The sequence below is a fragment of the Micromonospora costi genome, assembly GCF_003626655.1.
GTDB classification, from domain to species: domain Bacteria; phylum Actinomycetota; class Actinomycetes; order Mycobacteriales; family Micromonosporaceae; genus Micromonospora; species Micromonospora costi.
Genome location: NZ_RBAN01000008.1, coordinates 115,344 through 173,014, shown reverse-complemented (window position 1 = coordinate 173,014; position 57,671 = coordinate 115,344). Strand labels below are relative to the sequence as shown.

General features: G+C 73.5%; 42 protein-coding genes (2 of these 42 cut by a window edge). 20 read left to right on the top strand and 22 right to left on the bottom strand.

All coding sequences use genetic code 11. The annotated features are described in order from the left end of the window. The 4 genes in view from D7193_RS30725 to D7193_RS30710 are tightly spaced (at most 38 nt apart) and all read right to left on the bottom strand, a layout consistent with a single transcriptional unit that may run on beyond the window. Positions 1 to 368, bottom strand: the 5' portion of a protein-coding gene (locus tag D7193_RS30725; protein ID WP_120783157.1) for a carbohydrate ABC transporter permease. It extends 583 nt beyond the left edge of the window; 368 of the gene's 951 nt are visible here — the first part of the coding sequence; it begins with the start codon at positions 366 to 368; the stop codon falls past the left edge of the window. Between the two features lie 12 nt (positions 369 to 380). Then, the gene (locus D7193_RS30720; protein WP_120783177.1) at positions 381 to 1,664 is read right to left on the bottom strand and encodes an ABC transporter substrate-binding protein; all 1,284 of its coding nucleotides are present in this window, start codon (positions 1,662 to 1,664) and stop codon (positions 381 to 383) included. Between the two features lie 20 nt (positions 1,665 to 1,684). Further along, positions 1,685 to 3,280 carry an FAD-dependent oxidoreductase gene (locus D7193_RS30715; protein ID WP_120783156.1) on the bottom strand — a complete coding sequence of 532 codons (1,596 nt, stop codon included), beginning with the start codon at positions 3,278 to 3,280 and terminating at the stop codon, positions 1,685 to 1,687. Positions 3,281 to 3,318: 38 nt separating this feature from the next. Further along, on the bottom strand, positions 3,319 to 4,365 hold the full coding sequence (locus D7193_RS30710; protein WP_120783155.1) for a LacI family DNA-binding transcriptional regulator: 1,047 nt from the start codon (positions 4,363 to 4,365) through the stop codon (positions 3,319 to 3,321). Between the two features lie 470 nt (positions 4,366 to 4,835). Here D7193_RS30710 and D7193_RS30705 point away from each other — a divergent pair, with 470 nt between their 5' ends. Further along, positions 4,836 to 6,188 (top strand): glycoside hydrolase family protein, encoded by a 1,353-nt coding sequence (locus D7193_RS30705; RefSeq protein WP_187356274.1) that lies wholly within the window; start codon positions 4,836 to 4,838, stop codon positions 6,186 to 6,188. 216 nt (positions 6,189 to 6,404) lie between these two features. Next, complete coding sequence (locus tag D7193_RS30700) at positions 6,405 to 8,405, top strand: elongation factor G (RefSeq protein ID WP_120783154.1); 2,001 nt, start codon at positions 6,405 to 6,407, stop codon at positions 8,403 to 8,405. A 228-nt stretch (positions 8,406 to 8,633) separates the two neighbouring features. Here the strand turns inward: D7193_RS30700 and D7193_RS30695 are convergent, their stop codons facing one another. From D7193_RS30695 to D7193_RS30655, 9 genes are all read right to left on the bottom strand, one after another. Beyond that, on the bottom strand, positions 8,634 to 11,378 hold the full coding sequence (locus D7193_RS30695) for a glycoside hydrolase family 38 N-terminal domain-containing protein (protein WP_120783153.1): 2,745 nt from the start codon (positions 11,376 to 11,378) through the stop codon (positions 8,634 to 8,636). Continuing rightward, positions 11,375 to 12,523: a Gfo/Idh/MocA family protein gene (locus tag D7193_RS30690; protein ID WP_120783152.1), complete on the bottom strand. Its 1,149-nt coding sequence runs from the start codon at positions 12,521 to 12,523 to the stop codon at positions 11,375 to 11,377. The genes D7193_RS30695 and D7193_RS30690 overlap by 4 nt, the downstream gene beginning before the upstream one ends. Continuing rightward, positions 12,520 to 13,431, bottom strand: a complete 912-nt coding sequence (locus D7193_RS30685) for a sugar phosphate isomerase/epimerase family protein (RefSeq protein WP_206612031.1) — start codon at positions 13,429 to 13,431, stop codon at positions 12,520 to 12,522. The genes D7193_RS30690 and D7193_RS30685 overlap by 4 nt, the downstream gene beginning before the upstream one ends. After that, positions 13,422 to 14,630 carry a CehA/McbA family metallohydrolase gene (locus D7193_RS30680; RefSeq protein ID WP_206612030.1) on the bottom strand — a complete coding sequence of 403 codons (1,209 nt, stop codon included), beginning with the start codon at positions 14,628 to 14,630 and terminating at the stop codon, positions 13,422 to 13,424. Before D7193_RS30680 ends, D7193_RS30685 begins: the two co-directional genes overlap by 10 nt. A 2-nt stretch (positions 14,631 to 14,632) precedes the next feature. Then, entirely contained in the window at positions 14,633 to 15,760 is a 1,128-nt protein-coding gene (locus tag D7193_RS30675) for an ABC transporter ATP-binding protein (protein WP_120783149.1), read from the bottom strand. Further along, positions 15,760 to 16,647, bottom strand: coding sequence for a carbohydrate ABC transporter permease (locus D7193_RS30670; protein WP_206612029.1), 888 nt, complete (start codon positions 16,645 to 16,647; stop codon positions 15,760 to 15,762). The genes D7193_RS30675 and D7193_RS30670 overlap by 1 nt, the downstream gene beginning before the upstream one ends. Further along, positions 16,644 to 17,558, bottom strand: a complete 915-nt coding sequence (locus D7193_RS30665; protein ID WP_174242779.1) for a carbohydrate ABC transporter permease — start codon at positions 17,556 to 17,558, stop codon at positions 16,644 to 16,646. The genes D7193_RS30670 and D7193_RS30665 overlap by 4 nt, the downstream gene beginning before the upstream one ends. 7 nt (positions 17,559 to 17,565) lie before the next feature. After that, positions 17,566 to 18,963, bottom strand: a complete 1,398-nt coding sequence (locus D7193_RS30660; RefSeq protein ID WP_120783147.1) for an extracellular solute-binding protein — start codon at positions 18,961 to 18,963, stop codon at positions 17,566 to 17,568. A gap of 151 nt (positions 18,964 to 19,114) precedes the next feature. Further along, positions 19,115 to 19,852, bottom strand: a complete 738-nt coding sequence (locus D7193_RS30655; protein WP_241563660.1) for a GntR family transcriptional regulator — start codon at positions 19,850 to 19,852, stop codon at positions 19,115 to 19,117. A gap of 185 nt (positions 19,853 to 20,037) precedes the next feature. Between D7193_RS30655 and iolC the strand changes: the two genes are divergently transcribed. The 11 genes from iolC to fxsT all read left to right on the top strand — a co-directional run bounded on the left by iolC (position 20,038) and on the right by fxsT (position 35,057). Next, positions 20,038 to 21,021 carry a 5-dehydro-2-deoxygluconokinase gene (gene iolC, locus D7193_RS30650; RefSeq protein WP_120783146.1) on the top strand — a complete coding sequence of 328 codons (984 nt, stop codon included), beginning with the start codon at positions 20,038 to 20,040 and terminating at the stop codon, positions 21,019 to 21,021. Further along, positions 21,018 to 21,905 carry a Cgl0159 family (beta/alpha)8-fold protein gene (locus tag D7193_RS30645; RefSeq protein WP_206612028.1) on the top strand — a complete coding sequence of 296 codons (888 nt, stop codon included), beginning with the start codon at positions 21,018 to 21,020 and terminating at the stop codon, positions 21,903 to 21,905. The genes iolC and D7193_RS30645 overlap by 4 nt, the downstream gene beginning before the upstream one ends. Then, positions 21,902 to 22,801: a 5-deoxy-glucuronate isomerase gene (gene iolB / locus D7193_RS30640; RefSeq protein WP_206612027.1), complete on the top strand. Its 900-nt coding sequence runs from the start codon at positions 21,902 to 21,904 to the stop codon at positions 22,799 to 22,801. The genes D7193_RS30645 and iolB overlap by 4 nt, the downstream gene beginning before the upstream one ends. Beyond that, positions 22,801 to 24,645, top strand: coding sequence for a 3D-(3,5/4)-trihydroxycyclohexane-1,2-dione acylhydrolase (decyclizing) (gene iolD, locus D7193_RS30635; RefSeq protein ID WP_120783144.1), 1,845 nt, complete (start codon positions 22,801 to 22,803; stop codon positions 24,643 to 24,645). The genes iolB and iolD overlap by 1 nt, the downstream gene beginning before the upstream one ends. Positions 24,646 to 24,750: 105 nt before the next feature. Further along, a complete protein-coding gene (locus D7193_RS30630; RefSeq protein WP_120783174.1) occupies positions 24,751 to 25,653 on the top strand; it encodes a DUF4231 domain-containing protein in 903 nt (300 codons plus the stop codon). A gap of 93 nt (positions 25,654 to 25,746) precedes the next feature. Next, positions 25,747 to 25,920 (top strand): FXSXX-COOH protein, encoded by a 174-nt coding sequence (locus tag D7193_RS30625; protein WP_241563658.1) that lies wholly within the window; start codon positions 25,747 to 25,749, stop codon positions 25,918 to 25,920. After that, complete coding sequence (locus D7193_RS30620) at positions 25,892 to 28,438, top strand: FxsB family cyclophane-forming radical SAM/SPASM peptide maturase (protein ID WP_120783142.1); 2,547 nt, start codon at positions 25,892 to 25,894, stop codon at positions 28,436 to 28,438. Before D7193_RS30625 ends, D7193_RS30620 begins: the two co-directional genes overlap by 29 nt. Continuing rightward, positions 28,435 to 29,316 carry an AAC(3) family N-acetyltransferase gene (locus D7193_RS30615; protein WP_120783141.1) on the top strand — a complete coding sequence of 294 codons (882 nt, stop codon included), beginning with the start codon at positions 28,435 to 28,437 and terminating at the stop codon, positions 29,314 to 29,316. The genes D7193_RS30620 and D7193_RS30615 overlap by 4 nt, the downstream gene beginning before the upstream one ends. Then, positions 29,313 to 29,990 (top strand): TIR-like protein FxsC, encoded by a 678-nt coding sequence (locus D7193_RS30610; RefSeq protein WP_120783140.1) that lies wholly within the window; start codon positions 29,313 to 29,315, stop codon positions 29,988 to 29,990. The genes D7193_RS30615 and D7193_RS30610 overlap by 4 nt, the downstream gene beginning before the upstream one ends. Beyond that, positions 29,977 to 31,122: a TIR-like protein FxsC gene (locus D7193_RS30605; RefSeq protein WP_120783139.1), complete on the top strand. Its 1,146-nt coding sequence runs from the start codon at positions 29,977 to 29,979 to the stop codon at positions 31,120 to 31,122. The genes D7193_RS30610 and D7193_RS30605 overlap by 14 nt, the downstream gene beginning before the upstream one ends. Then, on the top strand, positions 31,119 to 35,057 hold the full coding sequence (gene fxsT, locus D7193_RS30600) for an FxSxx-COOH system tetratricopeptide repeat protein (RefSeq protein ID WP_120783138.1): 3,939 nt from the start codon (positions 31,119 to 31,121) through the stop codon (positions 35,055 to 35,057). Before D7193_RS30605 ends, fxsT begins: the two co-directional genes overlap by 4 nt. Here the strand turns inward: fxsT and D7193_RS30595 are convergent. Further along, positions 35,051 to 36,013 (bottom strand): alpha/beta fold hydrolase, encoded by a 963-nt coding sequence (locus D7193_RS30595; RefSeq protein WP_120783137.1) that lies wholly within the window; start codon positions 36,011 to 36,013, stop codon positions 35,051 to 35,053. The genes fxsT and D7193_RS30595 overlap by 7 nt on opposite strands. Positions 36,014 to 36,567: 554 nt before the next feature. Between D7193_RS30595 and D7193_RS30590 the strand changes: the two genes are divergently transcribed. After that, a complete protein-coding gene (locus D7193_RS30590) occupies positions 36,568 to 38,997 on the top strand; it encodes a M14 family zinc carboxypeptidase (RefSeq protein ID WP_120783136.1) in 2,430 nt (809 codons plus the stop codon). A gap of 236 nt (positions 38,998 to 39,233) precedes the next feature. Next, positions 39,234 to 42,629: a S8 family peptidase gene (locus D7193_RS30585; protein WP_241563655.1), complete on the top strand. Its 3,396-nt coding sequence runs from the start codon at positions 39,234 to 39,236 to the stop codon at positions 42,627 to 42,629. Positions 42,630 to 42,692: 63 nt separating this feature from the next. Here the strand turns inward: D7193_RS30585 and D7193_RS30580 are convergent, their stop codons facing one another. The 6 genes from D7193_RS30580 to D7193_RS30555 all read right to left on the bottom strand — a co-directional run bounded on the left by D7193_RS30580 (position 42,693) and on the right by D7193_RS30555 (position 49,753). Then, complete coding sequence (locus tag D7193_RS30580) at positions 42,693 to 45,080, bottom strand: WD40/YVTN/BNR-like repeat-containing protein (RefSeq protein WP_241563653.1); 2,388 nt, start codon at positions 45,078 to 45,080, stop codon at positions 42,693 to 42,695. A gap of 192 nt (positions 45,081 to 45,272) precedes the next feature. Continuing rightward, complete coding sequence (locus D7193_RS30575; RefSeq protein ID WP_147434481.1) at positions 45,273 to 45,758, bottom strand: hypothetical protein; 486 nt, start codon at positions 45,756 to 45,758, stop codon at positions 45,273 to 45,275. 18 nt (positions 45,759 to 45,776) lie between these two features. Next, positions 45,777 to 46,658 carry a carbohydrate ABC transporter permease gene (locus D7193_RS30570; protein ID WP_120783134.1) on the bottom strand — a complete coding sequence of 294 codons (882 nt, stop codon included), beginning with the start codon at positions 46,656 to 46,658 and terminating at the stop codon, positions 45,777 to 45,779. After that, positions 46,655 to 47,665 carry an ABC transporter ATP-binding protein gene (locus D7193_RS30565; RefSeq protein ID WP_120783171.1) on the bottom strand — a complete coding sequence of 337 codons (1,011 nt, stop codon included), beginning with the start codon at positions 47,663 to 47,665 and terminating at the stop codon, positions 46,655 to 46,657. The genes D7193_RS30570 and D7193_RS30565 overlap by 4 nt, the downstream gene beginning before the upstream one ends. Beyond that, entirely contained in the window at positions 47,658 to 48,953 is a 1,296-nt protein-coding gene (locus tag D7193_RS30560) for an ABC transporter substrate-binding protein (protein ID WP_120783133.1), read from the bottom strand. The genes D7193_RS30565 and D7193_RS30560 overlap by 8 nt, the downstream gene beginning before the upstream one ends. Then, positions 48,950 to 49,753 carry a carbohydrate ABC transporter permease gene (locus D7193_RS30555; RefSeq protein WP_120783132.1) on the bottom strand — a complete coding sequence of 268 codons (804 nt, stop codon included), beginning with the start codon at positions 49,751 to 49,753 and terminating at the stop codon, positions 48,950 to 48,952. The genes D7193_RS30560 and D7193_RS30555 overlap by 4 nt, the downstream gene beginning before the upstream one ends. Positions 49,754 to 50,217: 464 nt before the next feature. Here D7193_RS30555 and D7193_RS30550 point away from each other — a divergent pair, with 464 nt between their 5' ends. Both D7193_RS30550 and D7193_RS30545 read left to right on the top strand, forming a co-directional pair. Beyond that, positions 50,218 to 52,131: a Xaa-Pro dipeptidyl-peptidase gene (locus D7193_RS30550; RefSeq protein ID WP_120783131.1), complete on the top strand. Its 1,914-nt coding sequence runs from the start codon at positions 50,218 to 50,220 to the stop codon at positions 52,129 to 52,131. 112 nt (positions 52,132 to 52,243) lie between these two features. Continuing rightward, positions 52,244 to 52,828, top strand: coding sequence for a hypothetical protein (locus tag D7193_RS30545; protein ID WP_120783130.1), 585 nt, complete (start codon positions 52,244 to 52,246; stop codon positions 52,826 to 52,828). Between the two features lie 22 nt (positions 52,829 to 52,850). Here the strand turns inward: D7193_RS30545 and D7193_RS30540 are convergent, their stop codons facing one another. Together D7193_RS30540 and D7193_RS30535 are read right to left on the bottom strand one after the other, a co-directional pair. Further along, positions 52,851 to 53,471 (bottom strand): MerR family transcriptional regulator, encoded by a 621-nt coding sequence (locus tag D7193_RS30540; protein WP_120783129.1) that lies wholly within the window; start codon positions 53,469 to 53,471, stop codon positions 52,851 to 52,853. A gap of 91 nt (positions 53,472 to 53,562) precedes the next feature. After that, complete coding sequence (locus D7193_RS30535) at positions 53,563 to 54,789, bottom strand: PucR family transcriptional regulator (protein WP_120783128.1); 1,227 nt, start codon at positions 54,787 to 54,789, stop codon at positions 53,563 to 53,565. A 278-nt stretch (positions 54,790 to 55,067) separates the two neighbouring features. Between D7193_RS30535 and D7193_RS30530 the strand changes: the two genes are divergently transcribed. The 3 genes from D7193_RS30530 to D7193_RS30520 all read left to right on the top strand — a co-directional run. Next, positions 55,068 to 56,408, top strand: coding sequence for a nicotinate phosphoribosyltransferase (locus D7193_RS30530; RefSeq protein ID WP_120783127.1), 1,341 nt, complete (start codon positions 55,068 to 55,070; stop codon positions 56,406 to 56,408). A gap of 111 nt (positions 56,409 to 56,519) precedes the next feature. Further along, positions 56,520 to 56,987, top strand: a complete 468-nt coding sequence (locus D7193_RS34430; RefSeq protein ID WP_120783126.1) for a hypothetical protein — start codon at positions 56,520 to 56,522, stop codon at positions 56,985 to 56,987. After that, positions 56,980 to 57,671, top strand: the 5' portion of a protein-coding gene (locus tag D7193_RS30520; protein WP_120783125.1) for an alpha/beta fold hydrolase. The gene runs 268 nt beyond the window's last position; only the first 692 of its 960 coding nucleotides appear in the window; it begins with the start codon at positions 56,980 to 56,982; its stop codon lies off the right edge, out of view. The genes D7193_RS34430 and D7193_RS30520 overlap by 8 nt, the downstream gene beginning before the upstream one ends.

Genomic DNA, 57,671 nt, shown 5'->3' with positions numbered 1-57,671 from the left:
CGCAGCCTCTGGTTGAGCAGGACGGCGAGCAGCAGTGCCAGGGCGAGGTTGAACACCACCAGGCCCACGGAGAACAGGCCGGTGGCCCGCAGCATCGACCCGAGGTTCGGGTCGTCGGCCAGCGCCGAGTAGTTGTCGGGGCCCACGAAGTCGAACGTGCCGGCGAGCACGTTCCACTCGTGCAGGCTGTACCAGACGACCAGCACGAGCGGCAGGAACACGAAGAGCAGGCTGCCGATCAGCTGCGGGGCGATGAACAGGTAGCCGGCGAGCTGGTCGCGGCGGCGGCTGGTCCACCACGGCCGCGGCGGGCGGGCCGCGGTGGGCGGGGCCTGCGCCCCGCCCACCCGGATGTCCGTCTGGGACATGGTCCGGCTGCCTTACTTCGCCAGCATCGGCTGGATCTTGGCGCAGACGCCGTCCAGGACGGCCTTCACGTCCGCGTCCGGCTTCCACAGCGGGTCGAGGCCGGCGCGTACCTGCTGGCTCAGTTCGGCCTGCCCGGCGTGGTTGGGCTTCACGACGCCGCTGGTGATGCCGTCGATGACGACCTTCTGCAGCTGCTCCGGCTTGAGCTTCGGGTTCGTCTTCGCGAGCGTCTCCGCGGTCAGCTGGGACTGCCGCGGCGGCGGGAAGAACTGGGCGAGCTTCGCCGAGTTGGTGGGGTTGCTGAGGAAGGCGAGGAAGTCCGCGGCCGCGTCCGCGTGCTTGCTCTTCTTCAGCACGCCGATGCCGGCCTGGCCGACCACGGCGTAGTTACCCTTCGGGCCGGCCGGCAGCGGGACCAGGTCCCAGGCGAAGCCGTTGTCCTTCAGCAGCGAAGCGCGGGAGATCTGGGTGATCGTCATGGCCGCGTCGCCGGCGAAGAAGTCGGCCGTGGTGCCCGGGCCGGGCAGCGCCTTGTCAGTGAAGATCGCCTTGTGGAGGGTGGTCATGGCGTCGACCATCTCCGGTGCCGCGAAGCCGCACGACTTCCCGTCCGCGCTCCACGCCTCGGCGCCCCAGCCCGTCCAGAAGGTGGACAGGTTGTCCCAGCCCTTGTAGTCGAAGTCGCGGATCACCAGGCCCGCCTTGCCGGTCGCCTTCTGGGTGGCGCTGGCGGCGGCGAGCGCCGCGTCCCACGTCCACTGCCCGGCGGCGATCAGCTCCGCCGGCGTCTTCTGCCCGGCCTTCTTGAGCATGTCGGTGTTCACGAAGACACCGAAGGGCGAGGTGGAGAAGGGGTACGCGTAGAGCTTCCCGCCGTCCTGCCACAGCTTGAGCGTGGCGGGGGAGAGGTCGTCGTACTGGTAGCCCTCGGCCTTCTTGAGCGTGTCGTCCAGCGGCAGCAGCGCGCCGGAGGCCACGAAGTCGGGGGCCGAGTTCTCGAAGATCCAGGCCAGGTCGGGGGCGTTGCCGCCGGCGATCTGGGTGGTCAGCGTCGTGGTGTAGGTGTCGAACGGCAGCGGGTCGAACGTGATGCCGCTGACGTCCGGGTGGTTCTGGCGGTACTCGTCGGCGATGTCGTTGAGCAGCTTCAGGTGCGCCTCGTTGGCCGACCACACCGTCATCCGGAGGTTGGCCGGGCCGTCACCGCCCTCGTCACCGCCGCCGCCGCAGGCGGACAGCGCCAGCACGCCGGCCAGCGCCGCCGCGCCGATCCGCAGTCCCTTTCCTCGTTTCACCATCATCTCCTCCGGGGGATTCAGTAGCCCGCGATCGCCGGCCAGCGCAGCTCCACGCCGGCCGACGAGATGCGGTCCTGGAAGTCGGCCAGCAGACGGGGGGTGCTGCGGACCGCGCGCGGGGACTCGCCCCGTGCCAGACAGAAGTCGGCGAGCAGGCCGGCGACCTCGCCGACGTTCCACTCGACCGGGTGCAGCCGGTAGCTGCCGTTGGTGATGTGCGTGGTGCCGATGTTCTTGCCGGCCGGCAGCAGGTTCTCCACACGCTGCGGGATCAGCGCGCCGAGCGGGATCTCGAACGGGCAGGAGCCCACGTCGATGTAGTTGTCGCCGCCGGTGGACGGGTGCAGGTCGATGCGGTACATGCCCACGCCGACCGCGTCCGGGTAGTTCACGGCGCCGTGCGCGCCGCGTACGGCGAGGGACAGGTCCTGCTCGACCACCGTGTACTCGGCCCGGATGCGGCGCGACTCGCGGATGTACGGGGCCTGCGCCAGCCCGTCCCGGCTGCCGGTCACGTCGCCACGCAGCCGCAGCCCGGGGAAGCCGGTGCCGCCGTCGGGCCGGGGCGCCTCGGTCTGGAGCCAGTACAGGACCGACAGCGACAGCTCCCGCGCCTTGGCCAGGTGCCAGGACGCGTTCGGCACGTCGATGACCGGACCCTCGAAGTAGTCGATCATCGGCCAGTTCACGAGGGTGATGTCGCTGCCGTACGAACCGCCGGTGAAGTTGCGCCGCGCGGCGATGCGCCGGAACGTCCACAGGTTGCCGTCGCCGGGGTTGAGCCGCTGGTCGGCGTTGACCGTGAGCGGGTCGTCGTCCGGGTTGGGGGTGAAGCTGCGCTCGACGATCTCCAGCGTGCGCGGGTGCGGGGAGCGCCAGGACAGCAGCCGGTCGCCCCAGAAGTCGGGCTTGTAGTCGCGCCAGAAGTCGTACGCGGCGGGCCGGTCGATCGTGTGGTCGCCGTCGACGTGGTCGATGGCGAAGCAGACCGAGACCGCCTGCATGTTCATGGGCTGCGCCTCGGCGGGCGCGCTGGGCTCGCCGGTCTGCGCCTGCGACTCGAACCCGGTCACGTACTCGGTGCCGGACAGTGGCAGCAGGTCGCCGGCCTCGGTGGCGTCCAGCACGTACGGGGCGGTGAGGTCGATCTGCTCGTCCCGGTCCCGGTGGGCCACGGTCACACCGACGACCCGGTCCCCGTCGGTGGCCACGGCCACGGGTCGGTACGGCTGGAGCACGGTGAGCCGGCCCGAGCCCCGGTACGGCGCGAGCATGCCCTCCAGCACGGCGACGGCCACCCGGGGCTCGTGGCAGAGGCGGCTGACCCAGCCGGCGCCCGGGTTGAGGTCGGTCCAGGCACGGGAGCGCTCGGTGAGCGGGTAGTGCCGGCGGTAGTAGTCCCGGATGCCGTTGCGCAGCGCCCGGTAGCTCGCGGTGGCGCCGAACTGCTCGATCCAGGAGTGCTCGTCCGGGGGGACGGCCTGGCTGGTGAGCTGCCCGCCGAGCCAGTCGAACTCCTCGGTGAGGATGACCGACCGGCCGGCGCGGGCCGCCGCGAGGGCCGCCGCGACGCCGCCCAGCCCGCCACCCACGACGAGGACGTCCGCACGCATCTGTACCACTTGCTTCCTTCCGGTTGCGCGGTCGCCGCTCAGGCGCGGTCGACCGCCGGTTCGGGGGCGCCGAGGGTGTCCCCCTCGACGAGCTCGCAGGGCAGCAGCCGCTGCTGGACGCCCGTGGCGCTGCCGTCGATGACGTGGGTGAGCACCTCCACCGACTGGCGACCCATCTCCTCGCGCGGGATGTGGAACCCGGTGAAGGTGAGATCGGTCGGGACGGGGGAGGTCGGATCGCCCAGCGTCACGAGCGACAGGTCGCCGGGCACGGAGAGCCCCCGGCGCCGGGCGGCCCGCTCCAGCGCCACGGCGGTGGCGAAGTCCTCCACGAAGGCGACCGTGGTCCGGTCGGCGAGAAGGTCGTCGAGGACCGCGTCGGCGTTCGCGGCGTCCGCCGGGCGGTGGCGGGCGCTCTCGGCGCCGTCGGCGCCGGCGACGTACCCGCGCTGCCGGTCCTCCGAGGACTCCGCCGTCATGCCCATGCTCAGGTACGTCATCCGGCGGTGGCCGTGCGCGCGGGCCCGCTCGACCAGCTTCGCCACGGCGGCGGCGTAGTCGGCGCCCACGTAGGGGACCGGGCCGCCGGCGTCGTCGCGACGGCCGACCGCCACGTACGGGTAGCCCTCCCGGTTGAGGCGGTGCAGCTCCTCGCCGTCGATCTCGCGACCCAGCAGGAGGCAGCCGTCGGCCAGGCGCAGCCGGTTGTCCTGGTGGAAGATGCGCCGCCGACCGTCGACCACGGGCGCGCTCGTGAACAGCAGCAGGTCGCACCCGACCCGTTCGGCGTACTCCTCGATGCCGAGCAGGAACGGGTGGAAGAAGTCGCGGCTGCCGCTGGGGAACGCGGGTTCGTAGGTGAACACGCCGATGATCCGGTTGAAGCGGGCGGCGAGCCGGCGGGCGACCGGGTCGGCCGCGTAGCCGGTCTCGGCGATCACGCGCAGCACGCGGTCCCGGGTCTCCGGGGCGATGCGGACGTCGGCGTCGGCCCGGTTGTTGAGCACCAGCGACACGGTGGCCTGGCTGACGCCGGCCAACCGGGCGATGTCACGCTGGGTGACGCGACGGGGGGTAGCGGTCACGGGGGGTCCTTCCCACGGCGCTAATACGCATTAGCGCTTGGTGTACGGAGGACTCTGGCCGCCCGACCCGGCCGGTGTCAAGAGGGTGAGCGCAGATTTCCGTCCGGTGAACCCGCAGGAGTAATGCGTATTAGCCGAATCGTGACCGACTGAGCGGTGGATCAGCCTCGCGTGCCGGCCGATTCGGCGGGCACCTCTTGACAGAGGCGCGCGGCGGCGCGCAACATTCGAGAAACACGGTTGCTAATACGTATTAGCGCGCCGGGACGGCACGGATGCCCGGCGTTCCCCACCGTGCCTGCCTCACCGAGCGTCACCACGCGTCCGGCCCCTCCAACCGGGCGCGACCCCGGAACCGTCCCCTGTCGCCCGTCCGGCGACGACCCGCGCCCGCGGGCCGGCGCCGACGGACCACCCCTCGGCCGTCCGCACCGGCCGGGCGAACCGATTCCGTCCCGAGAGGAAGACGCATGACGAGAGCCCTCGCACCGGCGCGCCGCGCCGCCGCCGCGGTCGGCGCCGGCCTGCTGGTCACCGCCGTGGCCGGCACCCCCGCGGTCGCCGCCGAGCCGGGGATCGACTTCCCCCAGTTCAGCTACGTCGGCACCGCGTTCGACAAGGCGGCCCTCGCGTACAACCCGACCAACGAGTTCATCTTCCCCAGCGTCATCCGGGCGGCCGACTACTTCCCGGACCCGCTCGGCACCTACTACCTGTACTACGCCCCGCACGAGCGTCCCGGCGGCATCGCCCTGGCCTACGCGGACTCGATCGACGGCCCCTGGACCGAGTACACGGGCAACCCGCTCGTCAGCAACACCTGGCTGCCGTACTACTCGACGGTCAGCCACGTCTCGTCGCCGCACGCCGTGTGGATCGAGGGCGAGCGCAAGCTCTTCCTCTACTACCACGGCGAGAACTCGATCACCCGGTACGCCACATCCGAGGACGGCATCCACTTCAGCTACGGCGGCACCGCGGTAAGCCGGGACGCCACCACGGGCGGCGAGACCTCGTACGCCCGGGTGTTCGAACAGGCGATCCCGCGGCTCGGCAGCCGCTACCTGATGGTGTTCATGGACAACCCGACGGCCGCGGCGCCCGGGCCGACCGGGCCGGTGTCCCGGCGGATCCGTTGGGCGGTCTCGCCGGACGCCCGCACCTGGACCATCCAGCCCGAACCGCTGGTGACCCCGCAGGGCGACGAGGGCCCGAACGCCTCCGGCCCGTTCTTCCTGCGCTGGCAGGACCGCAACCTGGTGATCTACCACGCGGCCGACGGCAACATGCACGCCGTGGACGTCGGCGAGAACTTCGACCAGGAGATCCACCTCGGGGTCGTCCACGACTCGATGACGGCCGCACCGGACCTGGGCCGCTCGGCCGCCCCGACGTTCTACTTCGACGGCCGCACCGCCCATATGTACTACGAGGCCGGCGGGCGGCTCACCGCGACGATCGGCCACGCCGTGGCGACCCTGCCCGAACCGGTGCCCACCCGGCAGCTCAATTGCACGGTGGACCGGCCGGTGCTCTGGCCGCCGAACCACGAAATGGTCGACGTCGCCGTGACTGTGGACCTGCCCGACGGGGTCCTCGGCCCGAACGCGTTCGCCCTGACGGGCGTGACCGGCGGTGACGCCGCGGACGTCAGCGACTTCACCACCGGAACCCCGGACACGGCCGGCCGGCTCCGCGCGGAACGGTCTGGCAACGGCGGGGACCGCGTCTACACCCTGACGTACGGCGGGCACGACGAGATCGGCCGGCCCGTCGGCTGCGCGGTGACCGTGACCGTGCCGCACGACCAGGGCGCCGCCTGACGCGACCGCCCACGGCGGTGACCGCCGCCCGAGCTCGCGGCCCCCACCCGGCACCGGTGGGGGCCGCGGCCCGGGCGGCTATTTCGGTTGCCCGCCACGGTCGAGCCTGGTCGACTGGGTGGGCACCGGCGACCGACGAGAGGAAACGGAAGATGCGCGCTGCGTTCATGTCCAACCACCTGGGAATGCTCACCTACCCGAAGGACATGACGCTCCGTGAAGACCCTCAACGTCGGGATCCTGGCGCATGTTGACGCCGGAAAGACCAGCCTGACCGAACGCCTGCTGCACACCGTCGGCGTCATCGACGAGATCGGCAGCGTGGACGACGGGACGACCCGCACCGACAGCCTCGCGCTGGAGCGGCAACGCGGCATCACGATCCGCTCGGCCGTCGTCTCGTTCGTGGTCGACGGCGTCGCGGTCAACCTCATCGACACGCCCGGCCACCCGGACTTCATCGCCGAGGTGGAGCGGGTCCTCGACCTGCTCGACGGCGTGGTGCTCGTGGTCTCCGCCGTCGAGGGCGTCCAGGCGCAGACCCGCGTGCTGATGCGCACCCTCCAGCGCCTGCGCCTGCCGACCGTCCTGTTCATCAACAAGATCGACCGGGCCGGCGCCGACCCCGACCGGGTGCTGCGCGAGATCGCCGACCGGCTCACGCCGGCGGTCCTGGCGACCGGCGTCGTACGGGCGGCCGGCACGGCGGCGGCCCACTTCCGGCCGCACCCCGACACCGACCCGGCGTACGCCGGACGGCTGCTCGACCTGCTCACGGTGCACGACGACGGGCTGCTCGCGGCGTACGTCGAGGATCCCGGCCGGCTCACCGGCCGGCGGCTGCGCGCCGCGCTCGCGGACCAGACCCGCCGGGCGGTGGCGCACCCGGTGATCGCCGGCTCGGCGATCACCGGCGCGGGCGTGGAGGCCCTGGTCGGCGCCCTGACCGGGCTGCTGCCGGTCGTCGAGCAGGGCGCGGACGGCGCGGCCTCGGGCACGGTCTTCAAGGTCGAGCGGGCCCCGTCCGGCGAGAAGGTCGCCTACGTGCGGATGTTCGGCGGCACGGTCCGGGTCCGCGACCGGCTGCCCGTCGGGGAGCGGATCGCCACGGTAACGGGGATCGACGTCTTCGACCGCGGCGCCACCGTACGCGCCGACGCCGTCGGCGCCGGACGGATCGCGTTGCTGCGCGGCCTCGGCGACGTCCGGATCGGCGACCCGGTGGGCGTCGCGCGGACGGGCGCCCCGGCCCGGCACTTCGCCCTGCCCAGCCTGGAGACCGTCGTGGTGCCCGGGCGGCGGTCGGACCAGGCGGCGCTGTACGCGGCGCTGAGCGAGCTGGCCGAGCAGGACCCGTTGATCAACGTGCGGCGGGACGCCGCCCGCCGGGAGGTCAGCGTCTCGCTCTACGGCGAGGTGCAGAAGGAGGTGATCGAGGCGACGCTCGCCGTCGAGTACGGGCTCGCGGTGACGTTCCGCGAGACGACGACCGTCCACGTGGAACGGGTGGTGGGAACGGGCGCCGCGGTCGAGCTGATCGGCGTGCCGCCGAACCCGTTCCTGGCGACCGTGGGGCTGCGGGTGTCGCCCGGCCACCCCGGCAGTGGGACGACGTTCCGGCTCGGCGTCGAACTCGGGTCGATGCCGCCCGCCTTCTTCACCGCGGTGGAGGAGACGGTCGCCGAGACGCTGCGTCAGGGCCTCCACGGCTGGCAGGTGCTCGACTGCGTCGTGACGATGACGCACTCGGGGTACTGGGCCCGGCAGAGCCATGCGCACGGCACGTTCGACAAGAGCATGTCGAGCACGGCCGGCGACTTCCGCAACCTGACCCCGCTCGTGCTCATGGCGGCGCTGCGGGAGGCCGGCACGCGGGTGGAGGAGCCGGTGCACCGGTTCCGGCTGGAGACGCCCGACGACGTCCTCGCCGCCGTGCTGCCGGTGCTCGCCCGGCTGGACGCGGTGCCGCACACGACGGTGACCCGGGCCGGGTCGGCCGTGGTGGAGGGGGTGGTGCCGGCGCGGCAGGTGCACGCCGTGGAGCGCCGGCTGCCCGGGCTGACCCGGGGCGAGGGGATCTTCGAGTCCACCTTCGACCACCACCGGCCGGTCCGGGGCGAGCCGCCCCGGCGCGCGCGGGGAGACCACAACCCGACCGACCGGAAGGAGTACCTGCTGGCGGTCAACCGACGGGTAACCCGCCGCGCCGACGGGTGAGGGCCGCCGGAGTCCCTCCCCGCCGGCGGCCCTCACTCCCCGGCGCTCGCTCCCCGGTGATCATGAAGTTATTGCCCGTACACACGGCGTGTCGCGGCAATAACTTCATGATCACCCGGGGCGCGGGGCGCGGGGCGCGGGGCGCGGGGCGCGGGACGCGGGACGCAGAGCTCTTGATCACCGGTCCACCGGCGCCCGCACCGGCGGACCGGCGCGGGCGCGGTGTCCTCAGGCCAGGTCGAGCTGGACCGTCGCGATCTCCCAGGCGCGCAGCGGCAGCCGGAGCCGACCGTCGGCGTCGACGGCCAGCGGTTCGCCGGGGCGGCCGAGCAGGTCGGCGCGGCGCGCGGCGCGTACCGGACGGCCCGCTCCGATGACCGCCATGGTCGCCGCCGGTGTCTCCGCGACGATCCGCACCTCGGTCCGGCCGTCCCGGGCCCGCACGCTGGTCAACGCCACGCCCGCACCGGTCACGGCCAGCCCGGTGACCGGCTGCGGCAGGGCGTCGGCCGGACCGGCCGCACCGGTGAACGCCAGCGGCTCGTGCCGGTAGGTCTCCGTCGCCTCGACCACGCCCGCGGTGTGCCAGTCGCCGCGGAACGGCAGCACCGCCATCTCGGCACTGCGCTGCCCCCGGCACTGCGCCTGCGGCGTCGGCAGCTGCGGGCCGGCGGGTTCGTCGCGCAGCGCGTGCCGGTTCCGGGACAGCATGCCGATCGACCGCAGCACGGTGATCGCCAGCTCCCGCCCGGAGTCGGTCAGCTCGTACTCGGTCGGCTGGGTCAGCAGCACGCCCAGGGACCCGTCCGGCCCGCCGGCGGCCACGAACCCCGACGCCGGGAACGTCGGCAGCGGCACCTCGCCGCCGCCGCCCTCCGCGGTGAGCCCGCGCTCGACGACCGCGAACTGCCCCTCGGCGTACGAGGCGGAGGCCGCTGACGGCAGCGGCAGGTGCAGCCGTACGCGGTGGTCGTCGCAGCGGTTGTCGAACTCGACGCGCAGCCGGACGAACCGCTCGCCGGCACGCAGCTCGACGCGGGTGGTGACCACGATCGTCTCCCGGTCCACGGCCCGCGAACCGGCGTCCACGTCGGCGGCCACCGGCCAGCGGTACTCGCGTACCACGTCGAGGACGGCCACCAGCGGACCCCGGTGGCGTGGTACGACCCGTACCGCGCGCGGCTTGTCGACCAGCTCGTCGGCGGCGGGCGGGGCGTAGTTGTAGCTGTCGCCCACGTCGCCGCCGTCGACGATCCGACCCACGCCCTCCACGCGGACGCCGTCCGGGGTGGCGAGCCGCAGCGTGCCGTCCTCGGCCACGTCGACCCGGAGCAGGCCGTTGTCGAGGACGCGGTCCTCGACCACGCGGGCCGCGTCGGCCGGTTCCGGCGCGGGCCCGGCGACCGGCCGCACCGCCGTGTGACCCAGCGCGGGCAGGTCCACCCGCGCCGCGACGGTCGCCCGGGGCGCGGCCACGATGCGGACCCGCCACCGGTCGGCGTGCCCGACGCGGGCCAGCGCCAGCCGGACGTCCTCCACGTCGAAGGCCGGATCGCCGTGGCGGGCCACCTCGAAGGTGAGGGTGGCGTCGGCCGGCGACACCGACCACCCGGTGACCTCCTGGCCGTACAGTTCGGTGCCGTGCACGCGGGTGAGCACCGCCGGCAGGTCGGCGGCGGGCACCACCTCGTCGGCGAGCAGCGTCCGGGCCCGGTCCAGGATCTGCGCGGGCACCGTCCGGCCGTCCGCGGTGGCCAGTGCCAGGTCGTCGCCGGGCACCTCCACGTCGAGGCGCACCAGGGCCGTACGCGGGGTCGGGCTCGGGTTGAACACCAGGTAAGCGTCGCGCGGCACGCCGGCGGCGAGCCGGGCGCCGACCAGGTCGCAGACCGCCCGGCCGAGCTGGTCGGCCTCGGCGAGGCGGGCGGCCACCTGTTCGGCCGTCTCGTCGCAGCCGCAGCCGGTGACCGAGTCGTGGCAGCTGGAGTCGATCAGCCGGCTCCAAGCCATGTCGAGGAAACGCTGCACCGAGGTGTCGTGGAACAGTGCGGCGAGCGGTTCGGCGTACCGTTCGACCCGCCGTTCGGCGCGGCCCATGGCCTGCTTGAGGTGGGCCCGCACCGAGATGACGCCGGGCAGGATGTTGGCCCGCGCGTGCGACCGCAGCTCGCCGCGCACGGTGGGGAGCCCGTCGACGCCGCCCGGCTGGGTGGCGAAGTACTCGGCGAGCGTGCCGAGCCGCAGCTCGACACCGTCGACGTCGGCGGCCGCCAGCAGGTCGGGCGCGTCGGGTGCGGGTGCCGCGTGGTCGGTGCCGTACATGGCGAGGACCGGCCCGGTCTCCCCGTCGGGCCGCCAGGCGGCGAGTTTCGCGGCCAGGTCGGTGGCGCGCCGGGTGACGAGGTCGGCGTCGTCCATGATCCCGGCCGCGTTGCCGTACCCGCCGGGCAGGTACTCGGTGCGGATCGTCGTGCCGTCCGGGGCCTGCCAGGCGAACGCGTGGGTCCGCACCCGCTCGGGTACGCCGCGGAACACGCAGGCGTGGGCGAGACCCGCGCCGGTGAGGATCTGCGGCATCTGCGCGATGTGGCCGAACATGTCGGGCAGGTAGCCGACCGGCATGGCCCCGCCCAGGTCGGCGCTGCGGGTCAGGCCGCGTTCCAGGTTGCGGACGATGTTCTCGCCGCTGCACAGGAACTCGTCGAGCAGGATCTGCCACGGGCCGACGGCCAGCCGCCCGGCGCGGACGAGGCCGACCACCTGCTCTCGTCGCTCGGGGCGGACCTCGAGGTAGTCGTCGACCGCGGCGAGCTGCCCGTCGAGGGTGAACCGTTGCCGCTCGTCGTGCGCCATCCGCTCGAACACGTCGTCGAGCAGCGCCACGAGGCGCAACCGGAACCGCTGGAACGGCTCGTACCACTCGCGGTCCCAGTGGGTGTGCGGCACCACGATGATCTCGGTCGGTTGCGTCATGAGTTCGCCGCCTCTCCGGCGATCGCCGCCCCGGTCAGCTCACCGTAGCGGCGCACCACCTGTTGACTGGTCCGTACGTCGGCCGCGCCCTCGGCGATGCCGGTGAGCGGGGCCGTGCCCGCGGTGACCATCGCGTGGAACGCGACCAGCTCCTGCTCGAACGCCTCGGTCACGGACCGGAACACCGCCCGCCGCTCGCCGCCGCCGTGCGCGTCGACCACGGTGAGCGCGGTCGGCGCGTTGAGCAGGTACGGCGACGGGAACACCAGCTCCAGCGAGCCGTACGCGTGGTGCAGGGTCACGATCTCCCGGTAGGCCGGGTAGTGCGGCAGGTTGAGCCAGCGGATGCCGTACCGGCCGCCGCCGGGCAGCCGCCCGCTGATGTCCACCGACGGTTCGGGTGGGCCGTCGGGGCGTACGGGCCAGGTGGCGACGTGCTCGACGGTGGCCGGTGCGCCGGTGAGGAGCCGCAGCAGGGACAGGTCGTGGCAGATGCTGTTGATCAGGATCTGGTAGAGGGTGCGGGCGCCGGGGTCGGCGCCGACCGCCGCGTCGAGCAGAGCGGCGTCGCCCGCCCGCAGCCGGGCGGCCTCGTCGGCCGGCACGTCCACGGGGGCCGCCGGCAGGTTGGCGAAGGCCAGTTGCCGGTCGCTGCCCGAGTGCAGCACGGTCACCTCGACCGCGTGGACCCGCTCCGGCCCGCCGAGGTCGTCGAGCAGCCGGGCCGCCTCGGCGACCGCCGGGTCGTACTGCTTCATGTAGCCGACCATCAGCGCGGGCGCACCGCCGGCCAGGTCGGCCAGCCGGTCCGCCTCGGCGCGGGTGTAGGCGAGCGGCTTCTCGCACAGCACCGGCAGGCCGGCGCGCAGGGCCTGCGCGGCCAGGTCGCCGTGGGAGCCGGAGGTCGCGAGCAGCACCGCGTCGTACCCGCCGTCGGCGAGCATGGCCGACGCGTCGGTGTACCGGCGGGCGGGCTCCACTCCGTACCGGCCGCCCAGCTCGCCGGCCCGGGTGGGGGAGAGGTCGCTGAGGGCGACGACCTCGAACAGGTCGCCGCGGCGTTGCAGCAGCGGCAGGTGCACCGTACGGCTGATGACACCCAGCCCGGCCACCGCGATCCGGATGCGCTTGCCCGCCTCGGTCATCGCCGTACCCCGTCGAGCCAGCGGCGGTTGGCGGCCTGGTCGGCGCGGGTGCGGTCGAGGTCGCGGCCCCGCGCCGGCGCGTCCTGTTCGATGACCAGCCAGCCGGTGTAGCCGGTCTCGTCCAGGGCGGCGAGGACGGCCGGGAAGTCGACGTCGCCGGCGCCCAGGGGGCAGAACCCGCCGGCGGCCACCACGTCCGTGAGCCCGCCGCCGGCCGCCCGGACGCGTTCGTGGATCGCGAGGTCGGCGTCCTTGAGGTGGACCTGGCCGATCCGCCCGGCCCAGCGACGGGCGGCCGACACCGGGTCGCCGCCGGCCAGCAGGAGGTGCCCGGTGTCCAGGCACACGGCGATGTCGGTGAGGTCGAGCAGCCGATCGGCCTCCGCCTCGCTCTCGACGACGGTGCCGAGGTGGTAGTGGAAGACGGGTTCCAGGCCGCGCTCGCGGCAGCGGTCGGCGGCCCGCTGGACGCGGGCGGCGAAGCCGGGCCAGGCGTCGGCCGGCAGTCCGGAGCCGGGGTCGCGGGGGACGCCCGGCCGGGCCATCCGGGCCGGGTCGCCGGGGCAGGCGAGCGTCGGCCGGGGCGCGAAGCGGGGGTCGTCGACGGGCACGGCGGTGAACGCGTCGAGCGCCGCGTCGAGCCCCGCGAGGTCGGCCGCGAAACCGCCCGGGTCGTCGTAGCGCAGGTCGACCCAGCCGCCGGCGAGCCCGAGACCCGCCGCGGACAGGCGACGGGCCAGGGTCTCGCCGGTGCCGAGGTAGCCGATCGGCCCGGAGTCGATGCCGTCGTACCCGTCCCGGGCCAGGGACGCCAGCAGATCCTCGGCGCCGAACTCCGGTTCGTCGGGCTGGTAGATGCCGTGGTTGACGGGTGCGCCCGCCACACGGGTGCGTCCGGTCAGCTGCACAGTGCGATCACCTCCATGCGGTGGGACTCCAGGACGTGCAGGCCGTCGCCGGCGGGGAACCGGCATCGGTCGCCGCGGACCACGCGGTGGCGACCGTCGGGGTAGCCGAGCAGCGCGCCGTCCGCGTCGAGGGCCAGCAGGTCGTCGCCGAGGCGGAGCAGCAGCGGCGCGTCCGGGCCGGCCGACACGGCGGTACGGCCGGCGCGCAGCGCGTCCAGCACCGCGGCCTCGACCGGCCGGTCGGTGTCGGCCAGCACCCAGGTCGTGGGCGAGCCGGGCGGTGCGTCGTCGCCGGGCCGGTGGAAGTCGCTGCCGCCCACCGGCACCACGTCCGGACGCCAGGCGCGGGCCCACGCGAGGGGCGCGCCCCAGGTGCGGTCCCACCAGCCGGAGTGCCACACCTCGGCCAGGCGGGTGCGGGTGGTGAGCGGTTGGCGCCAGGCGCAGTCGCCGCCGAGCGGGTGGTTGACCGACATCAGACCGCCGGCCCGTTCCGCCGTGGCGAGCCACTCGTCGGGAGGCTCGCGGAAGTCGACCCAGCCGACCGGGCCGAACACGTTGGCGTGGCCGCGGTCGGTGGTGACCTCCTGCCCGGGCACGAGGGCCGTGCCGTAGCGCGCCGACGCGGCGGGCAGCCACGGGTGGTGGCTCACGGTGTTGTGGTCGGTGACGGCCAGGAAGTCCAGCCCCCGGCCGGCCGCGAGGGCGGCCAGCTCGTCGATGGTGCTCGCGCCATCGCTGTGGACGGTGTGCGCGTGGAGGTCACCGGCGAGCCACAGCCGGCCGTCCAGGCCGGGCAGCGCGCGGCGGGGCGGCCGTTCCGGGCGGGGTGGGGCCGCCGGCGCCGGTGGCGCGGGCGGCGCGGTGGTGGCGGTCGTGGCGGTCACCTCGTACGGGAGCCCGTCGGGCGGGATCCGGTGCAGCCGCAGCAGCACCTGCCACTCGCCGGGTTCGAGCTCGCCCGGAAGGTAGCCGGGAGTCGCCCAGTCGGCGGTGATCGTGTACTCCTCGCGGGCGCCCCCGCACCAGCCGCGGAAGCCGTCGGGGCCCAGGCAGCCGAGGTCGAGCACCCCGGCCTCACGCGGGTACGCGAGCCGCACGGTGAGCGCGGCGGTGCCCGGCGGCACGGTGACCGGGACGGTGCGCAGGACGGCGTCGGCGCGGTCGGCGAGCGTCCACCGGCCCCGGTGCGCGGTCACGGTCACTGCTCCGCGGCGGCCGCGGCGCGGGCGGCGGGCACGGCCGGGGCCGCGGCGGGGCTGACGAGTTCCCCGTCCCGGTAGAGCAGGGACCGGCCGGGCCGGGGCATCACCCACCCGCTGTCGCCGGGCTGCGGCTCCCGCCCCTCGGGCACCACGACCTGGATGGTGGCGGCGTCGCCGTCGCCGGTCAGGTCGAGGGAGACGAGCGAGAAGCTGCCCAGATTCTCGACGACGACGACCTGCCCGTGCAGGGCGTCCGGTGCCGCCTCGGCGGTGTAGTCGAGGTACTCGGGCCGTACGCCGTAGACGAGCTTCTCGCCGTCCGTCACGGGGGTGTCGTCCGGCACCGGCAGCGGCGCGCCGGCCACCACGAGGCGGCCGTCGCGTACCTCGGCGTCGACGAGGTTCATGGGGGTGGACCCGATGAATCCGGCCACGAACGTGTTGGCCGGGCGGCGGAACACCTCGGTGGGGGTGCCGACCTGCCGGATCCGGCCGCCCTCCATGACGGCGATCCGGTCGGCGAGCGCGAGCGCCTCGGCCTGGTCGTGGGTGACGAACACGGTGGTGACGCCGAGTTCGCGTTGCAGCCGCTTGAGGAAGGTGCGGGCCTCCAGGCGGAGCCGGGCGTCCAGGTTGGACAGCGGCTCGTCGAGCAGGAAGACCTGCGGGTGGCAGGCCATCGCGCGGGCGAGCGCGACCCGCTGCTGCTGGCCGCCGGACAGCTGGCCGGGCCGGCGGTCGAGCAGCGCGGACAGGCCCAGCTCGTCGGCGGTCTCCGCGGCCTTCTCGCCGCGGGCGCGGCGGTCGACCTTCTTGATGCGAAGCGGGTAGGCGATGTTCTCCCGCACGGTCATGTGCGGGAAGAGCGCGTAGTCCTGGAAGACCATGGCCACGTCGCGCTTGCCCGGTGGCAGCTGGGTCACGGCGCGGTCGCCGATGTGCACGCTGCCGCCGGAGGCGAGTTCCAGGCCGGCGATGGTGCGCAGCAGGGTGGTCTTGCCGCAGCCGGACGGGCCGAGCAGGGCGAAGAACTCGCCGTCGGTGATCTCCAGGTCGAGGGCGTCCAGGGCGCGTACCCCGTTGGGGTAGACCTTGGTCAGCGCGCGCATGGTGATGGCGGACATCAGCGCTTGATCCCTCCGTGGAAGCGGAATCCGTACCGGCTGCTGACGAAGACGAACATGAGCGCCACCGGCAGCGAGTAGAGCAGGGAGAACGTGGAGAGCAGGCGCAGGTCGGCCTGGCCGCCCTCGGTGTAGAGCGTGTACATGATCACCGCGGCGGGAGCCTTCTCCGGCCCACGCAGCAGCAGGAACGGCACCAGGAAGTTGCCCCAGACGTTGGCCACCGCCCACACCCCGACCGTGGCCAGGCCCGGACGGACGAGGGGCACCACGATGTGCCGCACGATCTGCAACGGGCTGGCGCCGAAGACCCGTGCGGACTCCTCGTAGGACGTCGGGGTGCCGTCCATGAAGTCCTTGAGGATGAAGATGGCCGCCGGCAGGAGGCCGCCGCTGAGGATCAGGATGACGCCGAGCCGGGAGTCGATCAGGTTGAGCCGGAAGGCCAGCTCGAACAGGGGCACCATGGTGGCCGTGCCGGTGACGATGCTGGAGAGCAGCAGCAGGCCGTAGAGCAGGGCGTCCCGCCCGGGCACCCGCACCCGGCTCAGGGCGTACGCGGCCAGCGCCGCGAACGTCACCACCAGCGCGGCGGTGCCGGCGGCCAGGTAGACCGAGTTGAGCAGGGAACTGAGCGCGTACGGGTTGTCCAGCAGGGCCCGGAAGTTGTCGAGGGTGAACTGTGGCAGCGACGCGGTGATGGTGGGCGTGTCGTCGAACGGGGCGGTGGCCAGCCAGAGCAGCGGCAGCGCGAAGAACCCGAGGACGGCGCAGAGGAAGACGTAGCGCCCGATGCGGGCGAGCACGTGGCGGACGGCGATGCCGGATGCCTCGGCGGCCGGCGCGTCGCGGCGCGGCGCGGGTGCGGTGCTGGTCGCGGTGCTCACACCTTCTCCTTCCGCCGGCCCAGCATGCGCAGGTAGACCAGGGCGATGACCAGGTTGATCAGGAGCATCACGAACGAGATGGCGGCGCCGAAGCCCAGTTCGCCGCCGGAGAGCGCCACCTTGTAGACGTAGACCGGCAGGATCTCCGACCGCTGCTCGGGGCCGCCCGCGGTGATGAGGAACGGCGCGAAGTCGTTGAACGTCCAGAGGCTGATCAGCAGCAGGTTGGTGAGCACGTGGCCGCGGATGCGGGGGAACACCACGTCGCGCAGCTGCTGCCAGGTGGAGGCGCCGGCCAGCCGGGCGGTCTCCAGGTGCGAGCGGGGGACGTTCTCCAGCGCGGCGGCGTACAGCATCATCGAGAACGCGGTGCCGCGCCAGGTGTTGAACACGATGATCGACAGCATCGGGTGGTCGAGCAGCCACGCGGTGCCGGGGATGCCGAGCAGCGTGTTGAGCGTGCCGCCGTCGCGGTCGAGCAGGGCGATCCACAGGAAGGCGACCACCGAGCTGGGCAGGATCCAGGAGAGCAGGACGAACCCCTCGACCACCCGGCGCAGCGGCCCGCGGCGGTCGCGCAGCGCGTACGCGATGGCGAAACCGAGACCGGCCTGGCCGATGACCGCCGAGCCGAGCACGAACTGCAGCGTGAGCAGCAGCGAGGTGCGGAAGCGCTCGTCACCCAGCGCGCGGGTGTAGTTGTCCAGGCCGACGATCTCCGGGTTGGCCGCGGCCAGGCCGGTGAGCCGGTAGTTCGTGACGCCCAGGTAGATCGTCCAGGCGGCCGGGACGACGAGGAAGAACAGGATGAGCACCAGGCTCGGCACGAGGAACCCGGTGGCCCGGAGCCGGCCGAGGCCCGCGGCGTCGGGGGCCGGGGAGGCGCCCGTTTCCGAGCGCCTCCCCGTCACCGCCTGCTCAGGAGGTGACGTTGCCTGGACCACCGACGATCCCTTCGACCTTCTTCTGGTACGCGGCCGCCGCCTCGTCGGCGCTCTTGCCGGCCGCCGCGTCCGCGGTGGCCTCCTGGAGCGCCACGGACACCTGCGGGTAAACCGCGAGCGGCGGCCGGTACGCGGTGATGGGCAGGACCTTGTCGGTGATGAAGCTCAGCATCGGGTCGCCCGCGAGGACCTCCTTGTTGACGTCGGACCGCGCAGTGATCCGCTTCTCACCGGCGAGTTCGGCCTTGACGCCCTCCGCCGAGTGCATGAACGACAGCAGCTCCCACGCTTGGGACGGGAACTTGGAGTTGGGGTTGAGCACCCGTACGCCGCCGCCGGACATGCTCACGAAGTCCTGCCCGCGGATGCCGGCGCCGGGCTGCTTGGCGGGGATCATCGCGTAGCCGACGGTGGTGTCGCGGTCGGCCATCTTGGCGATGCCGCCGTCGGGGTTGACGACGCTGCGCCAGAAGTAGTCGCCCTCGGCCAGGATGCCGATCTTGCCGGCCGCGAACTCGGCGAAGGACTTGTCGCGCCCCTTCGCCTCCTGCTGGAGCTTCGGGTCGCCGAGCCCCCCGCCGTAGACCTTCGTGTAGAAGTCGAGCACGTCGCGGACCGGCTGGGTGGCACCGGCCCACTTGTCGTCCTTGTAGATCTCGCCGCCCGCGCCGACGAGTAGCGGCAGCGCGCCCTGCATGCTGGTGGCCTCGCCCATCGCCGTGCCGGCGTTGATCTGGATCGGGGTGACCCCGGGCAGCGCCTTGAGCTTGGCGCCGGCGTCGAGGATCTCCTGCCAGCTGGTGGGCTGCCACTCGGCGGGCAGGCCGGCCTGGGCGAACAGCTTCTTGTTGTAGTAGAGGACGCGGCCGTCGGTGCCCAGCGGGATGCCGTAGCGCTTGCCCTCGAACGAGCCGAGGCCCTGCACGGCCTCCGGGATCTGCGACCAGCCCTCCCAGGAGTCCACCTCCGAGCCGGCCACGTCGGACAGCGGCTTGAGGTAGCCGGCCTGGACGAACTCGCCCACCCAGATGCCGTCCAGCGCGATGACGTCGGCGCCGCCCTTGGAGCGCAGGTCGAGGGCCTGCTTGGTCTTGTACTGCTCGTCGTCGACGCCGCTGGGCACGAAGGTGACCTTCGCGGTGACGCCCTTGGCCTTCTGGGCCTCGACGAACCGGGGGATGACCCAGTTCTGGATCCACTCGGCGCCGGCGGAGCTCTTGCCGCCGACGATGGAGTTCGCGGCGATGGTGAGGGTGATGTTCTTGGCGTCCTTGCCGGCGGGCTCGGACGAGTCGCCGCAGGCCGTGGCGGCGAGAGCGACGGCGGTGAACGCGGCGAGCACGCCCGCTGCGTGTCTCGGCTTGGCTGACATGGGCTTTCCCTTCGCAAGGAGAGACTTCGAAGAGACTCGCGGGTCGCCCGCCGGCCGCAGGTCACGTGCCGGCGGTGCTTAGCGGCCACAATGTCATGACAGCCTGACGACGTAAATACCTGTCACTGAAATGGGGGCGAAACATCCACCGTCACCGCTCGGCGACCGTGACCTCCAGCGAGTAGCGGGTGCCCCGGTAGATGTGCGCGCCGTGCTCCACGTAGCGCCCCTGGTCGTCGTATGCGGTGCGGGTCATGGTGAGCAGCGGAGCGCCGCGCCGCTCGCCGAGCATCTGGGCCTCGGCGGCGGACGCCGCCCGCGCCCCGATGCGCTGGTGCGCGCCGCGGATCCGCATGCCGCCGGCGCGCAGGATGGCGTACAGGCCGTTGGCCTGGAGCGCGTCGAGGCTGAGCCGGACGAGGTCGGCCGGGAGCCAGTTCTCCATCACGGCCAGGGGGTCGCCGTCGGAGAACCGGAGCCGCCGCAGGTGCCACACCTCGCTGCCCGGGGGCACGTCGAGGGCGGTGGCCACGGCGGACGGGCAGGGCACGGTCGCCAGCTCCAGCACCGACGTGGACGGTCGCTGGCCGGCGCGCAGGAGGTCGTCGTGGAGGCTGGTCAGCTCGACGGCGCGGCGTACCTCGCCCCGCACCACCTGGGTGCCGACGCCCCGGCGGCGCACGATCAGTCCCTTGTCGACGAGGTGCTGGATGGCCTGCCGGACGGTGGGCCGGGACAGCCCGAGCCGGTCGGCGAGCTGCAGCTCGCTGTCCAGCCGGTCGCCCGGCGCCAGGTCGCCGCGCTGGATCGCCGCGGCGAACTGCTCGGCGACCTGGAAGTAGAGCGGGACCGGGCTGCTCCGGTCGACCGCGATGTCGGGGCCGCTCACGGCACCTCCTCGCTCGGAGAACGCGGGTTCTCGGGGCATGACGACGGACGCCACTGTACCGAAGCGGTCACGCACCGCAGAGGGCGGATGTCATGACAACACATTGACACAACTCACGGGCACTGTTACCAATCAGGGACAGCGCTGGCGCGCACGCCGTGGCCGGCCGGGACGGAGGACGCCGCATGCTGGATGTGCTCACCATCGGCCGGGTCGGGGTGGACATCTATCCGCTGCAGGTCGGCGTGCCGCTGGCCGAGGTCGAGACGTTCGGCCGGTTCCTCGGCGGCAGCCCCACCAACGTGGCCGTCGCGGCCAGCCGCCAGGGCCTGCGCGCCGGCGTCATCACCCGCACCGGCGCGGACGCCTTCGCCGCGTACGTGCACCGGGCCCTGCGCGACTTCGGCGTCGACGACAGCCAGGTCCACCCCGTCGACGGACTGCCCACCCCGGTCACCTTTTGCGAGATCTTCCCGCCCGACGACTTCCCGCTCTGGTTCTACCGCACACCCACGGCGCCGGACCTCCAGATCCGGCCCGAGGACCTGGACGGCGACGCCATCGCGTCGGCGCGGATCTTCTGGCTCACCGGCACCGGCCTGTGCCAGCAGCCGAGTCGGTCGGCGCACGCCGCGGCCCTGGCCATCCGCGCCGGCCGCCCGCACACGGTCCTCGACCTGGACTACCGGCCGATGTTCTGGCCCGACCCGGCGGCGGCCACCGCGGCGATCGCCGAGGTGCTGCCCAGGGTCACGGTCACCGTGGGCAACCTCGACGAGGTGGAGATCGCCGTCGGCACCCGCGATCCGGAGCGGGCCGCCAGGCTGCTGCTCGACCGCGGACCCCGGCTGGCCGTGGTCAAGCTCGGCCCGGACGGTGTGCTCGCCCGCACCGCCACCGAGACCGTCCAGGTGCCGCCCGTGCCGGTGCGGGTGCTCAACGGGCTGGGCGCCGGCGACGCCTTCGGCGGGGCGCTCTGCCTCGGCCTGCTGCGCGGCTGGCCCCTGGAACGCACCCTGCGCTTCGCCAACGCCGCCGGCGCGATCGTCGCGTCCCGCCTGGCCTGCTCCGCGGCCATGCCCGACCGGGCCGAGACGCTGGCGTTGCTTCAGACCGTCGAGCCGGAGCCGGTGCCGTCGGCCGGCGCCGGGGGAGGAGAAGACCGGTGAGCACCGAGTACGAGGCGTTGACCCGCACCCGCGCCCACCGGCCACAGGCGATCGCCGAGGCGGCGGCGCGCCGCACCCGCCGGCCCTGGCCCGAGCCGGGCCGGCCGCTGTTCATCATCGCGGCCGACCATCCGGCCCGGGGCTCCCTCGCGGTCCGCGACCGGCCGATGGCCATGGCCGGGCGCGCCGACCTGCTCGACCGGCTGCGCCTGGCGCTGTCCCGCCCCGGCGTCGACGGCGTGCTCGGCACCCCCGACATCCTCGAGGACCTGCTGCTGCTCGGGGCGCTGGAGGACCGGCTGGCGATCGGGTCGATGAACCGCGGCGGCCTCTCCGGCGCGGCCTTCGAACTCGACGACCGGTTCACCGCGTACGACGCCGACAGCATTGCGGCGATGCGCTACGACGGCGGGAAGATGCTCTGCCGCATCGACCCGGACGACCCGGGCACCGCGTCCACCCTGCAGGCCTGCGCCCGGGCGGTCACCGCCCTCGCGGCCCGGCGCACGGTGGCGCTGGTCGAGCCGCTGTGGGTGGCGCGCACCGGCGGCCGGGTGCACGCCGACCTGCGGCCCGAGGCGGTCGTCAAGGGTGTCAGCGTCGGTCAGGCCCTCGGCGCCACCAGCGCGTACACCTGGCTGAAGCTGCCGGCGATCGACGAGATGGAGCGGGTGACGGCGGCGACCACCCTGCCCGTCCTGCTGCTCGGCGGCGACCCCGTGGAGGCCCCGGACGTGGTCTACGCGCGGTGGGCGCGGGCGCTGCGGCTGCCCGGCGTGCGCGGGCTGGTGGTGGGCCGCGCGCTGCTGTACCCGCCCGACGACGACGTGGCCGCCGCCGTGGACGTCGCCGGGTCGCTGCTGCCCACCGGGCAGGACGCGTGAGGACCGACGACGCCCACCTGCCCTGGGGCGGCACCGGCCGCGTGCCCTGGGCGCTGGAGGTCACCCCCGAGCGGGCCGGTTGGCGGTACGCCGGTCTGCGCGTGCTCACCCTGCCACCCGGCGGCACGGTCACCTTCGACACCGGCGGGGAGGAGATGCTGGTGCTGCCGCTGGCCGGTGCGTGCGCCGTCCACTGTGACGGGGTGCGCTTCGCGCTGGCCGGCCGGCCGTCGGTCTTCGCCGCCGTCACCGACTTCGCCTACCTGCCCCGCGACGCCACCGTCACCGTCGAGGGCGAGGGTCGGTTCGCGCTGCCCTCGACCCCGGCCACCCGACGGCTGTCGCCCCGCTACGGCGCGGCCCGGGACGTGCCGGTGGAGCTGCGCGGCGCCGGCCCCGCGAGCCGGCAGGTCAACAACTTCTGCGCACCGGACGCCTTCGACTGCGACCGGCTCGTCGCCGTGGAGGTGCTCACCCCCGGCGGCAACTGGTCGTCGTACCCGCCGCACAAGCACGAGGAGGACCGGCGGCACGACGACGGCACGGCCGAGGCGGAGCTGGAGGAGATCTACTACTTCGAGGTGGCCGGCGGGGCGCCCGGCGACCCGGCCGGGCCGGTGGGCTACCAGCGGGTCTACGGCGGCGACCGCCCGATCGACGTGCTCGCCGAGGTGCGCACCGGTGACGTGGTGCTCGTCCCGTACGGCTACCACGGGCCGTCGATGGCCGCGCCCGGCTACGACCTGTACTACCTCAACGTGCTGGCCGGACCCGGCCCGACCCGGACCATGGCCTGTGTGGACGACCCGCGGCACGGCTGGATCCGGGGGAGCTGGGCGGACCAGCCCGTCGATCCGCGGCTGCCGATGGCCGGCCCGACGACCAGGGAGGCGTAATGCCGAGACTGACGGTGGCGCAGGCCGTGGTGACGTTCCTGGCCCGGCAGTGGTCCGAGCGCGACGGCGTGCGGCGGCGGCTCGTCCCGGCGTGCTTCGGCATCTTCGGCCACGGCAACGTCGCCGGGATCGGCGAGGCCCTCGCCAGCGCCGACGTGGACCTGCCGTACCACCTGTGCCGCACCGAGCAGGGCATGGTGCACACGGCCGCCGCGTACGCCCGGATGACCGACCGGCTGAGCACCCTCGCCTGCACCACGTCGATCGGGCCCGGCGCGACGAACCTGGTGACGGGCGCGGCCGGTGCCACGATCAACCGGCTGCCCGTGCTGCTGCTCCCCGGCGACATCTTCGCCACCCGCGTCGCCAACCCGGTCCTCCAGGAGCTGGAGGACCCGCGCTCGTACGACGTGAGCGTCACCGACGCGCTGCGGCCGGTGTCCCGGTACTGGGACCGGATCAACCGCCCGGAGCAGCTGCCGGCGGCGCTGCTGGCCGCCATGCGGGTGCTCACCGACCCGGTGGAGACCGGCGCCGTCACCCTCGCGCTCCCGCAGGACGTGCAGGCCGAGGCGTACGACTGGCCGGACGACCTGTTCGCCGACCGGGTCTGGCACGTGCCCCGGCCCCGCCCGGACGCGTCGGCGCTGGCCCGGGCCGCCGGGCTGGTGACGGCGGCGCGCCGCCCGCTGCTGGTGGCCGGGGGCGGGGTCATCTACAGCGGGGCGTGCGACGCGCTGCGCGCCTTCGCCGAGGCGCACGGGGTGCCGGTGGCGCAGACGCAGGCCGGCACGGGCGCCCTGCCGTACGACCATCCGCTGTCGCTCGGCGCGGTCGGAGTCACCGGCACCACGGCGGCCAACGCGGTCGCCGCGGGCGCCGACGTGGTGATCGGGGTCGGCACCCGGTACAGCGACTTCACCACGGCCTCCGGCACCCTCTTCGGTGAGGACGCCCGCTTCGTCAACCTGAACGTCACCGGCTTCGACGCCGCCAAGCTGTCCGGTGCGCAGGTGGTCGGTGACGCGCGGGAGAGCCTTACCGCGCTCGACGCCGCCTGCGCGGGGTGGGCGACCGGCCCGGCGTACCGCGCCGAGGTGGCGGAGCTGGCGCGGCGGTGGGCGGCGGTGGCCGAGACGGCGCGGCGGTCGGCCCCGGACGCGCGGCCGAGCCAGACCGCCGTCATCGGCGCGGTCAACGACGCGGCCGGGCCGCGCGACGTGGTGGTCTGCGCCGCCGGCTCGATGCCCGGCGACCTGCACCGGCTGTGGCGCAGCGCGGACCCGAAGAGCTACCACGTCGAGTACGGCTACTCGTGCATGGGCTACGAGATCGCCGGCGGGATCGGGGTGAAGCTGGCCGCGCCGGACCGTGAGGTCTTCGTGCTCGTCGGCGACGGCTCCTACCTGATGCTGCCCGGAGAGCTGGTCACCGCGGTCGCCGACGGGGTCAAGCTGATCGTGGTGCTGGTCGACAACCAGGGCTTCGCCTCCATCGGCCGGCTGTCCGAGAGCGTGGGCGCGCAGCGGCTCGGCACCGCCTACACCGACCGGTCGGGGGGCCGGTTGCCGGTGGACCTGGGGGCCAACGCGGCGAGCTTCGGCGCGCGGCTCATCCGGGCCGGCACCACGGCGCAGCTGCGCGACGCGCTGGCGGCCGCGCGGGCCGCGGACGGCACCACGGTCATCCACGTGGAGACCGACCGGTTCGAGGCCGGCCCGGAGGGCGGGGCGTGGTGGGACGTCCCGGTCGCGGAGGTGTCCACCACCACCGCGGCGCGGGCCGCCCGCGCCGGCTACGAGGCGGGCCGCAAGGGACGGCGTACGCACCTGAGCCCGGGCTGAGTCCCCGCCGCGCACAGGGGTTCCGCCCCGCCCGCCTCGCCGCCGACCGCGGGGCCACCGCCGTGGCGGGTCGAGCGCCGGGTGCCGGTGGCCTACCATGCGGGCGTGGCGGATGTCGATGCGCCGACCGTCGTCGACACGGTGTGGCGGCAGCAGGCGGTCTGGTCGCGGGCGGCGGTGGCGGCGCAGCGGCGGATCGTCCGCGGCCGCCGGGCGATCGCCGGCCTGACCGTGGTGGCCGCCGTGGCCGGCACCGCGGCCGCCCAGCTCGACGGGGTGCACCAGGGTGTGAGCCGCGCGTTCGCGGTGCTCGCCGGCGCGGCCCTCGCGCTGGTGCCGCTGGCGGCCCGGTCCACCGGCCGGGAGGCGGTGCAGGTGTGGACGCGGCTGCGCTCGGTCTCCGAGTCGCTCAAGGCCGAGGTCTACCGCTACCTGGCCCGGGTGGCGCCGTTCGCCGGCGCCGAGCGTGACGCCGCGCTCCTGCGCCGGGTCGACGACCTGCTCGACGACGCGGGCGACCTGGTCGGGCTCACCCTCGACGTGACACCGGCGCCCCGGTCGCTGCCCCCGGTGACCGGGGTGGACACGTACCTGACGCACCGCCTGGCGCAACAGGTGGAGGAGTACTACCTGCCCGGCGCGCGGCGGATGGGGCGGCGGGCGGCCCGGCTGCGGGTCGTCACCACGGCGCTGACCGCCGTCGGGGCGGTGCTGTCCGCCGTGGTCGGCGTACTCGGCGACGGTCTCGGCCTGGCCGCCTGGGTCGGCGTGGTGGCCACGGTCACCACGGCGTTGGTCGGCTACGGCGCGGCCCAGCAGTACGAGCAGCACCAACTCGAGTACGCCCGCACGGCCGACCACCTGGCGCGCCTCGGACGCCTGCGGCGCGACGGTCTGGGCTGGGCCGACGACGACGGGTTCGTGGCCGAGGTGGAGCGGATCATCTCACTGTCCAATGAGGCGTGGATGGCCAGAACCCTTGAAGACGACGGCATTACGCATCGCTGACGCTACGCAGCGTGGGGTAGACTCATCGACAATTGTCTGGGCCGCCGTCGGGGGCGGCCTCCGATGACCCACCACGTCCGATGGGGGGACCAAGTGGATCGCATCCCAGACCGGCCGACGACCGCCACCGCTCCGCTCGACGATCTCCGGCACACACCACTCGGCAGGATCCCGATCGCCCGCGCCCGCACCGTCGCGCTCTCCGACACCCGGACGACGGACCGGCCGAGCCGCCTCGATGTCGCCGCCTTCGGCTCGTCCATCTGATCCTGGCGAGCTCGCAGCCTCCCCGAGAGCCGCACCGGCCGGCGCCCTGAGTCAGTACGTTCTTAAGATCGTCAGCCGGTGCGACCTCTCCTGCGACCACTGCTACGTCTACGAGCACCCCGACCAGACGTGGCGTCGGCAGCCGCGCACCATGTCACCGGAGACGGTGGCGGCCGCCGCCGGTCGCATCGCCGAGCACGCCGTCGCCCACCGGCTCGACGCCGTCCGGGTGGTGCTGCACGGCGGCGAGCCGTTGCTGGCCGGAGCGGCCGGGCTCGCCGGGGTCGCGGCCGAACTGCGTCGGCAACTCGACCCGGTCACCCGACTGGACCTGCGCATGCAGTCCAACGGGGTGCTTCTCACCGAGGAGATCGCCGAGGTGCTGGTCGACCACGGCGTCGCGGTGGGCATCTCCCTCGACGGCGACCGCGCGGCCAACGACCGGCACCGGCGCTACGCCAACGGCGCGAGCAGCCACACCCAGGTGCTGCGGGCCCTCGCGCTGCTGCGCCGCCCCGAATACCGGCCCGCCTACGCCGGGCTGCTGTGCACCGTCGACCTCGCCAACGACCCGGTACGCGTCTACCGGGCGCTCCTGGCCGAGGACCCGCCGCACATCGACTTCCTGCTGCCGCACGCCAACTGGGAACGGCCACCGCCCCGCCCGCCGGGCGTCCCCACTCCGTACGCCCACTGGCTGCTCGCCGTGCACCGGCAGTGGACGGCGGACGGGCGTCCGGTGCCCATCCGGCTGCTGGACTCGCTGCTGGCCACGGCAACGGGCGGCGTCAGCGGCACCGAGGCGGTCGGTCTCGCCGCCGCCGACCTGGCCGTGATCGAGACCGACGGCAGCTACGAGCAGGTCGACTCCCTCAAGTCAGCGTTCGACGGCGCGCCCGCCACCGGCCTCGACGTGCTCACCCACCCGATCGACGAGGTCGCGGCCCATCCGATGATCGCCGTCCGACAGGCCGGGCTGGCGGGGCTCTGCGCCACCTGCCGGTCGTGCCCCGTGGTCCGGCAGTGCGGCGGCGGCCTCTTCGCCCACCGCTACCGGCCCGGGCACGGCTTCGACAACCCGTCGGTCTACTGCACCGACCTGGTGCGCCTGATCAGCGCGATGTCCGCCGGCGACGACGCCGGGGACCGCCCCGTGACCCGCCCGGCCACGATCCCCGCCCCGCGCCGCCCGCCGGCCGACGGTCCGCCGGAGCCGTCCGGCCCGTCCGGCGGCCCGCCGGAGCCCGGGCGCGCGGCTGCCGCGTCGCCGCGGCCCGGCCCTTCCCGCGCCACCGCCCCGCCCGAGCCCGGCCGTCCGGCCGCCGCGTCGCCGCGGCCCGGCGACTCGCTGGCGCCCGCGATCCTCGACGACCTCGGCAGCGGGTACGGCGGCGACGACGCGGTCGGCCAGCTCGCCGCCATCCACCTCGCCAAGACCCGCGCGCTGCTGGTCGCGCTCAGCCCCGCGGCCGCCACGTCCAGCGTGGCCGCCGCCGGCTGGGACCTGCTCGTCGACCTCGACGTGACCGCTCCCGACGCGGTGCGCGAGGTGCTCGCCCACCCGTTCGTCCGTCGCTGGGCCCACCGGTGCCACGACCGCCCGGCGTTGGCCGATCTCGGGCGACTCGCCGCCGTGGCGGCGGCCGCCGCGATCCGCGCGGGCGCCACCGCCGACCTCGCCGTGCCGGTACGCGACGGCGTGCTCGACCTGCCCACCGTCGGCGCGCTCGTGGTGCCCGACGCCGACCGGCCCGCCGCCGTGTCCGTCAGCGCCGGTGGGGTCCGGGTCCGCGCCGGCGACACCGACGTCACGGTGCGCCCCGGCGACACGGCGGTCACCGCGCGCCCCGACGGGGCGGGGCACCCGGCCGGTTGGCGGCCGGTGCGCCGGGTGCCCGGCCGCGCGCCGGTGCTCATCGAGGACACCGACCCGTACCGGGACTGCTACCAGGACCTGCCGGTGGCGCCGCGCCTGTCCGGGCCGGACGCCGCCCGGTGGCAGCGGCACCTGGACGCGGCGATCCGGCGGATCGACGCCGAGGCCGGGGAGTACGCCCCCGGCGTGGGCGCGGTGCTGCGCGCCGTGGTGCCGTTGCGGCCGGACCGGGGCGGCCGGCAACGCAGCGCCGCCGCGGCGACCGCCTTCGGGGCCGTCGCCGTCACGCCGGCACCCGACGACGCCGCCCTCGCGGTCCTGCTCGTGCACGAGGTGCAGCACCTCAAGCTCGACGGCGTGCTCGACGTCTGCGACCTGGTCGACCGGGGCGACCCGCGGCGGGTCCGTGTCCCGTGGCGGGAGGACCCGCGTCCCGTCGAGGGCGTGCTGCACGGCACGTACGCCCATCTGGCGGTCGCCGACGTGTGGCGCCGGCGGCCGGGCGCGGCGGCGGGGGCGCACCACCGGCGCTACCGCGACTGGACGGCGGGCGCCCTCGACACGTTGCTCGACCTGGGTGCGCTCACGCCCGCCGGGGAGCGGTTCGCCCGGCGGATGCGCGCCACGGTGGACACCTGGTGACGGCGCCGCCGCCGGTCGGCCGGGCGGAGATCGCGGCCGGCTTGCGGGCGGTGGGCCTCGCGGCCGGCGCCACGGTGCTGGTGCACGCGTCCCTGTCCCGGGTGGGGCCCGTGGTCGGTGGCCCGGCGACCGTGCTGGCCGCGCTGCGCGACGTGCTCGGCGACACGGGAACGCTGGTCGTGCCCACCCAGACCGCCGGCAACTCGATCACCTCGCCCGCGTTCCGCGCCGCCACGGCCGGCATGACCGCCGACCAGGCGGCGCGGGTGGAGGCCGCCATCGCGCCGTTCGACCGGGAACGCAGCCCGTCGGAGGGCATGGGAGCGCTGGCCGAGCACGTCCGGCGGCAGCCCGACGCGGTCCGCAGCGGGCACCCGCAGACCTCCTTCACGGCGCTCGGCCCGGAGGCGGCGCGGCTGACCGCCGTCCACGACCTGGACTGCCACCTGGGTGAGCGCTCGCCGCTCGGCGCCCTCTACGCGGCCGACGCCCTCGTCCTGCTGCTCGGCGTCGGCTACACCGCCTGCACGGCGTTCCACCTGGCCGAGTACCGGCTCACCCACCCGGCAGCCGAGCGCGCATACCGCTGCTACGTGCGCGACGACGGCGGCCGGCGCGTCCGCCGGGACTTCCTCGCCCTCGACCTCGACGACAGCGACTTCCCCCGTATCGGGGCGGCCCTGGACAGCGAACCATCCGTGGCGCGCGGGCGGGTGGGCAACGCGGTCTGCCGGGCCGTCCCGATGCGAGCGGCCGTCGACTTCGCCGGCCGGTGGATGACCCACCATCGCGGTGACGACGCAGGTCCGCGCGGAGTGTGCCGCTGTCGCTACTGTGGTGCGATGCAGGTGTCCCCATCGGACGGGAGCGGCCGGTGAGCGAAGAGGAGGACCGGGTGGACCCGCGGGCCCCCGTGTTCTTCCTCAGCTACGCCCGCGCCCGGCAGCGGCCCGGCGAGCCGCCGCGGGACACGAACCAGAAGGTGTTCCAGCTCTACGTGGACCTGTCCGACCACGTGGCGGAGCTGCTGGGCCTGCCGGCGGGCAGCAGCGCCGGCTTCATGGACCGGGTCCTCGACGGCGGCCAGCTGTGGGCCGACGACCTGGCCTTCGCGGCCGGGCACTGCCAGGTCTTCATCCCGCTGATCTCACCGCAGTACCTGCGCAGCACCTGGTGCGCGCGCGAGTGGAACGCGTTCGTGCGCCGGCGGCAGGTGCGGCGGCCCGATGCCCGGGCGAGCCCGGGGGAGCGGTCCGTGATCCCGGTGAACTGGTCGGTGATGGGCCGGCGCCAGCTGCCGGAGGCGATCCGGCGGCGGCAGATGTTCTCGCCCACCGGGCTGCCCCCGGACATCGCCCCCCAGTACCAGCAGGAGGGCATCTACGGCCTGCTCAGCCTCGGCCGTAACGGCAAGGACGCCTACGACGCGGTGGTCTGGCGGTTGGCGCAGCGGGTGGTCCGGGCGGTGGACACGCACTGGGTGGAGCCGTACGTGTCGGGAATCGACGAACTCGGCGACGGGTTCGAGGAGGTCGGCGATGAGCTGGACTGAGACCACCCCGACCGTGCCCGGGCGCGAGACGTACTTCTTCCTCAGCTACGCCCATTCGGTGCCGCTGTCCGCGGCGGCTCGCCCGGACACCGACTACTGGGTCACGCGCTTCTTCCAGGACCTGAACGCCGCCGTGCAACGCGGCGCCCGCCGCGGCGACCTCGACATCGGGTTCTTCGACGGGCTGGTCGCGCCCGGCGCGGATCTGCGGCAGGCGCTCACCGAGGCGCTGAGCCTCGCGCACGTGTTCGTGCCGCTCTACTCGCCGAACTACTTCAGCAACGCCTGGGCCGTGGGTGAGCGTGCCTCGTTCCGCTCCCGCCTGGACCGGTTGCACCGGCGCGACGCGGCCCGGCACGTCCTGCCGGTGCTGTGGATCCCGCTCCCGCCGTGGGACGATCGCCCCGAGATGGCCGAGGCTCTGGACCTGGTGAACGGTGCGCCCGAGTACGCCGAGAACGGGCTCCGGGCGCTGTGCAAGCTCAGTGCGTACCGCCGGCAGTACGACGACGTCCTCGACGCGCTGGCCGAGCGGATCATCGCGGTTGCCGAGACCGCGCCGCTGCGCCGGTCCCGGGCCGCCCCGCTCACCGGCGCCCCGACGGAGGACCCGGACGAGCCGGCGCTCGTGGTCGCCGCGCTCACGGCGGCCGACGGGCGGCAGTGGCGGCCGTTCGCCGCGCGGCACGCGCTCACGATCGCCGACTACGTGGCCGCCACCGCGCAGCGGCTGGGACTGCCCACCCGCGTCGTCGAGTTCGGCGGCGCGCGTGACCGCGCCCCCGGCAGTCCCACCGCGCTGCTGGTCGACGCCGGCCTGGGTGCCGCCGCGGTCCGTGACGCGGTCGCCGGGCTGCCCCGCTGGGTGGTGCCGCTCGTGGTGGCGGGGCCGGACGACGCGGCGGCGGAGGAGATCGCCGGCGCCCTGCGCGCGGCCCGGTTCCCCGAAGTGCGGCCGGTGCGCGGTGTCGACGATTTCGAGCAGTGCGCGCCGCTGCTGGTGATCGAGGCGCGCAAGCAGTTCCTGCGGCACGGGCCGCTCTATCCGCAGGACGGCCCGAGCCTGCCCCGGCCGAGCCTGCGGCCGACCGACGCATCCGATCTCCGGCGACCGGGGGAAGAGGACCGATGACAGAGCAACGAGACGGTCAGGTCGTCACGTTCTACTCGTACAAGGGCGGGACCGGACGGACGATGGCGCTGGCCAACACGGCCTGGATCCTCGCGGCGAACGGCCAGCGGGTGCTGGTGGCCGACTGGGACCTGGAGTCCCCGGGCCTGCACCGGTTCTTCGCGCCGTTCCTCGACCCCGAGCAGGTGGCCTCCACCGGCGGCGTGATGGACCTGATCCTCGAGTACGAGTGGGCGAACCTCAAGCGCAGCCGGGAGGCCCACGACGCCGGCCGCGAGGAGCCCGCGGAGAGCCGGCCCGGTGACTGGCACCGCCACCTCGCCAAGGTGCAGAAGTACGCGTTCTCGGTGAACTGGCAGTTCCCCGGCGGCGGCAGCCTGGACCTGCTGCTCGCCGGCCGCCACAACCCGGACTACGCGACCAGCGTCACCGGCCTCAACTGGGACAACTTCTACAACCGACTCGGCGGGGCGCTCTTCTTCGACGCCCTGCGCGAGGACATGAAGCGGCACTACGACTACACCCTGATCGACAGCCGCACCGGGATCAGCGACGTCGCCGAGATCTGCACGATCCACCTTCCGGACGTCCTGGTGGACTGTTTCACGCTGAGCGACCAGGGCATCGACGGCGCCGCCACGGTGGCCAGCCGGGTCCGCGGCTACGAGGGCCGGCGGGCGCGTCGCGTGCTGCCGGTGCCGATGCGCGTGGACGAGGGGGAGAAGGGGAAGGCCGACGCCGGCCGGGCACTCGCCATGCAGCGCTTCGCGGGCCTGCCGGGCGGCATGACCGACGGGGAACGGCGCGAGTACTGGCTCACCGTCGAGGTGCCGTACCGGGCGTACTACGCCTACGAGGAGACGCTGGCGACGTTCGGGGACGTGCCCGGCGGGCGCACCACGCTGCTGTCGGCGTACGAGACGTTGACGGGGCACATCACCGGCGGGCGGGTCACCGCCCTGCCGCGTATCGACGAGGCGCTGCGCCGCAAGACCGTGGCCCGGTTCGAGCGCAAGCCCGCGGTGGCCGACGAGGTGATCGTGCTGCGGCACATGCCGGAGGACCAGGCGTGGGCCGAGTGGATCCAGGCGGTGCTCACCGAGGTCGACCTGCGGGTGGTCGTCACGGCGGTGGACGCGCCCACGCCGGTGCGGGCCGGCACCGTCACCCGGGACCTCACCCTCGTGTCGCGCTCGTACCGGGCGGCCCACGGTGAGCAGGCCGACGTGCGCCGGTCCGGCGCCGTCAGCGCCCTGGCGGTCTACGTGGACGGCACGACGCCCGCGCCGGACGTGCCGGTCGGCGCGTGGGCGTCGCTGCACGAGCTGTCCGCCGAGGAGGCGGTGCAGCGGCTCGTGCAGCTGCTCGGGGTGGCCGCGCCCAGCGGGATGCCGCCCGCCGTGCGCACGGCCCGGTTCCCCGGCACGTGGGCGACGGTGTTCAATCCGCCCAGCCGCAACATCCGGTTCACGGGCCGTGAGCAGCTGCTGCGCCAGCTCCGCGAGGAACTCAAGGCGGGTGGCAGCGACGGCACCCCGGTGGCGCTGCGCGGCGGCCCCGGCATCGGCAAGACCCAGCTGGCCATCGAGTACGCCCACCGGTTCCGTGGCGCGTACGACATCGTGTGGTGGGTGCAGGCCGACCCGCCCCAGTTCGTCGACGTGCGGATGGCCGACCTGGGCGCGGAACTCGGCCTGCCGCGGCAGCCGACGATCCCGGAGATGACCCGGGCGGTGCGGCAGCGGCTGAGCCGGCCGGAGCGGCGCGCCGATCGTGGGGCGCCGGAACAGTGGCTTCTCGTGTTCGACAACGTCGACCAGTACGAGCACGTGCGGGACTACCTGCCGCAGGGCAACGGCCACGTGCTGGTGACCACGCGCAACCCCGACTGGGGCGACCTGGCCCGGGCGCTGGACGTGGACTCGTTCCAGCGGACGGAGAGCGTGACGCACCTGCGGACGCGCATCGGCGAGCGCTCGATCACGCTCGCCGAGGCCGAGCAGGTCGCCGAGGCCGTGGAGAACGTGCCGATCTTCGTGGCGATGGCCGGCGCGTGGCTGGCCGACACCGGCACGCCGGTCCCCGACTATCTCGCGGGGCTCGAACGCCGGGGCCCGAGCGAGCACATCTGGGACCTGTCGCTGCAGCGGTTGAAGGAGGGCTCGGCGGGCGCGTACCGGCTGCTCCAGCTGGCGTCCGTGCTCGCGCCGGAGATCTCGCTCGAACTGCTCTACAGCGACGAGGTGGCGAAGGTGATCGCCAGCCACGACCCGGTGGTGGCGGCCCGGGTGGCCGACCGGGTCTCCGAACGTGACATCGCCGCCGCGCTGGTGCAGCGCATCAACAGGCTGGCGCTGGTGAAGGTCGACCTGCACGCCCAGCAGGTGCAGGTGCACCGGCTCCTCCAGGCGGCGCTGCGGGCCCGCATGCCCGAGGACGAGCTGGCCGGCGTCCGGAGGGACGTGCACCGGATCCTCGCCGGGTCGCGCCCGTCCGGCGAGGTGGAGGACCCGGCCGCCGAGCAGCGGCTCCGGTTGCTCTGGCCGCACCTCGACGGCTCGGACGCCCTCTCGTCGCCGGACGACGACGTCCGCCAGCTGATCATCGACCGGGTGCGGTACATCTACCTCAACGGCGGTTACAGCCAGGGCCTGCGGTACGCCGAGCAGGCGGACACCGCCTGGTCGCGGCTGCTCACCCAGCTCGACCCGAACACCTCGGCGCACCGGGCGCTGCAGGTGCAACTGCTGTACCTGCGGTTCAACCGGGCCAACCTGCTGCGCAGCCTCGGCCGGTTCGACGACGCGCTCCGGCTCGACGAGGAGACGCTGAGCGCCCAGGAGAAGCTGATCGGCGCGAGCCACCCGTACACGCTGATGACCGCTGGCGGCTACGGCGGCGACCTGCGCGCGATCGGCCGCTACCAGGACGCCCTGGAGCGGGACCTGCGCACGTACGCGGCCTCGGTGGAGGTCTTCGGCGAGGACCACCGGCGTACGCTCACCGGCGCCAACAACCTGGCCGCGTCGTACCGGCTCATGGGCGACTTCCGCCGGGCCCTCGACGTGGGCGACAGCACCTACCGGCGACTGCGGGTGGTGCTCGGCCCGGAGCACCCGCGGACGCTGCTCACCGCCAACAACCTGGCGCGGGACATGCGCGAGGCGGGCGACTACGAGGGATCGGTGACGCTGCTGCAGACCGTGGTGGCCGGCTACCGCGACCTGTACGGCGAGCACTCCCGCAACGTGCTCACCGCGCAGACCAACCTCGCGGCGTCACTGCGCGGGACCGGCGAGATCGGCGAGGCGGCGCGGCTCCTCGACGACGCCTACGAACACCTGCTCGCCGGCCTCGGCCCGATGAACCCGGACACGCTGTTCACCCGGCTCAGCCGGGCCGCGAACCTCATGCTGCAGGGGGAGCGGGAGCGGGCGCACGCCGAGCTGATCGAGGTGGAGGCCCAGTTCGTTCAGGTGTTCGGCGAGGGTCACCCGTACGTGCTGGTGTGTCGCAACAACCTCAGCGTGGCCATGTGGGACGCGGGCGAGGTGGCGCCCGCCCGGGAACTGGCCTCGGTGACGGCCACGGCGCTGCGTGCGGCGCTGGGTGACGCCCACCCGATGGCCCTGGCGGTGATCAACAACCAGGGTGTCTTCGCGATCCTGGGCGGCGACCTGGAGGCCGGGCGGGAGCAGGTGCGGGTGGCCGTCGGCGGGCTGCGCGACGTCCTCGGTGAGGACCACCCCGACACCCTGCGCGCCCTGGGCAACCTGGCCATCGCCGAGCAGTCGGCGGCCGGCGGCGCGGGCAGCATCGAGCGGATGCGGCTGGCGGACCGGCTCGCCAACCGGATCGGGCAGCATCACCCGAGCGTGGTGCGCCTGCGCGAGGGGCAGTACGTGCGACGGGTGCTCGACCCGCACCCCTACTGAGCGGTGCGGGCGCCGATGAGGACGTCCTGGCTCACCGTCGCGTCGTCGGCGGTGAGCCAGCGCAGGATGCGGGGGAGTTCCTCCATGGCGTCGAAGTGGGCGGCGCCGGCCTGCACCTCGATCTCCGCGCCGGGGATCTGGGCGGCGAGCCACCGGGTGTGGCTGACCGGGGCGAACGTGTCCTCCGCGCCGTGCCAGAGCCGCACCCTCGTCCGGCGGGTGTCGATGCTGCCGGGGTCGAACCCCCAGTCCCGGCGCAGCGCCAGCACGTCGTCGATCCATCCCTCGGGCCCGAGACGGAGCGCCTCCTCGTAGGCCTCGGCGGTCAGCCGGCGCAGCGCCGCGCTGGTCATCACCCGCCGGTCGGCCGAGGTCATCTGCGTCATGATCTCCTCGAGCAGCCGGCGCGGGTCGTCCTGCGCCTCCGCGGTGCGGCGGCGGATCTCCTCCTCCACGCTGTCGGTCTCGCTGTCGGCGTGGAGGTCGTCTCCGCCGAAGCCGGTGACGTTGCCGGCGTTCATGCCGGAGAACCAGTCGAGGTCGGCCGCCTTGGCGGGCGCGAACCCGACCAGCGCGGCCACCCGGGACACCCGGTGCCGCAGGCGCGCGTCGGCGGCGCACGCGAGGGCGTGCGGGGCGCCGCCGGATCGGCCGACGACGGCGAAGCGGGTGAGCCCCAACTCGTCGGCGATCAGCTGGACGTCCCGGGCGGCGTCGGCGACCGTCCGGTCCCGCAGCCGGGCCGAGTCGCCGTAGCCGGGACGGTCGTAGGTGACGAGCCGGACACCGAGGCGGTAGAGGACGATGCCGCGCGGCCGTGGACCCTTGCGGCTGCCGGGTGTGCCGTGCAGGAGGAAGACCGGGTGGCCGTCGGGCGCGCCGGAGACCTCGAACGCGACCTTCCGCCCGTCGAGGTGTTCGACGACGCGCGTCCCCGGCTCTCCGTCTCGGACCACTCCAGCCTGCCTCTCGGTGCTATGACCAGCGAATGTCCGTGATGTCGGCACAGAGCGAAGATGAATGATCGGCGGTGAACGACTTCACTCGGTAGTCGAGAGCCTAACGGTCCGCCCGGGCGCCCCGCCATCCACTGCCAGGACGAGGCGCCGGATCTGTCGGAAAGGACACCCTCCTGCGCATCCGGGGCGCAACTTCCAGGGGGATCCACCGATCGCGTCGCGTCGGGGAGCCGGTCGGTCGATCCGGCCTGGCCCGGCGGCCGACGGCTCGACCAATGGATTGACAGATCACTCTGCTCCGCTGAGGATGATCTCAGTTCACCGACTGCCACCGCACCACTACGTTCCCGTGACGCCGCCGCACTTCGGCGATGCCGTGGCGTCCAGCCGGCGGTCGGCCCCCCACCACCTGTCCCGTTCACCGTGTCGCGTGCCCGGTTACCGCAACGACCACGCGCGACCCCCTCGGATGGAGCCGCGTACCCCGGGCGTGCCCCTCGGCCATTCCCGTCGGCCTGCCTGCCGACCATGCCAGAAGGGCAGATAGACACATGCCGTACCCCCTGTCCCCACGGTGGCGACGTCGCCTCCCCGTCCCGACCGCGCTGGCCGCCGCGACGGCCGTCCTGATGCTGGTCACCCCCGCCGTCGCGACCGCGCCGGCCGCCCCACCCGCCGACGCCGGCCCGATCGCGGGTGAGCAGGCGGACGTCGTCGAGGTGCTGCTCGACGGCACCGCCGAGCTGGACGCGCTCGTCGCCACCGGCGTCGACCTCGACCACCACGTCGAGCGTACGGAGAACGGCGTGGTCGCGCGCGCCGTGGTGACGCCGAGCGAGGCCGCGCGGCTCACCGCCGCCGGGTTCACCCTCGGCGACGTCCTGTACCGCCCCGAGGACGCGCGCGCCCGCGTCGCCGAGCGCGAGGCGACGATCGCCGCACACGCCACGGAGAACCGCGAGTTCGCGGCCGCCGCGGCGGACGCGACCGCCCCGGACGTCTCCGACGTCAAGATCATCCGGGCGGACTACTACACATCGGGCACCAGCCAGATCCTCTCGGTCGAGGCGAAGTGGGCGCAGGGCCAGACCGCGACCAACACCCTCACCGTGGAACGGGACAGCGGCCCCGGCACCGCCATCGGCTCCGGTGGCACCCAGACCATCTCCCGCTTCGTCGACGCCGGCGTCTACCTCTACCACCGGGGTGCCGCCACGGTGACCAGCCGCCCGGAGTACGTCCGGATCACCAGCCCCACCGGTGACGTGGCGGTCGCCAAGGTGCAGGAGTGGCTGCCCACGCCGGAGACCAGCCCGGAGGGCCCGGGGTACCAGAAGGACTTCGTCACCAGCTACCTGACGCCCACCGAGCTGTACGCCCGCATCCATGAGCTCGCCGCCCAGTTCCCCGACCTCGCCGAGATCGTCGAGTTGCCGTACAAGACGAACGGCTACCGGCGGCACGCGCAGACCGTGCTCGGCACCGCGAACGCCAGCCGCGTCGCGGTGGACTCGCTGGCGTGGGGCCACGAGGGCGGCAACGACATCTCCGTCGAGCTGGCCAACCCCGGCGCCGGCAACGCCGCGCTCGGTGTGACCGTCACGGGCACGGCCATCCGGGTGAACCTCGCCACCGACGGCGCGGGCGCGGTGACCAGCACCGCCGCCCAGGTCGTCGCCGCGCTCAACAGCGGGGCCGGATCGCTGGTCCGGGCGTACACGTACCGGGGCAGCACCGGCACCGGCGTCGTCGCGCCGGCGGCCCGGACCCAGCTCACCGACGACCTGAGCGCACCGGCCTCCGTCTCCCGCGACCCGCACCCGGTGTACGCCATCCGGATCGGCAAGCACCGCGACGGCTCGAAGCCGGGCGTGCTCGCGTACGCCCAGGAGCACGCGCGGGAGTGGGTGCCGCCGCTGGTCACCATCGAGACCGCCGAGCGGCTGCTGCGCAACTACGGGAACGACGGCCGGACCAAGCAGCTGCTGAACAACCTCGACATCTGGATCGCACCGTCGATCAACCCGGACGGCGGCCACTACTCGTTCTACGACTTCAACTCGCAGCGCAAGAACATGACCAACCACTGCCCGCTGACCGGTGCGGCCGACTTCCTCGGCCGGGACTCCTGGGGCGTGGACAACAACCGCAACTACACCGAGTACAGCCTCTTCGACGGCTACTCGGGCGCCTCGTCGAGCTGCACGAGCGGCACGTACGCCGGGCCGAGCGAGCTGTCGGAGCCGGAGAACAAGAACCTCGACTGGCTGGCGTCGCGTCCGAACATCAAGTTCTCGATGAACCTGCACTCGTCCGGCAACTACTTCATGTGGTCGCCGGGCGCGTACGCCCTGCCGGACCGCACGTCGGCGCCGCGGCCGACGCTCGCCCAGGAGTCGTTCTTCTGGGGTGCCTCGTCGCGGATCCTCACGGCGATCAAGCAGCACCGGAACATGGCCGTCACGCCGGCCCGTACCGGCCCGATCTCCGATGTCCTGTACTCGGCGGCGGGCAACTCCGGCGACATGCTCTGGTACAAGTACGGCATCTACGCCTGGAACTTCGAGGTCGGCACGTCCTTCCAGCCGGACTGGGACGAGGCGCACGCCGAGACGATGGAGTTCTCCAACGGTCTCGTGGAGCTGATGCGGGTCGCCCGTGACTTCGACACCGACCGGCAGCGGCCCACGAGCACGCTCTCGGTGGCGCCCAGCTCGACCCCGGGCATGGTGAACGTGACCTTCGACGTCTCCGAGCCGGCGTCGGTGTTCTACACCCTCGACGGCGCCGCGCCGACGTACGAGTCGACCCTCTACGGCTCGGCCGGCATCCGCGAGGGCGGCGAGACGGTGACCGTTCCCACGGGCACCACGGTCAACTGGTTCTCTGTGGACGCGGCGGGCAACGTGGAGCAGAACTACCGCCCGGACGGCAACAGCAAGAACTACCGCAAGGGCACGGCCGTCCTGCCGACGAGCTGACGGTCATCTCCGCACCGACGGCCGCGGCGCCTTCCCGGGCGCCGCGGCCGTCGGCCGTCCGCGCCCGGACCAGCGGCGATGCCCCCGTACGGGGCCGTTGCGGGACGCTGCGGTCTCACGTTCGGTGATCGCGTGGCGTACGCGATGGCCGTATCCCTGAGCCCTCCCGAGGATTAACGTGAGATCAACTTCTCGACCCGGTCCACCTCGCCCGGGTCTGTCCAAAAGGGAGCGAGATGCTCAGGAAATCACGATGGCTACTGGCCGTCGCCGTCACGGCCACGGCGCTCGGCGCCGTGCCGGGCGGGCCGGCGCTGGCCGATCCCAGCGGTCCGGTGTCCACGGGCGCGACCGGCGCCCCGGTCGGCGAACAGACACACACCGTCACGTTGCTCACCGGCGACGTGGTGACCGTACGCGGCACCGGGCACGGGTGCCCGCAGGCGTCGGTCGAGCCGGCCAGGCCGAACACGGTGATCCACCAGTCGTGCGGGCCGGACGGGCACCTGCACGTCGTACCGGCCAGCGTGGCGTCGAAGATCGGTCCAGTGCTCGACCCGGACCTGTTCGACGTGACGGCGCTGATCGCCGACGGGTACGACGACGAGAAGACCGCATCGCTCCCGGTGATCGTGCAGCCGGCCACCAGGGCCGCCCGGGTCGCCGCCCTGGACGGCGTCGTGGACCTGCCGATCCTCGACGCGGTGGCCGGTCACGTACCGAAGAAGGGCCCGGCCACCGCGAAGCTGGCCACCAACTCGCTGCTGGCCGGCGCGAAGAAGGTGTGGCTGGACCGCAAGGTCCGCGCCACCGGGCTGACCGCGGCCGCCCCGACCGCTGGGGCGACGACCGGGGCCGGCAAGGGTCCCCGCGGTGACCTCGACTGGAACCTGACCCAGATCGCCGCACCGGACGCCTGGAAGGCCGGCTACACCGGCACGGGCGTCCGGGTCGCCGTGCTCGACTCCGGCGCGGACTTCACCCATCCCGACCTCGCCGGCCGGGTCGTGGAGAAGGCCGACTTCACCGTCGAGGGCGGCGACGCCGTCGACCACCTCGGCCACGGTACCCACGTCGCGGCGACCATCGCCGGCTCGGGTGCGGCGGCCAACGGGCAGCGGCGCGGTGTGGCGCCGGACGCGCGGCTGGTCATCGGGAAGGTCCTCGACGACAACGGTTTCGGCGACGACTCGCAGATCATCCGCGCGGTCGAGTGGGCCGCGCAGCGGGCCGACGTCGTCAACATGAGCCTCGGCGGCGAGGCGCCGGACGACGGCAACGACCCGCTGGCGCTGGCCGTCGACCGAGCCAGCCGCGAGCACGGTGCGCTGTTCGTCATCTCCTCCGGCAACAGCGGCGGTGCGCCGTCCGCGCCGGGATCGGCCGCCACCGCCCTGACCGTGGGCGCCGTGGACCGGAACGGCGAACTGGCCGACTTCTCCAGCCGGGGACCGCTGGTCGGCAGCAACGTGGCGAAGCCGGAGCTGGTGGCGCCCGGCGTGGACATCGTGGCCGCCCGGGCGGCGGGAACCAACCTCCAGGACCCGATCGACCGGTACTACGAGGGACTGACCGGCACGTCCATGGCCTCCCCGCACGTGGCCGGCGCCGCCGCGCTGCTCGTGCAGCGGCACCCGGACTGGAACGCCGACCGGCTCAAGGCCGCCATCGTGGGCGCCGCGGACCCCATGACCGGTGTCGACCCGTACGCCGTCGGGGCCGGCCGGCTCAACGCCGCCCGCGCCCTGTCCGGCGTGGTGAGCAACCAGCCCGTGGTCAACCTCGGGACGTTCGCCTACCCGCAGGCCGGCGTCGCCGAGGCGGCGCTCTCGTGGACGGGCGAGCCGACCCCGGCCACCGTCGCCCTCGACCTGGACGTGACCGCCGTGAACCACGACGGCACCGCCGCACCGCGCGGCGCGGTCACCCTCGCCGCGAGCCGCGTGACGCTCAAACGCGGCGGCACCGCCGGCACCACGCTGCGGATCAACCGGGCGGCGCTGGCCGGCAGCCCGGGCTACTACCTGGCCACCGTCACCGCCCGCACCACCGGGCATCGGCGCGCCGTCACCACCCCCGTCGCCTTCTACGTCGAGCCGCGCAGCTTCGACCTGACGGTGCGGACGAAGCCGATGGCTGGCACGCCGGAGGGCGCGGACAACTGGGTCGGCGTCTCGGTGACCAACCTCGACGACCCGTACGTCTCCGCCGGGGGCGGATTCGGCCAGGCGGGCGAGACCGTGACGGTGCGGGTGGCAGCGGGCCGGTACGCGGTGACCGCCGGGTACACCTCGTACGACCCGCTGACCGACGTGCAGCAGGGCGCGTACGTCGGCGAGACGGACGTCGCGATCAGTGGCGCCCGGAGCATCACCCTCGACCCGGCGGCGGCTCGACCGGTGACGGCGACCGTCGACGGGGCGCCCACCACGGCGGTCCTCACCTCGTTCGTGCTCCAGCAGACCACGAAGAACGGCCTGTCCTGGTGGAACAGCGTCACCGGTCTCGGCGGCGGCGCGAGGGTGGCCGTGTCACCGCTGCGTAAGCCCGGTGTCGGATCGCTGCGGGCGTACGCGGCCTTCTTCCTCCAGTCGCCACAGGGCGCGGCAGACCCCTACGAATACGACCTGGCCCACGAGTACACCGGCGGCGTTCCGGCCGACCCCTCGTACCGCGTGAGCAGCGCCGAGCGGGCGAAGCTGGCGCGCGTCGACGAGCGGTTCAACCAGATGGACTCGCCGGAGATGTTCACCTCGCTGCGGCGTTACCTGTTCGCGTCCGACGGGCTGTACCTGACGCAGTTGCGCACGTTCGGCCTGCCGACCAACCGCAGGTCCTACCTGTCGCCGGACTTCCTCTACATGGACGAGGGCGTCTACGGGGGCCTGCCCGCCCAGGAGCAGATGCGCAGCTACGAGGCGGGTAGCCGGCAGACCAGGATCTGGGCGCGGCAGCCGCTGCACTCCGACTGGGTCGACGGGATCGTGACCACTGGCGACGCGTTGCCGTGCGCCACCGCTCCGTCCCGGACGCGGGGCAACCTGCACCTCGACATGGTGATGCTCACCGACCAGCACGGCCGCGCCGACTGCCTCCAGGGCGGGTCGATCGGGATCAACCGGAAGCTCTCGCTCTACCGGAACGGCACGCTCGTCGAGGAGCTGAACGCCTCACGGGCCGACGTCACGGTGCCGCAGCAGGCGGCGGACTACCGGCTGACCCTCGACGTCGAGACGGGCCTCATCCTGCCCATCTCGACGAAGGTCACCACCTCGTGGACGTTCCGCTCGGCCGGCCCGACCGGTACCGGAAGCGTACCGTTGCCGCTGCTCGCGGTCGACTACGCGCTGCCGATGGACACCGGGAACCACATCATCGGCGGGACCGGCGAGTTCGCGGTCCGGCAGGCCCGGGGCGTGCCCGCGCAGAAGGTGACCTCGTTCCAGGTGTGGACGTCGACCGACGACGGCGCGACGTGGAAGGCCGCCCGAGCTACCCGGGACGGCGGCACCTACCGCGTCGAGCTGCCGTCGCCCGCGGCGGGTCAGGCCGTCTCCCTGAGGGTGAAGGCCGAGGGCAGCGGCGGCAGCGGCATCGACCAGACCATCATCCGGGCCTACAAGGCCGGCTGATCGTCGGACGAACAGTTGCGGCCCCGGCACGACGTGCCGGGGCCGCAACCGTCGTCCGGCCGGTCAGGCCTTCTTGCAGGAGCTGAGCACGCCGACCACGCCGACGCCCGTGGGCTTCAGCGGCAGCTTCGTCGACGCCGCCGGGCACGTCGGGACGGTGAGGTCGTAGACCCCCCGGCCGAACGTCGCGGCGGTGAGCTGGCGGCTCGGCTCGTGGTAGCGCAGGTACATGATCGCCGCCTGCGGCAGGTTCCCGCCCAGCGCGGCCCACTCGCCGCCGTTCCACGCCGACATGAACACTCCGACGTCCGTGCCGACCAACAGCAGCCCGTCGGCGGTCGGAACGACGAAGTTCACCGGCGCGTCCGGCAGGCCCCGGCCGATGTCGCTCCAGGTACGGCCACCGTCGCGGGTGATCATCACGTGCGGGCGGTCGCTGCCGGAGCGGAACCCGGAGAACGTGGCGTACGCGATGTTCTCGTCGGTCGGGTGCACAGCCACCCGGGTCACCCAGGTGCCGGGCAACTGCGCCTGGTCGACCCGGTTCCACGTGCCGCCGAGGTCGTCGGTCCACCACAGCCGCCCGTCGTCGGTGCCGACGTACAGCTTGTTCCCGTCGGTAGGTGCCGCCGCGATCGTGGTGATGGTGCCCCACGGGTAGCCGTTCGGGTCGTTGGGCCCGCCGCCGGTGAGGTCGGGGCTGATCGGCGTCCAGGTGCGACCGTTGTCCGTCGACCGGTTCACGATGTTGCCGGCGTAGTACATGACGTTCGGGTCGCTCGGGTCGAACTGCAACGGGGTCAGCCAGTTGCGCCGGTCCGACGTGGTCTGCCCGGAGCCGATGTTCTGCCGCGGTGCCGCGCCGGAGTTCTCCGACCGGTAGCACGAGCCGTACTGGCTGCACCCGAAGACGATGTTCGGCTGCTCCGGGTGGATGATCACCTGGAGGCCGTCACCGCAGCCGATGGCGGTCCACGGGCCACCGACGCCGGTGTACCCGCGGTTGCAGCCGTTGTCCTGGGCGCCGCCCACCTTCAGCAGCGGGTCGGTCTCCGCGACGTCCACCGTGTAGAACTGGGTGTACGGCTCGTACGTCGACTTGACCCAGCCGCTCGCGCCGTTGGCCTGGGAGCGGTAGAAGCCGCCGTCGTTGCCGAGGTAGACCCGGCCCGGGGCCTTCGGGTCCCAGCGCATCGCGTGCTGATCGGCGTGCACGCCGCTCACTGAGGAGAAGCTCTGCGCGCCGTTGGTGGACCGCATCAGGTTCACGCCGGTCAGGAAGACGTGGTCGGCGTTGGCGGGGTCGACGAAGAGCTTGCCGAACCACCAGCTGAACGTGGACTGCGACGCCTGACCGGCAGTGACCGGCGTCTGCGTCCAGGTGTCGCCGCCGTTGTCGGAGCGGTAGAAGGCGCGGAACGGGCCGAGCGCCGTCCCGACGTATGCGTAGAGCCGCTGCGGGTCGTTCGGGGCGAGCGCGAGGCCCCAGCGGCCCTGGTCGGCGTCGGTGGGCAGGCCGTTGGTCATTCGCTGCCAGCTCTGCCCGCCGTCGTCGGAGCGCCAGAGGCTCGACCCGGGGCCGCCGTAGGTGCGCTGGTGCGGCTCGCGCAGGTGGTCCCACATGGCGGCGTAGACCCGGCGAGGGTTGCTCGGGTCGAGGACGACCTCGGTGGCGCCGGTGGTGGCGTTCGGCGGGGCGAGGACCTGCCGCCAGCTGTTCCCGCCGTTGTCGGAGAGGTAGACGCCGCGTTCGCCGCCGGGGACGAAGAGGTTGCCGCTGGCGGCGGCGAAGATGCGGTTCTCGTTGCTCGGGTCGATGGCGAAGCGGGCGATGGCGTGGCTGTTCTTGAGGCCGACGTGGCGCCACGTCTTGCCGCGGTCGGTGGAGCGGTAGATGCCGTCGCCGCCGAAGGTGATCGAGCCGCCGCCGGGCTGGGCCTCGCCGGTGCCGGCGAGCAGGACGCCGCTGCTGGTCATGGCGACCGCGCCCATGCTCTGCGTCCAGCCGTCGGGCCAGGCGGTCTCAAACGTCGCGCCAGCGTCCCGGGACTTCCAGACGCCGCCGGAGGCGGCGGCGATGAAGACCTGGTCCGGCACCTGCGGGTCGACGGCGATGTCGACGACCCGTCCGCCGATGTTGCTGGGGCCGAAGAAGTTCCACTCCCGCTCGGCCAGGTGCCGGTACGCCTTGCGGGTGCGCTCGGCGAGCTGGTCGGCCTCGCCGCGCGCCTTCGTGTACTTGGCGGTGGAGAGATCGGTGCTGCCGTCGCTCATCCGCTGGGCGGTCATCCACTCGTCGGGTAGTTCCATCGGCCCGGTGGGGGTGCTGGTGGCCAGCGATTCCGGGACGGGACGGGGGGTCGAGGAGGCGGTCAATGCGACCCCGGCGACCAAGGCCAGGGCCGCCGTCATCGCGAGGCCGCGATAACGTCGGACGTGCGTGAGGTTCATTCGGGTCTCCTGTGCGCGCGTCGTGACGACCAGGAAGCGGTCTCCAACCGTGCACGTTAGACAGCCGAGTGAGCTGCGTCACCGAGCATCTGTCGGGACTCCCACCGGCCGCTTAGGACACCTGTCGAGCCTGGTCGATGGATCCGGTCCAGAGAGGGCGCCGTCGGGCGATCGCCCCGAGCCGACAGGGCGCTACTGGCGTCCCTCGCCCCGGAACTCGGGCAGGCCCGCGTCCTCCGAGTCCGGCCCCACGACGGCGGTCAGCGTCGTCCCGTCCGCGCAGAGCGCGGTGGCCCGCAGGTACGTCCGGTGCTGCTGCGCCCGCATCAGCACCTCGGCCTCGAAGACCTCGTCCTCGGCGCGCAGCAGCTCGATGTCGGTCCGCTGCTCGTAGTGGGCGCGCACGTCCAGCGGGGTCATCCGGACGGTGGCCTCCACGGTGGTCAGCGCGCCCTGCTCGACCACCGAGGTGACCCGCGCGTCGTCGGGCAGCAGCAAACCGGTGACCGTGCCGTCGACCTCGGCGTCGGCGTCCAGTGGCACCCGGTCGCAGCTGGGCAGGTTCGCAAGCATCCCCGACGCCCGGCCCTGGCCGGCGTCCGTCCCCCCGTCGGTGCCGCCGCAGGCGGCGAGCACCAGGGGGAGCGTGGCGGTGACGGCGAGCATCCGGAGTCTCACCGCCGCAGCATGGCACGCTCAGCGCAGCACGCGCCAGCGTCGCACCACGAGCAGCAGGGCGGTGATGACGGCGGCCGTGGCCACCATGAGCACTGTCGTGATGAGCGCCCCGTAGGCGAAGCCGGAGAACTCGAAGGCCTGGTCGAAGATGTAGACAGGCAGGTAGAGGGTGGCGTTGGCGGGCCGCCCGTCGGTGAGGATGTACGCCGGCACGAAGTTGACCTGGAGGGTCAGGATCGTGTCGCGGACGGCGAGGAGCAGCAGCACCGGCGCGAGCAGCGGCAGGGTGAGCCGGCGTAGCTGCCCGAACGGGCCACAGCCCTCCAGGACCGCCGCCTCGTAGAGTCGGCCGTCCAGCATCCGCCGGGCGGCGAGCACCACGATGAAACCCTCCCCGATCGGGAAGGCGAGCATGAGCGCCACCGCCACCCGGGCGGTGGCGGGGTCGGAGAGCCAGGTGAAGCCGGGATGGCCGACGAGCCCGAGCACCTGGTTGAGCGGGCCGTACAGCGGGTTGAGCACCCAGAGGAAGAGCACCGCGAGCGCGACGTCGGGGATGACCGTCGGCAGGTACACGGCGACCCGGAACCAGCGGCCGCCCGGCCTGGGCGCGGCGAGCAGCAGGCCGAGCCCGACGGCGGCCAGCAGCCGCAGCGGTACGGCCAGCGCCAGGTGGAACGCCGACGCCCGCACGCTGTCGAGCAGGAACTCGTCGGAGAGCAGCCGGCGGAGGTTCGCCAGGCCCACGAACTGCGGATCGCGGGTGAGCCCCGTGTGGTCGGTGAACGCGTAGCCGAGGGTGAGCAGACCGGGCAGCACGATCAGCAGCCCGACGGCGACGGCGTACGGAGCGAGGAACGCCCACGCGGTCAGTGCCGGGCGGGCCCGGCCGGAGGTCACCGTCGCCGCCCGGTCTCGGCGTCGAAGCGGTGCAGGCGGGCCGGATCGGGCCGCAGCCGCACCCGCTCGCCCGTTCCGACGCCGGGTCGGGGGCCGGTGCGCACCGTCAACCGGGTGCCGTCGGCGCAGCGGGTCAGCAGGATGGTCTCGCTGCCCAGGGCCTCCACCGCCTCGACGGTGGCCTCGACCGGCCCGTCCGCGCCGAGGGCCAGATCCTCGGGGCGTACCCCGAGGATCAGGCCGGCGGTGCCGCCGAGCACGCCGCTGCCGGGGACCAGGTTCATGGGCGGGCTGCCCAGGAAACCGGCCACGAACGTGTCGGCCGGCTCGTCGTACACCTGCTGCGGTGGCCCGACCTGCCGGACGCGGCCACCGTCGAGGACGGCGACCCGGTCGCCGAGGGTCATGGCCTCCGCCTGGTCGTGCGTGACGTGGACGGTCGTGGTGCCGAGGTCGCGGTGCAGGGCGAGCAGCTCGGCGCGGGTGGCGAACCGCAACGGCGCGTCCAGGCTGGCCAGTGGTTCGTCGAGCAGGTGGACGGCCGGCTCGCGCAGCAGGGCGCGGGCCAGGGCGACCCGCTGGCGTTGCCCGCCGGAGGTCTGGTCGGGGTACCGGTCGAGCAGGTCGGCGATGCCCAGCCGGTCGGCCGCCGCCCGGGCCCGCCGCCGCGCCTCGTCACGGGGGACGCGCCGCACCCGCAACCCGAACAGCAGGTTGTCGAGGACGGTCAGGTGCGGGTAGAGGGCGTAGTCCTGGAAGACCATGGCCACCGACCGCCGGTGCGGCGGCACCCGGCCCACGTCCTGCCCGTCGACGAGGATCCGGCCGCGGTCCGGCCGGTCCAGCCCGGCGATCAACCGCAGGACGGTGGACTTGCCGGAACCCGACGGGCCGACGAGCGTCAGCAACTCGCCGGCCCGCACCTCCAGGTCGACCTCGTCGAGGGCGACGACCCGCCCGTAGCGGCGGGTCAGCGATTCCAGCCGGATGGCGCCGCGTTCACCCACCGGCACCGACCGGAAGCGTGAACAGCGGGCGGATCTTCTCCTCCAGTTGTCGCAGCCCCTCCTCGCGGCCGACGCGGCCGTAGAAGACCTCTTCGAGCAGGCTGTCGGCCTCGCGCTCCACCCGCGACCAGGTGCCGGTGCGCGGGGTGGCCCGCAGGTGCGGCTCGGCGTCGAGGTACACCTGCGACGACCGTGGGGGCTTCGCGGGGTCGAGGAACGCGGGGGAGTTGGCGACGTCGAGGCGCGACGGCACGGTACGGCCGGAACCGGCGAGGATCTGCTGGCCCTGCTGGCCCATGGCGAACTCGATGAACCGCCACGCGCCGTCGTGGTCGGGCCGGCCGGCGCTCATGCAGTACGCGTCGCTGTGCAGAATCGACGCCGGCACGCCGCCCGGTGCGACGGGCAGCGGCGCGGCGTCCCACGTGAAGCCGTCGATGGTGCGCAGCGTGGGCACGGCGACCCGGCTGTTGAGGTACATGCCGAGCGTGCCGCGCAGGAACCGGGCCTCGCTCGACTCGCTCTGCTCCTCGGCGTCCGGCGGCACGACGTGGTGCTTCAGTTGCAGATCGAGGAACCAGTCGACGGCGCTGCGGGTGGGCGGGTCGCCGGTAAGGGTGAGGGCCGTGGGTCGGGCCGGGTCGTCGACCAGGTCGCCGCGGTTGGACCAGACGAACGGCGCGAGCCGCGGGATCGACGGCTCGACGCCCACCCCGTACCGCCCGTCGCGGGTCAGGGCGCGGGCGGCGGCGAGGAAGTCGTCCCAGGTCCAGCCGGCCTTCGGCAGCGGTACGCCCGCCGCGGCGAACAGGTCGGCGTTGTAGTACACGACCAGGGAGGACATGTTCTGCGGCAGGCAGGTCAGCGTCTTGCCGTCGAACCGGAACGCGTCCAGGGCCCGGGGGCTGAAGTCCTTCTCGTCGAGCGCGGAGCTGCGGTCCAGGTACGACTGCACCGGCTCGATGGCCTGCTGGGCGGCGAACTGGCCGTAGCGGCGGTAGTTCAGCAGGAACACGTCGGGTGGCTGCCCGCCGGCGAACGCGGTGGTCAGCCGGGCCATCAGCTCGTCCTGGGTGGCGACCGGGGAGAGCGTGACGGCGACGTCCGGGTGGGCCCCTTCGAACGCGTCGACCAGGCTGCGGTAGCCCGCGATCTCCTCGGCATCGCCGAAGAGCACGACGGTGATCCCCGAGTCGTCGTCCGCCCCGCCGCCGCTGTCGCAGGCTGCGGCGGGGCCGAGCAGCAGCGCGGCGGTGACCAGTGCGAGGCACCGGCGGAATCGGCTCACCTACGACCTCCAGATCTCAGTGCCGCCAGCGGATCGTCGTTGAGCAGGATCCGCTGGGCGAGCAGGAACACCACGACGCACGGCGCGGTCGCCACGACGCAGCCGGCCATCAGCAGCGGCCAGTCCGTCGGGTTCAGCAGCCGCAGGAACTGCAACCCCAGGGGGTACGTGTAGCGGTCGCCGCTGTGCAGGTACAGCAGCGGGTCGATCAGGTTGGACCAGTGGAACGTGAACGCCAGCACGGCGACCGCCAGCGTGGCCGGGCGCACCTGCGGCAGCGCCACCCGACGCCAGACCGTCAGCCACCCGGCCCCCTCCAACCGGGCGGCTCCGATCTGGCTGTCCGGTACGCCGCCGAAGCTCCACACGTACAGCAGCACGAGGAACGGACTGCCCGCGAGGACCGCCGGGGCCAGCAGCGGCACGTACGTGTCGACCACGCCGACCAGCCGGAACAGCTCGAAGCGGGTGGCCCAGACGGCGGTGACCGGCACGAGCAGCACCGCGAGCAGGGCGAGGACCGCCCGGCGGCGGGCCGGCGGCGGGAGCAGCCGCACCCCGAAGCCGGTGAGCGAGGCGACGAGCACGGTCACCGGTACGGCCACCGCGACGACCAGCGCGGAGTTCGCCAGGTAGCGGAAGAGCGGGATCAGCTCCGGCAGCCGGGCGTACGCGGCCAGGGTCGGCTCGGGCGGGAGCAGTTCGAGCGTGCGGGGCGGCGGCCGGCCGGCGGGGCGGAGCGAACCCACCAGCATGAACCACAGCGGGGCGGCGAAGAGCGCCGCGACCAGTGCCGGCACGACAAACCGCCCGACGAACCGCGGTATCGCGGCTGGGCGTGTGGGCCGCACGTCCCGCCTCTCCCGCCCCCGGCGAACCGGGTCGGCGCGTATCGTCCGGGTCGTCGCCGCCGGGTGGGCCCGCGACTGGCGGCCCGCCGGGCGGTTTCCGGTGGTGCGGCCGAACCTATGACCGGGCGGTCGTCACGTCATCGGGCACCTGTTGGAATCGGGCGGCCACCGGTCCTACGCCTGTCGCAGCGGGTCACCTCGGGCGTCGGGTCGCGCGGCCGGCCGTCCGCCGCTACGCCCCGTAGCGCCGCATGCGACAGACGTAGGAGACGGAGCCGCTGCCGTCCCGCACCTGTCCGATGACCGCTCGCGATCCGATTCCTAGGGTTCGGTGCATCTGCCGCACCGCCGGTCCACCGTCCCCGTCCGGGCGGCCTGGTCTCACGGCCGGTGCCGGACCAGGGGAGGAGCACATGCGAACCACGAGGAGCTGGTGGCGAGCATCGGTGGTGGTCGTGACGGCCGTCGCGGTGGGTCTGCCTGCGGCCGCCGCGACCGCGCAGCCGGCCGCGCACCGTCTCGAGCCGGTCATTGAGAACGGAGTCACCCAACCGGTGTTCGGGTACGCCGACGCGATCCGCGAGCGGGTATTCGTCACCTCCGACGTCGACACCGACGGTGACGGTGCTCTCGACGTCGTGTCCATGGACATCATCCGGCCCAAGGCCAGTGACGACGGGCTGCGCGTGCCGGTGATCATGGACGCCAGCCCGTACTACTCGACGGTGTGCCGCGGCAACGAGAGCGAGTGCAAGCAGGACGCCGACGGCGACGGGCTCAACGACAAGTGGCCGCTGTTCTACGACAACTACTTCGTACCGCGCGGCTACGCGGTGATCCTGCTCGACATGATCGGCACCAACCACTCCACGGGCTGCCCGGTCACCGGCGGCACGGCCGACAACATCAGCGCGCCGACCGCGATCGACTGGCTCAACGGGCGCCGCGCCGGCCGTACCGCCGACGGCCAGCGGGTCGTGGCCGACTGGCACAACGGCAAGACCGGCATGATCGGCAAGTCGTACGACGGGACCCTGGCCAACGCGGCCGCCGCCACCGGTGTGGAGGGCCTCGCCACGATCGTCCCGATCTCGGCCATCTCCAGCTGGTACGACTACTCGCGGAGCAACGGCCTGGTCACCCGGGCCAACAACTACTCGGGCAGCCTCTCCAACACCGTCACCAACCCCGACCGCCGCGCGTACTGCGCGCCGGTACGTAGCCAGCTCGGCGTGGACGGCGACGACGTCACCGGCGACTACAACGACTTCTGGGCCGAGCGGGACTACGTGCCGCACGCCGACCGGGTCCGCGCCAGCGTCTTCGTGGTCCACGGCATCAACGACGACAACGTCCGGCCGGACCACTTCAGCAAGTGGTGGGACGCGCTGGCGGAGGAGGGCGTGGCCCGCAAGCTCTGGATGACCGGCACGGGTCACGTCGACCCGTTCGACTTCCGCCGGGGCGAGTGGGTGGACACCCTGCACCGCTGGTTCGACTACTGGCTGTACGGCGTCGAGAACGACATCATGAAGGAGCCCCGCGTCGACATCGAGCGGGCGCCGGACGTGTGGGAGACCCACCGCGACTGGCCGATCCCGGGCACCCGGCCCACGCAGGTGTTCCTGCAGCCCGGCGCCGAGGGCGCGGCCGGTGCCCTGTCCGTCCAGCCGTCGAAGGGCAAGGCGTCCCGGACCTTCCAGGACACCCCCTCGATGAGCCAGACCAACGCGATCCGGCACCCGTCGGACCCGCAGGCGAACACCGCCAACCGGCTGGTGTTCCTCTCCGAGCCGCTGCGCGAGTCGCTGCACATCTCCGGCACGCCGGTCGTGAAGATCAAGGCATCGGTGAACGGCGAGGACACCAGCTTCGCCGGCCTGCTCGTGGACTACGGCACCAAGGAACGCTTCGGCACGGCCGGCGACGGCATCCGGACGCTGACCGAGGAGGACTGCTGGGGTGAGACGGCCACCTGGGGCGGGTTCGCCGAGGACGCCTGCTACCGGCAGACCGCCAAGAACGTGGCCACCGACCCGCAGGCGCTCGTCACCAAGGGCATCCGCGACGGCCTGAACCTCCGTTCGCTCAGCCAGTCGACCCCGCTGGTGCCGGGCGAGAAGAACGCGGTCGACGTGCCGCTGCTACCCGAGGACTACGTCTTCGACGCCGGCCACCAGATCGGTGTGGTCCTGCTCGGCTCGTACTCCGGCTACAGCAGCCGGGCCAAGCAGAACCAGGCGCAGATCACCGTCCACTTCGACAGCAGCCGGATCGAGCTGCCGGTCGTGGGCGGTCGCAAGGCCGCCGAGGCGGCCGGCCTGTAACGACAGGTCAGCGGCCCGGATCACGGCGGGCGGGGCGACGCGATCGCCCCGCCCGTCGTCGTCTCCGTCGAACGGGGTGAGCCGGCCGTGCCGGCGGTGGTTGAGTGGGGGCATGACCGGCATCGAGGACGTGGTCCATGCGCTGCTGTTCCGACGTCCCTCGGAACCACCGCCCGCCGTGAGTGTCGAGCGGCTCGCCGACGGCGCGTTCCACGTCGACCACCACGACCCTGATCACGTCTACCTGCTCACGGTGCGCCAGGTTCCGCGGGTCCCGCTTCCGGTCGAGGGCCCGACCGAGGTCGGCGAGGTCGACGGGGTACGGGCCCACCTCGTGAGGGTCGCGCTGGCCAACCACGTCGAGGTGACGATCGACGCCGAGCAGGGGCCGGCGCGGGAGACGGCGTCGCGCGACTTCCTGATCCGGTACGAGGAGTGGGGCCGGCGCGCCGACAGGGATCCGCCACCGCCGTGGCCCGCGGAGCGGTTCACGCGACTGGTTCCCGGGCTGTCCGACGACACGGGCACGGCCTACCGCCTGGCCTCCGGGCAGGCCGGCGGAACGGGGACCGAGTGGGAGGTGCGGTGGTCGTTCCTTCCCACCCCGCCCCCGGCCGCCCGGCGGCTGACGCTCCGGTTCTCGCCGGGCGGCGGGGAGGCCGTGACGATCGACGTCCCGCTGCCGCCCCCGCGCTGACGGTACGGCGGCCTCCGGGTCGTCAGGAGTCGCCGCCGGCGGAGACGCGCCCGTGGCGTCGTCGTTGCATCTCGATGATCTGCTCCGGCGTCAGTTGGTCGCGCAACGCCCTGCGACGCTCGACCATCTCGGCCAGCTGCTGCGGGGAGAGCTGCGCCGCCATCCGGCGACGGTGCTCGGCCATCCTCTCCAGTTCCTCGGGCGTGTAGGTGTGTTCCACGGCGGTCATCACCTCGATGAGTTGGACCAGTACGGATGCGGACGGTTCGGCGGCGGCGTCGTCGAGCGCGTCCAGAACGCCGAGCAGGCTGGTCCGCAGTCGCTGCGCCCGCGCGACGCGGTCCTCGGCCTGGTCGAGTTGCCGCCGCACGAGTTCCCGGACGTCCAGGTCGGCGTCGTCGAGCAGGAGCCGGATCTGGGCGAGCGAGAAGCCGAACCCGCGCAGCGCGGTGACCCGGTGCAGCCGCCGTACGTCGCTCGGCGTGTACCGGCGGTGCCCCGCGCTGGTACGCAGCGTCGGGACCAGCAGGCCGACCTCGTCGTAGTGGTGCAGGGCGCGGACCGTCAGGCCGGTGACGGCGGCGAGTTCTCCGACGCTCCACGTCCGGTTTCCGGTGGCCGGCGGCCGCTTGTCAGCGCTCATGCCGACGACGCTAGGTCCTGCCGCCGCGTGAGGTGCAAGGCTCGGCGTCCGCCGCGGCCGCGCCCGGGTCAGTTGCCCCGGCCGCGCCCGGTCAGTCGTCCGGGCGGTACGCGCCCGTGAGCCGGCCCAGCTTCAACGCCAGGTGCAGGCAGAGCCGTTCGTTGCCGTCCTTGAGGTCGGTCTCGGCCAGCTCCTCGATGCGTTGCAGGCGGTAGTAGAGGGTGGTCCGGTGCAGCCGCAGCTGCTCGGCGGTGGCGTGGGCGTTGCCGGCCAGGTCCAGGTAGCGCTCCAGGGTCTGCAACAGCACCGGGTTGGGTTGCTCGCGCAGCAGCCGTTCCAGCCCGGGGTGCACGTCAGCCATGTCGAGTCGCCGGCCCTCGAGGCGGGACAGCACCCGGTAGATGCCCAGACCCGACCAGGAGATCACGCTGCCGAGGGCGGGCAGCCGTACGCCGACCTTGGCGGCCTGCAGCGCCTCGCCGTACGACCCGAAGACCTCGGTGAGGCCCCGCCGCGGCTGCCCGATCCCGACGACCGTGCGCTCCACGGAGCCGAGCCCACGGGCGGCGTGTCGCAGGTTGTCGTCGAGCAGCTTGGCGGCGACCTCGGGGGAGGGGCGCCCGGCACCCCGGCCTCCGGTGAGCAGCAGCACCCCGTGGTCGTCGCGGACCAGGTGCAGCGCCTCCCGGATGCCGATCCAGCGGCGGCTCGTGACCAGCGCCTGCTCCAGCGCGAGGCGGGCGACCTCGTCCGGCGGCCCCCCGTCCGGCGCGACGAGCTGCGCGACCAGGGCGGTGGCGGGCCCGTCGGCGATCATGCCGGCCTCCCGCAGGGCCCGCACCGACCGGTCCCGGGTCGCCTCGCTGTCGGAGAGCAGGGTGCGCGCCGCCTCGATCTCCCGCTGGGAGGCCAGCTCGCCGAGCAGGTTCTCCCGGTAGAGCGCCAGGGACAGCTCGCTCATGAGGCCGGTGGCCGCGATGTCCGCGTCGGCCATCGTGCCGTCCGGGTCGATGAACCAGACGAAGCCCAGTAGCAGGTCCTGGTGGCGGATCGGCACGCACACACGCGGCAGCAGATCCAGTTCGGGCGACGCCGGTGTGCGTACCGGCTCGCGCGCGTCCATGATGCCGGTGTTGCGGAACCACGCCATCACCTCCGGCGTGGTCTGCCGGCGCAGGATCGACGCCCGGCGCACGTCGTCCATCAGCCCGGTGTGCTCGCTGTAGACCACCACCCGCTGGCGCCGGTCCTCGATCAGCGCGGGCCGGCCCGCGTACGCGGCGAGGGCGTCGACGAGGCGTTGCAACTCCCCCTCCATGAGATCCTGCTCGCCTCCTCTCGGGAACGTCCCACCATGGACAGGTACCCCGACGGGGCGGCATCACAAGCCCCCAGGCCTGCCCGTCCGCGGCCACAGAACGATCATGCTGGTCACCATCGACGGCGACAACCGCCTACCGGGTCGTAGCTGCGTTTTCACCGCCGTCGCCGGCCGTTTGCCGGGTCGACATCCGATGACAAGGCCCGAGATCTTCCGATTTGCCGTACACGCTGGCGCGGTGTCCCCCACAGTGGAGCGGTGGCCGAGGTGATGGCATGACCGGGTTGCGGACCGACCTGTACGAGCTGCGGATGGCGGCCAGCTACCTGCGTCGCGGCATGACGGACCGGGCGACGTTCAGCCTCTTCGCTCGCCGCCTGCCGCCCCGACGGGGTTTCCTCGTGGCGGCCGGGCTGGCCGAGGCGCTCACCTTCCTGGAGGAGTTCGCCTTCGAGGCCGACGATCTCGCCTACCTGCGCGACACCGTCGGCTTCGACCGGTCGACGCTCGCGGCGCTGTCGGCACTCCGGTTCACCGGCGACGTCCGGGCCGTGCCGGAGGGGCGGGTGGTGTTCGCCGACGAGCCGTTGCTCGAGGTCACCGCGCCGATCGCCGAGGCGCAGCTGGTGGAGACCGGCGTGCTCAACCTGATCACGTTCCACACCACGATCGCCAGCAAGGCGGCCCGCTGCCGGCTCGCCGCGGGCGGCGCCCAGCTGATCGACTTCGCGTACCGGCGGACCCACGGGATCGAGGCGGGCGCCGCCGTGGCCCGGGCGTCGGCCATCGCCGGCTTCGCCGCCACCAGCGACGTCGAGGCGGCCCGCCGCTACGGGCTCACCCCGTCCGGGACGATGGCCCATTCGTACGTCGAGGCGTTCCTCGACGAGCGGTCCGCGTTCCGGGCGTTCGCGGCCGACTTCCCGACGAACCCGATCTTCCTGGTGGACACGTACGACACGCCCGCCGGTGTGCGGGCGGCGGTCGACGTGATCACCGAGTTGGGCCTCACCGGGCCGCTCGGCGTGCGCCTGGATTCCGGCGACCTCGCGGCGCTGGCCCGGGAGACCCGGGCGATCCTCGACGGCGCCGGGCTGACCGGAGCGCAGATCGTCGCCAGCGGCAGCCTCGACGAGGACGTCATCGCCGCGCTCGTGTCGGCGGGCGCCCCCATCGACGGGTACGGGGTGGGGACGAAGATGGGCGTCTCGTACGACGCGCCGTCGCTGGACAGCGCGTACAAGCTGGTCGCCGTGGGCGACCGGCCGGTGCTCAAGCTGTCGCCGGGCAAGGCTACCCTGCCCGGTCCCAAACAGGTCTTCCGCGACCCCTCCGGCGCCAGCGGGGACGTGGTGGGCCTTCGCGACGAGCCGGCCCCGCGTGGCCGGGAACCCGTGCTCGTGCCGGTCATGCGCGACGGCCGTCGGCTCGACCCGGTCGACCCGGCCGGTGCGGTGCGCGCCGCCCGCAGCCGGTTCGACGCCGACCTGCGCTGGCTGCCCGAGCCGGCGCGGCGGCTCGCCGATCCGGAGTCGCTGGCCGCCACCGTCAGCCCGGCGCTCACCGCCCTGCACGAGCGAGTGGCCGCCGAGGTGCGCCGGGGTGGCACGTACTGACCGCACTGGTCCACCGCGTCGCGGCGAAATCCCGCCGCACGACGGACGAGTCCGCGCTTGACATCTGCCGTCAAGTACTTGACGATTGATGTCAAGTACGGAGGGAGCGGCATGAGACCACGCCACGATCAGCTCGTCGACCAGCTCGTCAGACTGATCGACATCCGACTTCTCGATCCGCTCGAGATCCTGCTCGACGGCCACGACGCGGTCGACCCCCTGCGCGACGTCATCCGGGCGCGCGCCCGGTCGTGGGCCGCCGTGATGGTGGACGGCGACGACCGGGCGGCCGTCGGCGCGATCATGCGGGTGATGGCGACGCTCTACCCCGGGGACGGGCCGTTCGACCCTCCCCTCGACTGGTGGCGCAGCCCGTTGGGCCAGGTCGTGGCGCGACGGGTCGGTCACCCGGCCGCCGAGAAGGTGTCGTACGCCGTGGCCGGCGCGATGCTGGGCATCACCCGCCAAGGCGTCCACGACCTGGCCTCCCGCGGCAAGCTGGCCCGCCATCCCGAGGGGGGCGTGCTCACCGCCTCCGTCCGTGACCGGCTGCTTCAGGAGGGGACCAGAAATGCGTGAGACCGTCGTCAGTTCCGGGTCGGTGCCGATCGCGTGCCGCGACCATGGCGGACCCGGACGCCCGCTGCTGCTCCTGCACGGCGCCGGTGGCAACCTCGCCCACATGACGGCGCTGGCCGCGCATCTGCGGCCGGCGCACCGCGTGGTCGCCGTCGACCTGCGCGGCCACGGGCGATCCGGGGACGGCCCGTGGAGCTGGGACGACGCGCTCGCCGACCTGGAAGCGGTCACCGACGGGCTCGGACTCGACCCTCCTGCCGTGGCCGGCGTCTCCCTCGGCGGGATGCTGGCGGCGCTCTGGGCGCAGCGCCACCCGGAGTGCCCTGGCGCGGTCAGCCTGGACGGGAACCCCACACTGGGCCGCCCGGAGCAACTCGCCGGAATGGACCCGGAGCGGGCGGCCACGGAGCTGGCCAGGCTGAGGGCCGCCTTCGACGGGATCGCCGCCATGCTGGCCGAGCCGCTCGGCGCCGATCAGGTGGCGGCGGCGCTGGCCGCGCAGCGCGCGACGGCCCGACGCTACGGCGCCGCGCCGGACGACTGGGCCGCGGCCTTCGAGCGCAACCTCGTGCCGTGCGACGGCGGCCGCAGCCGGCTGCGGCCCGGGCCGGAGCTGACCGGGCAGCTCCGGGCGGCGATGGAGCGCATCGACCTCCTGCCCGCCTACCGCGACACCCGGTGCCC

Excerpts from the sequence above, each read along its gene's own strand:
- D7193_RS30715 (WP_120783156.1), bottom strand. The coding sequence starts at position 3,280 with ATGCGTGCGGACGTCCTCGTCGTGGGTGGCGGGCTGGGCGGCGTCGCG.
- D7193_RS30705 (WP_187356274.1), top strand. The coding sequence starts at position 4,836 with ATGACGAGAGCCCTCGCACCGGCGCGCCGCGCCGCCGCCGCGGTCGGC.
- D7193_RS30695 (WP_120783153.1), bottom strand. The coding sequence starts at position 11,378 with ATGACGCAACCGACCGAGATCATCGTGGTGCCGCACACCCACTGGGAC.
- D7193_RS30690 (WP_120783152.1), bottom strand. The coding sequence starts at position 12,523 with ATGACCGAGGCGGGCAAGCGCATCCGGATCGCGGTGGCCGGGCTGGGT.
- D7193_RS30675 (WP_120783149.1), bottom strand. The coding sequence starts at position 15,760 with ATGTCCGCCATCACCATGCGCGCGCTGACCAAGGTCTACCCCAACGGG.
- D7193_RS30660 (WP_120783147.1), bottom strand. The coding sequence starts at position 18,963 with ATGTCAGCCAAGCCGAGACACGCAGCGGGCGTGCTCGCCGCGTTCACC.
- iolC (WP_120783146.1), top strand. The coding sequence starts at position 20,038 with ATGCTGGATGTGCTCACCATCGGCCGGGTCGGGGTGGACATCTATCCG.
- iolD (WP_120783144.1), top strand. The coding sequence starts at position 22,801 with ATGCCGAGACTGACGGTGGCGCAGGCCGTGGTGACGTTCCTGGCCCGG.
- D7193_RS30620 (WP_120783142.1), top strand. The coding sequence starts at position 25,892 with ATGTCGCCGCCTTCGGCTCGTCCATCTGATCCTGGCGAGCTCGCAGCC.
- D7193_RS30605 (WP_120783139.1), top strand. The coding sequence starts at position 29,977 with ATGAGCTGGACTGAGACCACCCCGACCGTGCCCGGGCGCGAGACGTAC.
- fxsT (WP_120783138.1), top strand. The coding sequence starts at position 31,119 with ATGACAGAGCAACGAGACGGTCAGGTCGTCACGTTCTACTCGTACAAG.
- D7193_RS30590 (WP_120783136.1), top strand. The coding sequence starts at position 36,568 with ATGCCGTACCCCCTGTCCCCACGGTGGCGACGTCGCCTCCCCGTCCCG.
- D7193_RS30585 (WP_241563655.1), top strand. The coding sequence starts at position 39,234 with ATGCTCAGGAAATCACGATGGCTACTGGCCGTCGCCGTCACGGCCACG.
- D7193_RS30580 (WP_241563653.1), bottom strand. The coding sequence starts at position 45,080 with ATGAACCTCACGCACGTCCGACGTTATCGCGGCCTCGCGATGACGGCG.
- D7193_RS30550 (WP_120783131.1), top strand. The coding sequence starts at position 50,218 with ATGCGAACCACGAGGAGCTGGTGGCGAGCATCGGTGGTGGTCGTGACG.
- D7193_RS30545 (WP_120783130.1), top strand. The coding sequence starts at position 52,244 with ATGACCGGCATCGAGGACGTGGTCCATGCGCTGCTGTTCCGACGTCCC.
- D7193_RS30540 (WP_120783129.1), bottom strand. The coding sequence starts at position 53,471 with ATGAGCGCTGACAAGCGGCCGCCGGCCACCGGAAACCGGACGTGGAGC.
- D7193_RS30535 (WP_120783128.1), bottom strand. The coding sequence starts at position 54,789 with ATGGAGGGGGAGTTGCAACGCCTCGTCGACGCCCTCGCCGCGTACGCG.
- D7193_RS30530 (WP_120783127.1), top strand. The coding sequence starts at position 55,068 with ATGACCGGGTTGCGGACCGACCTGTACGAGCTGCGGATGGCGGCCAGC.
- D7193_RS34430 (WP_120783126.1), top strand. The coding sequence starts at position 56,520 with ATGAGACCACGCCACGATCAGCTCGTCGACCAGCTCGTCAGACTGATC.